This is a genomic window from Lonsdalea iberica, assembly GCF_002111585.1.
Taxonomy (GTDB): Bacteria; Pseudomonadota; Gammaproteobacteria; order Enterobacterales; family Enterobacteriaceae; genus Lonsdalea; species Lonsdalea iberica.
Window position 1 is genome coordinate 57,672 of the sequence record NZ_LUTP01000004.1, and the last position, 56,998, is coordinate 114,669.

54 protein-coding genes (2 of these 54 only partly in view) are annotated in these 56,998 nt (G+C 57.0%); 36 read left to right on the forward strand and 18 right to left on the reverse strand.

What is annotated here, in order from left to right:
- The 9 genes from bcsQ to AU511_RS02395 form a co-directional block, all read left to right on the forward strand.
- Nucleotides 1-684, forward strand: the 3' portion of a protein-coding gene (gene bcsQ, locus AU511_RS02355) for a cellulose biosynthesis protein BcsQ (protein WP_094100329.1). 117 nt of this gene lie to the left of the window's left edge; 684 of the gene's 801 nt are visible here — the last part of the coding sequence; the start codon falls outside the window, past its left edge; it ends in the stop codon at nt 682-684.
- A gap of 96 nt (nt 685-780) precedes the next feature.
- Nucleotides 781-2,904 carry a UDP-forming cellulose synthase catalytic subunit gene (gene bcsA / locus AU511_RS02360; RefSeq protein ID WP_094108649.1) on the forward strand — a complete coding sequence of 708 codons (2,124 nt, stop codon included), beginning with the start codon at nt 781-783 and terminating at the stop codon, nt 2,902-2,904.
- Between the two features lie 26 nt (nt 2,905-2,930).
- Nucleotides 2,931-5,285: a cellulose biosynthesis cyclic di-GMP-binding regulatory protein BcsB gene (bcsB, locus tag AU511_RS02365; protein ID WP_240503745.1), complete on the forward strand. Its 2,355-nt coding sequence runs from the start codon at nt 2,931-2,933 to the stop codon at nt 5,283-5,285.
- 11 nt (nt 5,286-5,296) lie between these two features.
- Entirely contained in the window at nt 5,297-9,136 is a 3,840-nt protein-coding gene (locus AU511_RS02370; protein ID WP_094108651.1) for a cellulose biosynthesis protein BcsC, read from the forward strand.
- A 2-nt stretch (nt 9,137-9,138) separates the two neighbouring features.
- Nucleotides 9,139-9,609, forward strand: coding sequence for a cellulose biosynthesis protein BcsD (gene bcsD, locus AU511_RS02375; protein ID WP_094108652.1), 471 nt, complete (start codon nt 9,139-9,141; stop codon nt 9,607-9,609).
- A gap of 10 nt (nt 9,610-9,619) precedes the next feature.
- On the forward strand, nt 9,620-10,633 hold the full coding sequence (locus AU511_RS02380) for a family 8 glycosyl hydrolase (protein WP_240503746.1): 1,014 nt from the start codon (nt 9,620-9,622) through the stop codon (nt 10,631-10,633).
- Between the two features lie 209 nt (nt 10,634-10,842).
- Nucleotides 10,843-12,015, forward strand: coding sequence for a HAMP domain-containing protein (locus AU511_RS02385; protein ID WP_100052957.1), 1,173 nt, complete (start codon nt 10,843-10,845; stop codon nt 12,013-12,015).
- 299 nt (nt 12,016-12,314) lie between these two features.
- Entirely contained in the window at nt 12,315-13,607 is a 1,293-nt protein-coding gene (locus AU511_RS02390; protein WP_094100334.1) for a dicarboxylate/amino acid:cation symporter, read from the forward strand.
- 267 nt (nt 13,608-13,874) lie between these two features.
- A complete protein-coding gene (locus AU511_RS02395) occupies nt 13,875-15,344 on the forward strand; it encodes a M16 family metallopeptidase (protein WP_094108654.1) in 1,470 nt (489 codons plus the stop codon).
- Between the two features lie 151 nt (nt 15,345-15,495).
- Here AU511_RS02395 and AU511_RS02400 read toward each other — a convergent pair whose 3' ends face one another.
- From AU511_RS02400 to AU511_RS02415, 4 genes are all read right to left on the reverse strand, one after another.
- Nucleotides 15,496-15,696: a 2-hydroxymuconate tautomerase family protein gene (locus tag AU511_RS02400; RefSeq protein ID WP_085652330.1), complete on the reverse strand. Its 201-nt coding sequence runs from the start codon at nt 15,694-15,696 to the stop codon at nt 15,496-15,498.
- A 51-nt stretch (nt 15,697-15,747) separates the two neighbouring features.
- Nucleotides 15,748-16,761 (reverse strand): inner membrane protein YhjD, encoded by a 1,014-nt coding sequence (gene yhjD, locus AU511_RS02405; protein ID WP_094108655.1) that lies wholly within the window; start codon nt 16,759-16,761, stop codon nt 15,748-15,750.
- A 167-nt stretch (nt 16,762-16,928) separates the two neighbouring features.
- On the reverse strand, nt 16,929-17,486 hold the full coding sequence (locus AU511_RS02410; protein ID WP_094108656.1) for a DcrB family lipoprotein: 558 nt from the start codon (nt 17,484-17,486) through the stop codon (nt 16,929-16,931).
- Nucleotides 17,487-17,605: 119 nt separating this feature from the next.
- Nucleotides 17,606-18,259 (reverse strand): 7-cyano-7-deazaguanine/7-aminomethyl-7-deazaguanine transporter, encoded by a 654-nt coding sequence (locus AU511_RS02415; protein ID WP_094100339.1) that lies wholly within the window; start codon nt 18,257-18,259, stop codon nt 17,606-17,608.
- Between the two features lie 190 nt (nt 18,260-18,449).
- Between AU511_RS02415 and tusA the strand changes: the two genes are divergently transcribed.
- Entirely contained in the window at nt 18,450-18,698 is a 249-nt protein-coding gene (gene tusA / locus AU511_RS02420; protein ID WP_026740845.1) for a sulfurtransferase TusA, read from the forward strand.
- 29 nt (nt 18,699-18,727) lie between these two features.
- Here tusA and AU511_RS02425 read toward each other — a convergent pair whose 3' ends face one another.
- Complete coding sequence (locus tag AU511_RS02425) at nt 18,728-19,357, reverse strand: lysoplasmalogenase (protein WP_094100340.1); 630 nt, start codon at nt 19,355-19,357, stop codon at nt 18,728-18,730.
- A gap of 231 nt (nt 19,358-19,588) precedes the next feature.
- Between AU511_RS02425 and AU511_RS02430 the strand changes: the two genes are divergently transcribed.
- Complete coding sequence (locus AU511_RS02430) at nt 19,589-19,915, forward strand: DUF1820 family protein (RefSeq protein WP_094108657.1); 327 nt, start codon at nt 19,589-19,591, stop codon at nt 19,913-19,915.
- Between the two features lie 45 nt (nt 19,916-19,960).
- Here AU511_RS02430 and AU511_RS02435 read toward each other — a convergent pair whose 3' ends face one another.
- Both AU511_RS02435 and rsmD read right to left on the reverse strand, forming a co-directional pair.
- A complete protein-coding gene (locus AU511_RS02435; RefSeq protein WP_176222615.1) occupies nt 19,961-20,245 on the reverse strand; it encodes a DUF1145 family protein in 285 nt (94 codons plus the stop codon).
- Between the two features lie 31 nt (nt 20,246-20,276).
- Nucleotides 20,277-20,852, reverse strand: a complete 576-nt coding sequence (gene rsmD, locus AU511_RS02440) for a 16S rRNA (guanine(966)-N(2))-methyltransferase (protein WP_094108658.1) — start codon at nt 20,850-20,852, stop codon at nt 20,277-20,279.
- 301 nt (nt 20,853-21,153) lie between these two features.
- Between rsmD and ftsY the strand changes: the two genes are divergently transcribed.
- From ftsY to rpoH, 4 genes are all read left to right on the forward strand, one after another.
- A complete protein-coding gene (gene ftsY, locus AU511_RS02445; RefSeq protein WP_094108659.1) occupies nt 21,154-22,758 on the forward strand; it encodes a signal recognition particle-docking protein FtsY in 1,605 nt (534 codons plus the stop codon).
- A 5-nt stretch (nt 22,759-22,763) separates the two neighbouring features.
- Nucleotides 22,764-23,432 (forward strand): cell division ATP-binding protein FtsE, encoded by a 669-nt coding sequence (ftsE, locus tag AU511_RS02450; protein WP_085652321.1) that lies wholly within the window; start codon nt 22,764-22,766, stop codon nt 23,430-23,432.
- Nucleotides 23,425-24,405, forward strand: a complete 981-nt coding sequence (gene ftsX, locus AU511_RS02455; protein ID WP_094100344.1) for a permease-like cell division protein FtsX — start codon at nt 23,425-23,427, stop codon at nt 24,403-24,405. The genes ftsE and ftsX overlap by 8 nt, the downstream gene beginning before the upstream one ends.
- 265 nt (nt 24,406-24,670) lie before the next feature.
- Nucleotides 24,671-25,528, forward strand: a complete 858-nt coding sequence (gene rpoH / locus AU511_RS02460; protein WP_094100345.1) for an RNA polymerase sigma factor RpoH — start codon at nt 24,671-24,673, stop codon at nt 25,526-25,528.
- Nucleotides 25,529-25,628: 100 nt separating this feature from the next.
- Here the strand turns inward: rpoH and panM are convergent, their stop codons facing one another.
- Nucleotides 25,629-26,030, reverse strand: coding sequence for an aspartate 1-decarboxylase autocleavage activator PanM (gene panM, locus AU511_RS02465; RefSeq protein WP_094100346.1), 402 nt, complete (start codon nt 26,028-26,030; stop codon nt 25,629-25,631).
- Nucleotides 26,031-26,431: 401 nt separating this feature from the next.
- Here panM and AU511_RS02470 point away from each other — a divergent pair, with 401 nt between their 5' ends.
- The 6 genes from AU511_RS02470 to AU511_RS02495 all read left to right on the forward strand — a co-directional run bounded on the left by AU511_RS02470 (nt 26,432) and on the right by AU511_RS02495 (nt 32,549).
- On the forward strand, nt 26,432-27,544 hold the full coding sequence (locus AU511_RS02470) for a branched-chain amino acid ABC transporter substrate-binding protein (protein WP_094108660.1): 1,113 nt from the start codon (nt 26,432-26,434) through the stop codon (nt 27,542-27,544).
- 79 nt (nt 27,545-27,623) lie between these two features.
- Nucleotides 27,624-28,550, forward strand: a complete 927-nt coding sequence (gene livH, locus AU511_RS02475; RefSeq protein WP_026740856.1) for a high-affinity branched-chain amino acid ABC transporter permease LivH — start codon at nt 27,624-27,626, stop codon at nt 28,548-28,550.
- Nucleotides 28,547-29,821 carry a high-affinity branched-chain amino acid ABC transporter permease LivM gene (locus AU511_RS02480; protein ID WP_094108661.1) on the forward strand — a complete coding sequence of 425 codons (1,275 nt, stop codon included), beginning with the start codon at nt 28,547-28,549 and terminating at the stop codon, nt 29,819-29,821. Before livH ends, AU511_RS02480 begins: the two co-directional genes overlap by 4 nt.
- Nucleotides 29,818-30,588, forward strand: a complete 771-nt coding sequence (gene livG, locus AU511_RS02485) for a high-affinity branched-chain amino acid ABC transporter ATP-binding protein LivG (RefSeq protein WP_094108662.1) — start codon at nt 29,818-29,820, stop codon at nt 30,586-30,588. The genes AU511_RS02480 and livG overlap by 4 nt, the downstream gene beginning before the upstream one ends.
- Before the next feature lie 4 nt (nt 30,589-30,592).
- A complete protein-coding gene (gene livF, locus AU511_RS02490; protein WP_094100350.1) occupies nt 30,593-31,294 on the forward strand; it encodes a high-affinity branched-chain amino acid ABC transporter ATP-binding protein LivF in 702 nt (233 codons plus the stop codon).
- Nucleotides 31,295-31,364: 70 nt separating this feature from the next.
- A complete protein-coding gene (locus AU511_RS02495; RefSeq protein ID WP_094108663.1) occupies nt 31,365-32,549 on the forward strand; it encodes an aminotransferase-like domain-containing protein in 1,185 nt (394 codons plus the stop codon).
- A gap of 169 nt (nt 32,550-32,718) precedes the next feature.
- On the opposite strand, the gene AU511_RS02500 is transcribed toward AU511_RS02495, so the two are convergent.
- Nucleotides 32,719-34,389: a methyl-accepting chemotaxis protein gene (locus AU511_RS02500; protein ID WP_094108664.1), complete on the reverse strand. Its 1,671-nt coding sequence runs from the start codon at nt 34,387-34,389 to the stop codon at nt 32,719-32,721.
- A 535-nt stretch (nt 34,390-34,924) separates the two neighbouring features.
- Between AU511_RS02500 and ugpB the strand changes: the two genes are divergently transcribed.
- From ugpB to AU511_RS02530, 6 genes are all read left to right on the forward strand, one after another.
- A complete protein-coding gene (gene ugpB / locus AU511_RS02505) occupies nt 34,925-36,244 on the forward strand; it encodes a sn-glycerol-3-phosphate ABC transporter substrate-binding protein UgpB (RefSeq protein WP_094108665.1) in 1,320 nt (439 codons plus the stop codon).
- A gap of 50 nt (nt 36,245-36,294) precedes the next feature.
- Nucleotides 36,295-37,182 carry a sn-glycerol-3-phosphate ABC transporter permease UgpA gene (gene ugpA / locus AU511_RS02510; RefSeq protein WP_094100354.1) on the forward strand — a complete coding sequence of 296 codons (888 nt, stop codon included), beginning with the start codon at nt 36,295-36,297 and terminating at the stop codon, nt 37,180-37,182.
- On the forward strand, nt 37,179-38,027 hold the full coding sequence (ugpE, locus tag AU511_RS02515) for a sn-glycerol-3-phosphate ABC transporter permease UgpE (RefSeq protein ID WP_094108666.1): 849 nt from the start codon (nt 37,179-37,181) through the stop codon (nt 38,025-38,027). Before ugpA ends, ugpE begins: the two co-directional genes overlap by 4 nt.
- A gap of 6 nt (nt 38,028-38,033) precedes the next feature.
- The gene (locus AU511_RS02520) at nt 38,034-39,110 is read left to right on the forward strand and encodes a sn-glycerol-3-phosphate import ATP-binding protein UgpC (protein ID WP_094108667.1); all 1,077 of its coding nucleotides are present in this window, start codon (nt 38,034-38,036) and stop codon (nt 39,108-39,110) included.
- Nucleotides 39,107-39,856, forward strand: coding sequence for a glycerophosphodiester phosphodiesterase (ugpQ, locus tag AU511_RS02525; RefSeq protein WP_094108668.1), 750 nt, complete (start codon nt 39,107-39,109; stop codon nt 39,854-39,856). Before AU511_RS02520 ends, ugpQ begins: the two co-directional genes overlap by 4 nt.
- Nucleotides 39,857-40,035: 179 nt before the next feature.
- A complete protein-coding gene (locus AU511_RS02530; RefSeq protein WP_094108669.1) occupies nt 40,036-40,992 on the forward strand; it encodes an AEC family transporter in 957 nt (318 codons plus the stop codon).
- Nucleotides 40,993-41,002: 10 nt separating this feature from the next.
- On the opposite strand, the gene AU511_RS02535 is transcribed toward AU511_RS02530, so the two are convergent.
- Nucleotides 41,003-41,281, reverse strand: a complete 279-nt coding sequence (locus tag AU511_RS02535; RefSeq protein ID WP_094100359.1) for a hypothetical protein — start codon at nt 41,279-41,281, stop codon at nt 41,003-41,005.
- Between the two features lie 131 nt (nt 41,282-41,412).
- Here AU511_RS02535 and AU511_RS02540 point away from each other — a divergent pair, with 131 nt between their 5' ends.
- On the forward strand, nt 41,413-41,877 hold the full coding sequence (locus AU511_RS02540; RefSeq protein WP_094100360.1) for a tRNA (cytidine(34)-2'-O)-methyltransferase: 465 nt from the start codon (nt 41,413-41,415) through the stop codon (nt 41,875-41,877).
- Here the strand turns inward: AU511_RS02540 and AU511_RS02545 are convergent.
- From AU511_RS02545 to cpxR, 4 genes are all read right to left on the reverse strand, one after another.
- Nucleotides 41,874-42,638, reverse strand: coding sequence for a DUF3142 domain-containing protein (locus tag AU511_RS02545; protein ID WP_094108670.1), 765 nt, complete (start codon nt 42,636-42,638; stop codon nt 41,874-41,876). The genes AU511_RS02540 and AU511_RS02545 overlap by 4 nt on opposite strands.
- Nucleotides 42,608-44,797, reverse strand: coding sequence for a PA5441 family protein (locus tag AU511_RS02550; RefSeq protein WP_094108671.1), 2,190 nt, complete (start codon nt 44,795-44,797; stop codon nt 42,608-42,610). Before AU511_RS02550 ends, AU511_RS02545 begins: the two co-directional genes overlap by 31 nt.
- A 200-nt stretch (nt 44,798-44,997) precedes the next feature.
- Entirely contained in the window at nt 44,998-46,368 is a 1,371-nt protein-coding gene (gene cpxA, locus AU511_RS02555) for an envelope stress sensor histidine kinase CpxA (RefSeq protein ID WP_094108672.1), read from the reverse strand.
- Nucleotides 46,365-47,063, reverse strand: coding sequence for an envelope stress response regulator transcription factor CpxR (gene cpxR, locus AU511_RS02560; RefSeq protein WP_094102267.1), 699 nt, complete (start codon nt 47,061-47,063; stop codon nt 46,365-46,367). Before cpxR ends, cpxA begins: the two co-directional genes overlap by 4 nt.
- A gap of 152 nt (nt 47,064-47,215) precedes the next feature.
- On the opposite strand from cpxR, the gene cpxP reads away from it, so the two are divergent.
- Entirely contained in the window at nt 47,216-47,713 is a 498-nt protein-coding gene (cpxP, locus tag AU511_RS02565) for a cell-envelope stress modulator CpxP (RefSeq protein WP_094108673.1), read from the forward strand.
- Between the two features lie 493 nt (nt 47,714-48,206).
- Nucleotides 48,207-48,509 (forward strand): TM2 domain-containing protein, encoded by a 303-nt coding sequence (locus AU511_RS02570; protein ID WP_094108674.1) that lies wholly within the window; start codon nt 48,207-48,209, stop codon nt 48,507-48,509.
- Nucleotides 48,510-48,991: 482 nt separating this feature from the next.
- On the opposite strand, the gene AU511_RS17620 is transcribed toward AU511_RS02570, so the two are convergent.
- Both AU511_RS17620 and AU511_RS17625 read right to left on the reverse strand, forming a co-directional pair.
- Nucleotides 48,992-49,519: a hypothetical protein gene (locus AU511_RS17620; RefSeq protein ID WP_240503747.1), complete on the reverse strand. Its 528-nt coding sequence runs from the start codon at nt 49,517-49,519 to the stop codon at nt 48,992-48,994.
- Nucleotides 49,429-49,896, reverse strand: coding sequence for a hypothetical protein (locus AU511_RS17625; protein ID WP_240503748.1), 468 nt, complete (start codon nt 49,894-49,896; stop codon nt 49,429-49,431). Before AU511_RS17625 ends, AU511_RS17620 begins: the two co-directional genes overlap by 91 nt.
- A gap of 417 nt (nt 49,897-50,313) precedes the next feature.
- On the opposite strand from AU511_RS17625, the gene AU511_RS02585 reads away from it, so the two are divergent.
- On the forward strand, nt 50,314-51,129 hold the full coding sequence (locus AU511_RS02585; protein ID WP_094108675.1) for a CPBP family intramembrane glutamic endopeptidase: 816 nt from the start codon (nt 50,314-50,316) through the stop codon (nt 51,127-51,129).
- Between the two features lie 14 nt (nt 51,130-51,143).
- Here AU511_RS02585 and AU511_RS02590 read toward each other — a convergent pair whose 3' ends face one another.
- Complete coding sequence (locus AU511_RS02590; protein ID WP_094108676.1) at nt 51,144-51,593, reverse strand: NUDIX hydrolase; 450 nt, start codon at nt 51,591-51,593, stop codon at nt 51,144-51,146.
- 204 nt (nt 51,594-51,797) lie between these two features.
- Between AU511_RS02590 and AU511_RS02595 the strand changes: the two genes are divergently transcribed.
- From AU511_RS02595 to aguA, 5 genes are all read left to right on the forward strand, one after another.
- Nucleotides 51,798-52,265 carry a 2TM domain-containing protein gene (locus AU511_RS02595; protein WP_094108677.1) on the forward strand — a complete coding sequence of 156 codons (468 nt, stop codon included), beginning with the start codon at nt 51,798-51,800 and terminating at the stop codon, nt 52,263-52,265.
- A 99-nt stretch (nt 52,266-52,364) separates the two neighbouring features.
- Nucleotides 52,365-53,267 carry a CDF family cation-efflux transporter FieF gene (gene fieF, locus AU511_RS02600; protein ID WP_094108678.1) on the forward strand — a complete coding sequence of 301 codons (903 nt, stop codon included), beginning with the start codon at nt 52,365-52,367 and terminating at the stop codon, nt 53,265-53,267.
- A gap of 225 nt (nt 53,268-53,492) precedes the next feature.
- Nucleotides 53,493-54,455: a 6-phosphofructokinase gene (gene pfkA, locus AU511_RS02605; protein WP_074729076.1), complete on the forward strand. Its 963-nt coding sequence runs from the start codon at nt 53,493-53,495 to the stop codon at nt 54,453-54,455.
- Between the two features lie 182 nt (nt 54,456-54,637).
- The gene (gene aguB / locus AU511_RS02610; protein WP_094101594.1) at nt 54,638-55,522 is read left to right on the forward strand and encodes an N-carbamoylputrescine amidase; all 885 of its coding nucleotides are present in this window, start codon (nt 54,638-54,640) and stop codon (nt 55,520-55,522) included.
- A 3-nt stretch (nt 55,523-55,525) separates the two neighbouring features.
- Complete coding sequence (gene aguA, locus AU511_RS02615) at nt 55,526-56,629, forward strand: agmatine deiminase (RefSeq protein ID WP_094108679.1); 1,104 nt, start codon at nt 55,526-55,528, stop codon at nt 56,627-56,629.
- Nucleotides 56,630-56,697: 68 nt separating this feature from the next.
- Here aguA and tpiA read toward each other — a convergent pair whose 3' ends face one another.
- Nucleotides 56,698-56,998, reverse strand: the 3' end of a protein-coding gene (gene tpiA / locus AU511_RS02620) for a triose-phosphate isomerase (protein ID WP_094101596.1). The gene runs 467 nt beyond the window's last position; the window shows 301 of its 768 coding nt (coding positions 468-768); the start codon falls outside the window, past its right edge; the stop codon is at nt 56,698-56,700.

A 56,998-nucleotide genomic window follows, 5' to 3' on the forward strand; every position in this document is an offset into this window, starting at 1 on the left:
GTTCAGAACGCGCTGCGCCTGCATTTCGGCATTCCATTATCCGATGAGCGGGGCTATGTGGCGGCCGCCGTCGAGTCTCCGGACTGGAGCCAGTCCATCCTAACCGCTGGCGGTAATATTTTCGTGCTGCCCTACGGCGGCGTGACGGAAACACAGCGTGAAGACTTTGACCGCCATCTGGAGGATCCCGCGTTTTTGGCGCGTGGACTCAGCGCCATGCTGAACTACCCAGGTCTTGTGATCCTGGCCGACTTTCCGCCCGGTCCCAGCTCCGCCTTAAAGGCGATGACCGAGCTGGCCGATCTGCATCTGGTCGTCATGCAGGCGGATACCGCTTCGCTGTCTCTCCTGTCGTCGGTCGAAGACAACCGATTGATTGGCGCGCCGTTGAACCATAAACAGGGATACTACTGGCTGTTGAATCAGACGGATACGCGACGCGCGATCAGCCGGGATGTGGCGGCGTACATGCAGGAAAACAAAGGCGACAAGTTGATTGGCTGCGTCCATCGCGATGAAAGCGTTGTCGAAGCTAACGCCTCACAACGTTCCATTTTCGATTTTAGCCCGTCGTCAGCGGCGGCGTTTGATATTGAATTAATCAGCAAACGTATTGCGGCGCAGCTGGATATTAAAGTGGGTAATGGTGAAGTCCATAAGACATTTATGCCTGCCTCTTATTAATAGGAAAGGCGCAGATAATAAATCTGCGTCAATATCTTTAGGATATTTCCTCTTTTCTGCATTAACCCGCTCATTACTGATCATCAGGGTAGATTTATGAATAAGGCGCTTTTTTATCTGTTGCTACTGGTGCTATTTCCGGTAGCGTTAGTGATTATCATCACCCCGATGGATAGCCAGAAACAATATATCTTTGGCTTAATCAGTATTGGCATGCTGTTTTTATTGGGCCGCGGTGAAAGCCGAAAGGTCACTGTGGTCATGGTTATTCTCACGTTATTAATGTCAACGCGCTATATATACTGGCGCGCGACGGAAACGCTGCATTTTAATTCCGAGATTGAAACTATATTGGGCATTGGCTTATTTATTGCCGAGGTCTATGTCTGGGTTATTTTGATGCTGAGTTTCATGCAGACCCTATGGCCGCTGCAACGCGGCATTGAGGCGCTGCCGGAAGATACCAATCTGTGGCCCACCGTGGATGTGTACGTCCCGACCTACAACGAAAGTCTGGACGTGGTGAGGGATACGGTGCTGGCGGCGCAGTGCATGGATTACCCGCAGGACAAGTTCAAAGTCTACCTTCTCGATGACGGCAAGCGCAGCGAGTTTGCGGTGTTCGCCGCTCAGGCCGGCGTGGGTTATATCACTCGCGACGATAATTCGCACGCTAAGGCAGGCAACCTGAACCACGCGATGCAGCTCACCAGCGGGGAACTGATTTGCGTCTTCGACTGCGACCACGTGGCGAAACGTATTTTCCTGCAGGCGACGGTGGGTGCGTTCCTGAAGGATGACCGGCTGGCGCTGATGCAGACGCCGCACTACTTCTACTCCCCCGATCCGTTCGAACGCAACCTCAAGGCGGCCAGACAGATGCCGAGCGAGGGTGAGTTATTCTACGGGCCGATCCAACAGGGAAATGACTACTGGAACGCCACGTTCTTCTGCGGCAGCTGCGCGGTGATTCGCCGTACGGCGCTAGAAGAAGTGGGCGGCTTCGCCGTAGAAACGGTGACGGAAGATGCGCATACGGCGCTGAAAATGCAGCGTCGCGGCTGGAAATCCGCATTTCTGGCGATCCCGCTTGCTGCGGGGCTGGCGACCGAGCGACTGGTGCTGCATGTCATTCAGCGTACCCGCTGGGCGAGAGGGATGACACAGATTTTCCGTGTGGACAATCCGCTGTTGGGAAGAGGCCTGACCTGGCAGCAGCGACTGTGTTACCTCAGCGCCATGCTGCACTTCCAGTTCGGCCTGCCGCGCGTCATCTTCCTGACCGCGCCTTTGGCCTACCTGCTGTTCAATCTCAACATTATTCATTCGTCGGCGAACCTGATTTTTGCCTACGTGTTGCCGCATCTGGTGATGTCTATCTACCTCAATGCGAGGATGAACGGACGTTTCCGCTACAGCTTTTGGGGTGAGATATATGAAACGGTCATGGCGTTTCATCTCATTATTCCGACGCTGTTAACCCTGATCTCCCCGCGTCACGGCAAATTCAACGTGACGGACAAGGGCGGTCTGCTGGACGTGGGGTTTTTTGACTTCCGCATTGTACGACCGCATATCGTGACCGCCGTCCTGCTATTCGTGGGGATCGTCTTCGGGGTCGTGCGGGCCGTCGGGCACGACTATTACCACGTCGACCCGTATGTCATCGCCCTGAACGTTGCCTGGGCCTGCATCAGCCTGCTGATTTTAATGGCGGCTATCGCGGTGGCGCGGGAAACGAAGCAGACTCGGCAGACCATCCGTATCGACGTCGAACTGCCGGTGATTATTCACTACGCCAGCGGCATCGCCTCGCGTACGGTGACCGTGGATCTGTCGATGGGTGGCGCGCAAATCAAGGCACCGGATCAGCGTCACCAAACGGACCCCATTGAGTGCCTTGAGCTATTGTCTCGCGCGGGTGAAATTGCGCTGCCGGTGAAGTCCGTGAGTTTCGACGACAGCACGATCCGTCTGCAATTCGATGAAATCCCGCTAGCGCAACGCCGTGGTCTGGTGCGCGTCGTGCTATCGCGCGCGGATGCCTGGATTGACCCGCCCTGGCCGCGGGATAATCCACTGCGCTCCTTCGTGACGGTATTCCGAACGGTGTGTGAATTTTTCTGGCTGACCTGGAAGGGAAATAAGAAAGCGGGGTCGACGCCGTCAGCTTTACCCCCAACGACCGAAGGGACGCAGCAAGAGGATAAAACGGCATGATGTACAAATGGCTAAGGACGCCTTCTGTGTTCACGACAGTATTGCTGCTGTGCCTTTGCGGCGGCGCGGCCGCCGAAGAATCCAGCCGCCCGCTGTCGTTAATCGACGCCCCGCTGCCTGGCGAGTTGCCTCGCATTTCCGGCAAGTATGACAGCGCGCAGCCTTCCGCGATGCCGTCTCAGACCGTCCCCTCGTTAAACGCGTCGTCAGGCGTTTACAATCAACCGATCAGCAGCACGATTTCCGTGGCGCAGATGGGCCAAGCGCAGGGCGTCGCTCTAAGCGGCGGTCAGCTGCAAGCCGGTTTGAGATTCACGCTCTCCGCCGATCAGGTGGTGACTGCCGCCCATCTGGCGCTCAAGTTCGCCGTTTCCCCGGCGTTAGCCCAGCGCAACACCGCGCTGCAGCTGATGCTGAATGGTCAGCCGTTAGGCAATGTGCCCTTGACCACGAACGGACAGGAAACCGGGACCTATCAGATAGAGATCCCCGCCGCGCTGGTGGTGTCCGACAACAACCTCAGCTTCCGCATCATCAATTCAGATCGGCTGATGTGCGAGCGCGACAATGATCAACAGTACAGCGTCACTATTCTGCCCAGCACTACGTTGCAGCTGGAAGGCCAACAGCTGAACGTCGGGGCGGACATCGGCAACTTCCCGCGTCCGTTTATCGACGCCATGCAGATGGCGACGGCCTCCGTGCCGATGGTTTTTCCCACCGAGCCGACGGCCGATCAGGTGAGTGCGGCGGCGCTGGTGGCGTCCTGGATGGGGATTCAGACTAACGGGCGAGATATCACTTTCCCCGTAAAGCGAGATAGCGTGCCGGAACAGAACGGTATTTTGTTCGGCTATCCGGGCCAGAAGATCGGCCGCGTGACGCTGCCCCAGGTCGATGCCCCGACGTTGCAGCTGATGGATAATCCCGACAACCCGATCTACAAACTGCTGCTGGTGGTGGGGAAGGATGAGGAACAGCTAAGACAAGCCGCCTATCACCTCGTCAGCCAACCGTTGACGGGGAAACAGACATCTATCACCGTCACGCCGCTGACGCTTCCGCGCCATAAGAGCTACGACGCGCCGCGATGGATCAGCACCGACCGGCGTGTCCGGTTCAGCGAACTGCTGGAGCAAGGGCAGATCATGACGTCCCTCGGTATCTGGCACTCCGCGCAGAACCTTAAGTTTCGGGCGGCGCCCGACCTCTTTCTGTGGGATGGCGAAACGATTCCGGTGCACATCAGTTACCGCTTCCCGGCGGAAAGCTGGATTGACGAGAATCGCTCTGACCTGAACGTGACGCTTAATGGCACGTTTATCAGCAATTTGCCGATGGTGAAAGAGGGTCTGCTGGAGCAACTTTGGCGTCGACTGGGGGGCGACAATCGTCAGGAGGCCTACACGCTGAAGCTCAATCCGTATCTGATCTATGGCTTTAACCAACTACAGCTCTACTTCAACATTCGGCCGAAAGCGGATGCCCCGTGCAGCGTACTGTTGAACAACAACATCAAAAGCCGCATTGAGAACGACTCGTGGATAGACCTGACCCGCACGCGTCACTTCACGATGTTGCCCAACCTGTCGTATTTCATCGGCGCATCGTTCCCTTTCTCCCGGCTGGCGGATTACTCTCAGACGGTAATGTTGCTGCCGGAACGTCCGTCGGATCAGGAGATCAGTACGCTACTCGGCATGGCGGGCCGTTCCGGCGATGCGACCGGCGTCAGCATCAATCATAACCGGGTCGTATTCGGCGTGCCGAAAGACGGCGTTGAGCGGCATCGGCTGCAAAACAGCGATGTGCTGGCGGTCACGACGCTATCGCACGGCGGGTTTAACAAGGCGTTGCTGGCGGAGTCTCCCTACCAGACGGACGGTCATGCGCTGGGTGTTAAAACCCCCAGCCTATTTGAGCAATGGGTCAACTGGCTGACCGGCGACTGGTCCCGTCATCCGATAGACGCCGACCGCTACTTCTCCTCGAATGAGTTCTGGCGCGGCTTTGTCAGCTACCGCTCCCCGTGGAACCCTCAACGCGTGGCAGTGGTCGTGTTGGCGACGAACGATCAGCAGCTACAGCGGCTGCACGGCGACCTGACGTCGGCGCATATCACCGCGGCAGTCCGGGGGGATACCGCCATCATTACCGATGAGAACGGCGTTCGCAGCTTCCGGGTCGGCCCGCAGTTCCCCAGCGGACAAATGCCTTGGTACATGATGATTATCTGGTATGCCAACCAACATGCCGTCATTCTGGCGTTTGTCGCCTTAATCATGGCGTCGTTAGGCGGAGCGGGCTTGTATCACGTGCTGAAACGCCGCGCTCATCGCCGTCTGCATCCGCAGGACGCGCGTGACTCAGGCCAGAAATAATTGAGCGATCTATGAAAAAGAACACACTAACAGCCGGAATGCTTCGGTCATTGTGTCTGGTGGGGGCGGCAACCCTGTCCGCGCCAACGCTGGGGGCAGACAATAACAACCCGGCGTTCCAGGCGCTGTTCGACCAGGCGGATTATTGGCATCAACGCGCCCACGACGATTTGGCCAAAGGCGCGTTGCAGAAGGTGCTGGCGGTTGACGCCGACAACACCCGCGCGATTTACCTGATGGCGCTTTATTCTCAACAACGCGGCGACAACGCCGAGGCGACGAAGTGGCGCGCGCGGCTGGTCAGCATTTCGCCGCAGGACCCCCGGTTGCAAGCGCTGGACAACTCCCGACGTTGGCAGGATATTCCCCCCGCTCAGCTGGCGCTGGCCCGTCAGCAGGCCCGCAGCGGTAATATCGCCGCGTCGCTGCAAACCTGGCGCAACCTGTTCGACGGCGGCCAGCCGCCGGCCAACGTTGCAGTCGAATACTACCTGACCATGGCGGGCGACCGCACGCTGTGGCCGCAGGCGGTGGACGGCCTGCGCCAGTTCACGGCGGCGAATCCGCAGGATACCCAGGCCCGGTTGGCGTTAGGTAAGGCGCTGACCTATCAGGAACCCACCCGGCGGGAAGGACTGCTGCTGCTGGATGCAATGTCCTCGGGTAACCCCGACGTAGACGGCGCCATGCGTCAGGCCCTGCTATGGATGAGTCCTCAGCCGGATGACGCGCCGCTGTACGACCACTACCAACAGCGGCATCCCCAGGATAAAGCGGTCATGGCGCACTACCGCACCCACGTCGGCGGCGAGACTATAGGGAAAGGGTTCGCCGAACTGAACAGCGGAGATTCGGACGGCGCGCAGCGGGCATTTGAACAAGTACTGCGGGCCGCGCCGCAGGATGCGGATGCGCTGGCCGGTCTCGGTTATATCGCTCAGCGTCGAGGCGACTATGCCAGCGCCGCCAACTATCTGGAGCAGTCGGCGAAGCAGGGCGGCGAAAATAGCGTCGAACGTCGCCAGCAGGCGGAAGACGCGCGTTTCTACGCGCAGCTGAGCGTGGCGCAGCAGGCGATGAAAATGGGCAATTCGCCTCAGGCGCTGGCGCTGAGCGAACCGCTGATGCAGGCCGACGGGGAACGCGGCATTGCCGTTCGTCTGTTCCGGGCTGATGTGCAACGGCGCAGCAATCAGCTGACGCAGGCGGAGCAGAGCTATCGCGATGTGCTGACGCTGGATGCGAACAACAGCGCGGCAAAGGAAGGACTTTACTATGTGCTTCAACGGCAGAATCGCACTACCGAAGCCGAGGCCCTGCTGGCTGAGCTGCCGGACAGCGTGCGCCAACGTCTGGCGACGCGCGTGGCGGTGGAGGAAGGCAGCGCGTCGGTGAGACGCGCCGCGGAGCGCGAGCGGGCGGCGGGCCACCCAGCGCAAGCTATCGCGCTGTTGCAGCAAGCGGTACCGCGCTGGCCCGCCGACGGCTGGGTGATATACGATCTGGCGCGGCTCTACAAGCAGCAAGGGGACATGACGACAGCTGCCGATGTGATGCAGCCGCTGTACCGTCCCGGCGCCAGCCCCGAGCAGCTGTTCGCCGGCGCGCTCTTCGCCAGCCAAAACGGCGCCTGGCAGCAAACCGGGGCGCTGTTGGCTCGCGTACCCGAGCGCCAGCAGACGCCTGATATGCGCGCGCTGGCCCGTCGGGCCAACTTCAATCTACAGATGGAGACGGCGCGAGGTTATCTTAAAACCGGTTCCAACGTGGCGGCGGCCAACACCCTGAAGGCGCTGGCGGTGAACCCGCCTGCCGATCCGCAGGATGCCGGACAGCTGGCGCAGGCGTTGGCGGCGGCGGGCGATACCGCCGGTGCCGTCGGCGTCGTGCGCAGCAATATGCAACGCGGGGTTCAGGGCAATGCGGGCGATTATGCGGCGCAGGTGGCCGTATTGAATCAGGCCGGGTTAAGTCAGGAGGCGCAAGCGTGGCTGAGCAATCCGGAGATGCTGTCCCGCAGCACGCCGGAGCAGTTGGCTGCCTTGCGCAATGGTGGCGTAATCCAGGAGGCGGATCGCCTGCGTGAAGCCCGACAGTATGCGGCTGCTTACGACACGCTGATCGGCGCGTTGCAGCACGATCCGCAGAATACGGATTTGATGCTGGCGATGGCGCGGCTCTATCAGTCCGGCAAGATGAATCAGGAAGCGGCAACGGTCTACGACTACCTGACGACGCGCGATACCCCCACGCAGGATGCGCGCGTCGGCGCTATCGACGTGGCATTGGCGCAGAACGACGTTTCGAAAGCCAGCACGCTGGCCGCCGGCCTGAACGACAAACAGACGCCCGAACGCCTGCTGCTGCTGGCGCGCGTGGCGGACGCGAAAGGCGACAAAGCGCAGGCGCTGGCCTATCTGCGTACGGCCCGTGGGAAAATGATTGGGCTGCAGGGCGCGGAGTCCGGCAGCCTGCCGGTGATTGGCGGACTGGCGCTGGCGGACAATCCGTTCATCAACCGGGCAACGGAAAGCACGCGTCGTTCTCCGTCGACCTACGGCAGCGCGATGCCGTGGCAGCAGCGCGACGAGACTACCGACTATCGCGCTGTGAGCGGACAACGCCTCGACGGGTCGCCGGGGGGCACGACGGCCTCTGCGCAGAACGGCACTTTCCGCCAGATTAACCAGATGATGGATACGCTGGAGAGTGACACCGGCACCTGGGTTCAGACCGGGGTGCAGGTGCGTGGTCGGGACGGCGAGTCCGGCCTTAGCAAGTTGACCGAGGCGAAAGCACCGTTGACGTGGTCCAGCGCGCCGTTGGGCGAGGATCGATTCAACTTTACCGTTACCCCCGTGACGCTGAGCGCGGGAAGCGCCGAAGACACCACCAGCCGTCGCTTCGGGTTGGGAGCGATCCAGCAATCTAACAAGGCACAGGCCGAATCTACCTCGGACAGCTTCAACCTCGACGAGATCACGGCGGACTCTCCCGGTGCGCAGAACGCCACCGGCGTGGAGCTCAATCTGGCGTTGACCGGTAAACAGTACAAGGTGGATATCGGTTCGACCCCGCTGGGGCAGGATCTCAGCACGCTGGTGGGGGGCGTTCAGTGGTCGCCGAAACTGACCGACTTCCTGACGCTGGTGCTGACCGGCGAGCGTCGAGCGGTCACCGACAGCCTGCTTTCCTACGTCGGCGCGCGCGACGCCTATAGCGGCGAGAAGTGGGGCCGCGTGACCAAGAACGGCGGAACGGCGCTGCTGAGCTATGACGACGGCGACGCCGGTTTCTATGGCGGCGCAGGCGCCTACAGCTATTTGGGCGAGAACGTGAAGAGCAACAAAAGTCTGGTGGCGAATGCCGGGGCTTACGTGCGTCCCTATCATGATAGCGAGCGTGAACTGAAGACCGGCATCAGCATGTCGTGGATGGACTTCTCCCGCAACCTGAGCTACTACAGCTACGGGCAGGGCGGTTATTTCAGTCCGCAGAACTTCGTCTCGGTTTCTTTCCCTATCGACTACACCCAGAAATACGACGATCTGAGCGTGAAGATCGGCGGCGCGCTGGGCTATCAGTCCTACTCGCAGGATCGCAGCGCCTACTATCCGAACAACCCGGAGTGGCAGCAATTGTTGGAAACGGCGGCGGCGAAAGGCCTGACTCAGGAAGCCTACTACCCCGGCACCAGTAAAAACGGCATCGGCTACAACTTGCACGCCGGGGCTGACTATAAGATCAATCGCAACGTCACCATTGGCGGTCAACTCGGTTACGACACCTTCGGTGACTATAACGAAAGCAACGCGCAACTCTATTTCCGCTACAGGCTTGGAGGCGAATAAGCATGAGTGAATGGCAGCAAACGACCTTGCAGTATTATCGCCAGCAGCAGTGCCCGCCGGGCTGGTTTGATCTTCTGGGGATCATCATTGAAAATATGATGAACAACGTCGGCGAAAGCGAAGGTCAGACCTTCCTCCAGCAAATGGGCGAGGCGCTCGCGAAACGGTATCCCTTACCGGCGGCGTTGACCGTGGCAGACCTTGAGCGGGAGATCAATGCGGTGCTGGCCGTGTTTGACTGGGGCTATGTCGACGTGCTGCCGGGCGAAGCGTCGCTGGAGATCCTCCATCTGGCACTGCCGGCCGGTGAGGGTGCGCTGAGCAAGGCGCGCTGGCTGATGGCGATCAAGGCGGTGTTGCAGGGGATGTATGCTCACTGGCTCAAAGAGCAGGGCGGCGGCCCCCATGTGCCGCTGGTCGGTGAAGCCACCGAGGGTGAGACGGCGCTGAGATTCCGTTATCAACATAATTAGAGAGGAAAGCATGATAAAGCCATTGCGGCACTGGACTATGGTCTTGCTCATGGCGTTATGCAGCACGAGTGCGATAGCGGCAGATCAGGGATGGGATAGCTATAAAAGCCGTTTTTTGACGGTGGACGGGCGAATTCAGGACACCGGCAACAACAACGTCAGCCATACGGAAGGGCAAGGTTTCGCCATGTTGCTAGCGGTGCATTATGATGACCGGAGCACCTTCGACCGCCTATGGTCATGGACGCAGTCCCATCTTAAAAATCAACAGAACGGCCTGTTCTACTGGCGCTATACCCCGACGGCGGCCGACCCGGTAGCCGACAAAAATAATGCCTCCGACGGCGACGTCATGATTGCCTGGGCCTTGTTGAAGGCCGGTGAGAAATGGCGCAACGAGCCATATCTTCAGGCATCGGACCGCCTGCAAAAAGAGATCATCGCGCACAACGTGACGCAATATGCCGGTCACACGGTGATGTTGCCGGGCGCGAACGGTTTCAACAAAGGCACTTACCTCGTCCTTAATCCTTCTTATTTTATCTTCCCCGCATGGGAGGATTTCTCCAAACGAAGCCGCCTGCCGGTATGGCATCAGTTGATTGAAGACGGGATGGTATTGCTGAGTAGAACGCGGTTTGGCGATACCAACCTGCCGTCCGACTGGGTGGCGCTGAACGCCGATGGCACCACCGCCCCGGCCATGAGCTGGCCGTCGCGCTTCAGCTATGACGCTATCCGTATCCCGCTGTACGTTTACTGGTATGACCGTGAAAGTCCGGAGCTGAGTGCGTTCCGTCTCTACTGGCATGGCTTTCCGCGTCTGCGTACGCCAGCGTGGGTCGACGTATTGAATAACCATACCGCGCCCTACATGATGAACGGCGGCCTGCTGGCGGTGCGGGATTTGGCGATGGGCGACAGCCATCAGGTCAATGATGCCATCAGCCCGGAAGAGGACTACTACTCCGCCAGCCTGCATCTTCTGGCCAATTTGGCGCGGGTCACCGCCGACGCCCGTTAACCTCAACAGGCGTAGCCGCATTCCGGTTGCGCCGACATAAGACTGATAAGAGCGCCCTTTTTCTGATGTCTGGCCACTGACGGAACTACTTTCCTCAGAAAAATCCTTAAACCTTTTAACAGACTTCCCTTTGCATCCTATAAACTTGGCGCTCGAGATATACTGTACGGCTGTTTTTCCCCGTACGTCGGGGTTTTGGGAGAATAGGTTTGCACGTTCGTCGTTCACTAACTATCAAACAGATGACGGTGATTTCGGCAGTGTCGGTCACCGCCGTCTGCCTGTTTATCGTGATCCAGCTGTTCCATTTCGTGCATCAGCGACGGGATGATTACGTGCGCCAGCTGGAACATGTTGCCTATTCTGTGCGAACGCCCCTAACCAATGCCGTCTTGCAGGGCGATGTGGTCGAGGCCGACGGCCTGCTAAACAACCTACTCCCGGTCGGCTTCCTGAGCCGGGCCTATCTGGTGCTGCCCGGCGAGCTGCACACGCTGCACGCCAACTTCCCGTCCGAGCGGCCTTTGCCGCGTTGGATCGCACGGACGTTTGACCTGCCGATAGAAGTCTCGATCCCGTTATATTCCTTGCCGCAGGTGCCGGGTTCGACGCCGCTGGCGCATCTGGTGTTGCAGGCGGACTCGTACCGAATGTTTCAGTTCATCGTCAGCACCTTTTCGACCCTGCTGGTCACCTATCTGCTGCTGGCGCTGATCCTCTCGGTGGGCATCACCTGGTGCGTGAAACACCGCGTCGTCAACCCACTGCGATTAATCATCAAGGAAGTGCAGGACGTACCCTGCGAGTCTCTGCCTGACTGTCCGCTGACGATGCCGGAGCGGCACATCGACGATGAGCTGGGCATGCTGGTTCGTAGCTATAACCGAAATTTGCGGCGGTGGAAGTCGCACCGGCGCGTGGGAGAAGGGGGGCTGGCAGACAAAGCGATGTTTATCAATGCTTTATCCCGCCAACGAGAACCGTTCTGTCTGTGCGTGGTGGGGCTGGAAGCGGATACGCCCTTGGGACAAAACGATCTACAGCCCACGCTCGCGGCGCTTCGGTCCGTCATCGGCGAGTCCGGTTTGCTGGCTCGGCTCGATAACGACGAATATGCGATGTTGGGCTCAGTTCCGGCAGGAGCCGATGTTGCTCAGGTGTGGGGACATCAAGCTCTTGCTCGACTGCGTGAAAGCGGATTGCATGAAGGCGTGCATGTCAGTATCGGTCTGCTGGCGGTGCTAGACGAGGCGGCGCAGACGGAGGCTAATGCCGCCGGGCAGTGGCTGGCGCAGGCCCGCCTGGCGATGGAGCAGGCGCGAGGCGCGGGTGGCGATGCCGTCCTCTCTCTCGTCGCCTCCCAGCTTGCTCCCCACTCTTAACAGCGACGCCGCTGCTAAGAGTGGGCGACAATGCTCTAATTTAAATTATTTAATAAATAACAGAGTGTTAGATCGCTCCCCATCCTCTCCCCCGCTGACATTGTTATCGGGCTGTTTCCGCACTATTTTTACTCACAACCTATTGATGCGATTCAGCTCCTAACTCTCACCTTTTAGTCACAAACTTAAGTTATAAAAGATATCTGAACTGTTAATGCGATGTTACTTTTTGCGCAATCGCAGGTGGCGGTGTCATGCCGTTTTCGTCCACGTGTGCACTCCTACCCAAGGACATAATGATGAAAACATCAATCTTCAAAAGTCTGTATTTTCAAGTGATTGTGGCAATTACCATCGGGGTTCTACTGGGGCATTTTTATCCATCTATCGGCGAGCAAATGAAACCGTTTGGTGATGGTTTCGTTAAATTAATTAAGATGATCATCGCGCCGGTGATCTTCTGTACGGTCGTGACGGGCATCGCCGGCATGGAGAGTATGAAAGCGGTGGGCCGGACCGGCGCCGTTGCCCTGCTGTACTTCGAAGTAGTGAGTACGATCGCGTTGCTTATCGGGCTGGTCGTCGTCAATCTGATGCAGCCGGGCGCGGGGATGAACGTCGATCCCACCACGCTCGATGCGTCGTTGGTTTCCAACTACGCCAGCCAGGCCGCGGAACAGGGCGTCATTCCGTTCCTGCTGGACATTATCCCCGCCAGCGTCATCGGCGCGTTCGCCAGCGGCAACATCCTGCAGGTGCTGCTGTTCGCCGTGATGTTTGGCTTTGCGCTGCACCGCTTGGGCGCGAAAGGGAAAATCGTTTTTGATGTGATCGAAAGCTTTTCCAAAGTCATCTTCGGCATCATCAACATGATCATGCGCCTGGCGCCGTTGGGCGCGTTCGGGGCGATGGCGTTTACGATCGGTAAATACGGCGTCGGCTCGCTGGTGCAGTTGGGACAATTGCTGGTCTGCTTTTACGTCACCTGCCTGCTGTTTGTCATTCTGGTGCTGGGGTCCATCGCCCGCGCGACCGGCTTCAGCATCTTCAAGTTCATTCGGTACATTAAGGAAGAGCTGCTGATTGTGTTGGGGACTTCCTCTTCCGAATCGGTTCTGCCGCGGATGCTGGAAAAAATGGAGAAGGCAGGCTGTAAGAAGTCGGTCGTGGGGCTGGTGATCCCGACCGGATACTCCTTCAATCTGGACGGCACCTCTATTTACCTGACGATGGCGGCGGTGTTTATTGCGCAAGCAACCAACAGTCACATGGATATCTGGCATCAAATCACGTTGCTGGTGGTGTTGCTGCTGTCCTCGAAAGGGGCGGCGGGCGTCACCGGCAGCGGATTCATCGTTCTGGCTGCCACCATCTCCGCCGTTGGCCATCTGCCGCTTGCCGGGTTGGCGCTGATTCTTGGGATCGACCGCTTTATGTCGGAAGCCCGCGCGCTGACCAACCTTGTCGGTAACGGCGTCGCGACAATCTTCGTCGCCAAGTGGGTCGGCCAGTTGGATGAAAAGCAGCTGAATGCGGCGCTGGAAAAACATAAACCCGCCAAACCAGAGTCCACTTCCCCGCGTATTTCCTGACGCTATTTGCCTTTCTGCCCTCGGCTCGCAGCGGAGATAAACGCTGCGGGCCGCTGTTTATCTGAAGCGCCAAAATTCAGCATTTTCCACTTTTTTCGGTATTTTTCGCCCTATTGAGTGACATCGACGAAAGCGTGCGGTCCAACCCAATGGTACACTGCGCCTCTGTTTTTTGTGAGGTGAGTATACAGTGTGGTGACCGCACGACCGTCACCATAATCCATAAAATGCACGTCTTCAGAGAGTGATGAAAAAGCAGGGGTTCACATGCAGGGAACCAAAATCAGTCTTTTATTCGGTGGCGTTTTACTGGCGGCCGTCGGCCATTTTGCCCTGGCGGAAGAGCTACAGCCCGATCCCGCCTGGCAGCAGGGTAAGCTGGATAACGGCTTTAACTGGCAGCTTCTGACTACCCCTCAGCGCCCTAACGACCACCTTGAACTTCGTCTGGTGGTGAATACGGGGTCGTTGAGCGAAAACACACAGCAAACGGGATTTTCTCACGTCATTCCCCGTCTGGCGATGATGCCTAATGCATCGTTTGCGCCGGGCCAGCTCGCGGCATTGTGGGCTTCTTCTCCCAACGACGAGAAACCATCGCCGGTTGTCGTCTCCTATGACTTCACCTCTTATAATTTGAGCCTGCCGAATAATCGGCCGGAGCTGTTGAAAGACGCGCTGAGCTGGCTGGCGGAAACTGCAGGTGGGCTGTCAATCGACGATCAAAGCATCGGTACGGCCCTGCAACAGGGAGACGGCGTCGCCACGTTGCCGCCGAATCCGCAGGATCCCGCCTGGCGATATCGTCTTCAAAACTCGATATTGCTGGCGCACAACCCGGGGCAGGCGGTCAAAACGCCGCTGACGGCCGAACCGCTGCAGGCGTTCTACAAAGCGTGGTACACACCGGATGCGATGACGCTGTATGTTGTTGGAAACGTTGACTCCCGCGCCATTGTCGACCAGATCCGGAAGGTTTTTGCCCCGCTAGAAGGTAAACGCGCGACGCCTGCGCCGCTGCCAGTATTGTCTGCGTTGCCCGCTGAACCGACCCGACTGATCGGCGCGATGGGTAGACCGGACTCTATCGCGCTGGTATGGGATACGGTCTGGCAGCCGATTCGAGATTCAAACGCGCTCGCACGCTATTGGCAGCGCGACCTGGCGCGGGAGGCGATGTTCCAACGCGTACAGCAGGCGCTGGAGAAAAGCGCGCTGAAAGAGGCAAATCTGCGTTTCGACTGCAATGTGTTATACGGACGCGCGCAGTGCTCTTTGCATATGGACAACCTGAACGGCGAACAGCTGGTCGAGAGCGTGACGCTGGTGGGCAAAGCGCTCAGCGCCTTGCAGGATGAGGGACTGACGCAGGCGGAATTCGATGCGTTGTTGGCGCGTAAAAACGAAGAGCTGGACAAGCTTTTCGCCACCTATGCGCGCACGGGCACGCAGATTTTGATAGAGCAGCGGCTGCGCTCGCAGCGAAGCGGCGTGGTGGATATCGCGCCCGAGCAGTATCAGCAGCTGCGTAAAAACTATCTTTCCTTCGTAACCCTGGAGTCCCTCAATCAGGCGCTGCGACTGCAACTGGCGCAAGATGCGACGCTGGTGCTGCAACAGCCGCCGGGTGAGCCCGAGGCCAATCTGAAAGAGCTACAAGACAGGTATAACGGGTTGATGAAACCGGCGGAAAGCGCCGTGCCCGCAGCGGATGAAACGGCGCCCGCAACGCCCTAGGCTGAAGGCGCCGCGTCGCTTTTAGCGTGCCGCCGCCCCGGTGGGCTTCATCGTCGCTGGGGCGAGGGGGGGGGGAGAAGCACAGACCGCGGCGCGGCCTGCCATCGAGAGAGGATTGGCGTCCGGCGTATCACCGCCGGTTCTCGCGGGGTCAGGACGACTTGCGCCGTTCTGCCATGCTCTGCCCGCCCACACCCATATTCTCGGGCTCTACCTCATCAATCATCACGATGATTTTGGCCGGGTCCTTCCCCAGCGCTGTCTCCAGCACCTGCGTGATGCCATCAATCACCTGCGCTTTTTGCTCCGCGGTGGTGTCCTCTTTAAGGATGCGAACGGTAACAACCGGCATACATTTCTCCTGTCAGGGTTACGAGGTAGGCGGTGATGCCGCCGACCGTCATCAAGCCACAGCCGGCGGTTCGGCCGGGTCCTCGGGTATATGGTGATGTCTGGGTTTGGCGGTGGCGATCCAGGCGGCGCAAAAGAGCGTGAGCTGCGCGAAGAAGTAGAAAAACGTCATCAGGCCAATCACTGAACCGAATGCCGCGCCCGAGGGCGAAGAGGCGAGTTTGGGCAGCACGACGGTCATGATGAATTTCAAAATCTCGAAACCGACGGCGGCCAGCAAGGTTCCGCGAAACAGCGCTTTACGATTGGGTTTCCTCCGGGGCAGAACGCCCAGTATCCAGAGGAATAACAAATAGTTGGCGAAGATTGAAATCGATAGCGCGATCAGCGTCATGGCGGGCCGCAGCCACTCGATCCCTTCCAGTCCCAGCGCGATGACAATTCTGTTTTGCGCGGTCCCGGCGACGGAGGTCAGGAATAACGTGAACGCCAAGGCGATCAACAGTCCCAGCAGCGACAGAAAGTCCCACAAATATTGAAAATAGATTTTCTCTTCCTCGCGCGGATTGCGTTCCCACTTTGTGCGGAACTGCGCGCGGATGGCGTTTCTCAGGTTGCCGATCCAATTCACCCCGGAGTAAAGCGCGATTAGCAAACCGGTCAGCCCTACGGTGGTACGCTGCTGTATCGCCGTATTCACCGTGTTTTTCAGCGTATTAGCGAGATTGGGATCGCTGATGCTATTGACGATGCGGCTGATCAGTTCCGTGAGCAGATCGGGGTTTGAGGCCAGCACGAACCCGACCGTGGCGAAAGAGACCATCAGTATGGGGATCAGCGACAAAAAGGAAAAGTAGGTGATAGCCGCCCCGAACTGGCTGCCCATGCGGTCATTGAACCGCTCGACGGCGCGAATAAAGTGCGCGACGTAAGGCAGAGACTGAACCCATTTGCTCCAGCGGGTCAGTCGGGCTATAGGGGCTTTCTCCGCCGGAGAAGCGGCGTCCTCCGGGGAAGCGGCATGGGCCAATGTCTGGTCAGGGGGCTGTTTAGGTGTTACGGGCATGTAATAAAACCTCTTACGCGCAGTTATCCATCCGATTGATTATAACCGACATCATCCTAATAACAGTTTTACGCGGGCTTCCGGCAGGAATAAAGGGCGAAATGCGGTGTGATGGTGCAGGTCGGGAAGGCCGTTCAGGGCGGTGTTGATGCCCTGAACGGTGACGGTTAGCTCAGCTTCAGCGTGCGGATGATATTTTCCGCTTCGGTCTGCGCCTGCTGCTGATTGTCCGCGGGGAGGGTGATTTGCAGCGTCATCAGGTGGTCGCCGACAATGCCGAGGACGACGGAGGAGTAAGCTTTCTGACCGCTGCTGGAGATGATGCTGTCCAATTGCTGCAGCTTGTGACCGTCGACATCAATGGTTTTATTGGTGACGACCTGCAGATTGGCGTCGCGGGTGCGCTGCTGATCTTCCAGACGCTGGCTCAGCACCGGCAGATCTTCAGTGGTGCTGTCGCCCAAGATAACGATGACCGCTTTTTGTCCGCTCGTGTTGGCATACACGTGCATGTTATTGGCCTGGTTGCCCAGCTTCCCGCTTTGCTCGCTCAGGTCTGCGGGCAGCGTGAACGCCAGTTTGCCGGAGAGCAACGAGATCGTCTGGCTACTTTGAGCCTGTGCCGCCGCATCCGTGGTGGAAGACGTCTCGTCCTTTTTGTCATCGCAGGCGGCCAGCGTGGCGGCCAGCAATCCGATTCCGATAAATTTTACTACTTTCGACATAGCAGCTCTTTCCTTAATCAGAAAACATAATGCTGCTATGCCACCCGATTCAGGCAGTAAAAACAAGCGTTTTGTTGTCACAAAGCCTGTCTGACGGCCCCTTTCAGGGTAATCTGGCGTTATGCCGTCTGCGGCGTCCTGCCGCTCAAACGCTTAAGCAGCATGTTCAGCATGATGCCGTACATTGGCAGGAACAGAATGCCGCAAATCAGGATTTTGAAGGTGTAATCCACCAGCGCGATTTCGACCCAGTGAGCGGACATAAACGGGTCCGGGCTGCGATAGAACGCGATAAAGAAAAACGCCAGCGTGTCGCAGAGGTTGCCGAGCACCGTGGAGGCCGAGGGCGCGACCCACCAGGCGCTGCGCTGCCGCAGACGGTTGAAGACGTGTACGTCTAAAATTTGCCCCAGCACGTACGCCATAAAGCTGGCGCAGGCGATGCGGGCGACCACGATATTGACCTGACTCAGTGAGGCAAAGCCCTGCCAGGTGCCGTCGTAAAACAGCGCGGAGACCAGATAGGAGATCGCCAGTGCCGGGATCATCACCAGCAGAATAATGCGTCGCGCCAGTGGTGCGCCGAAAATTCGCACCGTCAGGTCCGTCGCCAGAAAAATAAACGGGAAAGTGAAAGCGCCCCAGGTCGTGTGAAAACCGAACACGGAAACTGGAAGCTGCACTAAGTAGTTACTGGAGGTGATGATCAGAATGTGGAATAGCGTCAGCCAGCACAATGCTGTCAGCCGCTGCTGCGGCGTAAAATCAAACATGTTGCGACCTTTTTGGTTTATGGGGTGAGGGAACCCAGTGATAACGTTCTGCTTTCGCGCGGGACGTCAATAAAACCGCATCATACCCATTTCCGTTTTCTTTGAACATGGGGAGGCCGCGGCTTGCACCCTGATATTCGCAGCGTAAACTAAGGCCGCTATTCAACGACAACCCCTTTTGAGACTCGCTATGACCGATATTTTTGCTCACGCCGACCGCACTCTTGATGCGCTGGGATTGCGCTGCCCGGAACCTGTGATGCTGGTGCGCAAGACGGTGCGTGACATGGCCGCGGGTGAAACGCTGCTGATTATTGCAGATGACCCCGCGACGACGCGCGATATTCCCGGCTTCTGCCTGTTTATGGAGCACGAGCTGCTGGGTCAGGCGACGGAAACATTGCCCTACCGCTATCTCCTGCGCAAAGCGGGTAAATAACCCGCTTGTTCTCGTGCTCCGTTGCGTGCTCAGGCATAGATGGAACGCACAATCAGGAAATGGCCGCCAAAATAGCAGATGGCCAAAATCACCTGATGTGCCGGGAATTTAAAGCGGAAGTGATAAATCAGCCAGGATGCATGCCCGATGAAAAGCAGGGCCGCGCCGACCAGCAGCGACAGATTGTAGTCGGTGTTTGCCGCAAAGTAGGGGCCGCCCGCCACCCACGCCATGACGGCGGTCATGGCGATGAATGCGCAGACTGGCAGACGCAGCGTATCCAGTCGGGTCCACAGCATCGCGACCAGCAGCGCCGACACGATGGCGAGCAGCAGCGGCAGCGGCCAGAACAAATTCAGCGTCATCTGGGTGGACAGGAAGCTGATGGTGTAGAGCAAATGCGCGGCGAAGTAAGCGCCGAGGGCGTATAACATTCGCTGCGCGGGCAGCAGCAAGAGGGTATCGCCGGCGAGGGTCGCCAGCAGGCCGAGTACGATCAGGTAGGCCGGGACGTTCAGCATCGGCGCCTGCCAGGCCAGCGCGATCAGCAAGAGCAAGGTGAGAGGCTTGAACAGCCAGCGTTGCCAGGTGGGACCACGATAGCTGGCGTCGACATAAAGCCAGCCGGAAAAAAGAACGGCAATAAATGACCAAAGCATAGAACGTCCTTATATGTGGGAAATTCAGACGGCCAGAAGTCTGGGCGCGACGGGGCGAAACTCGGCTTCTGGTATGAATCTGCACAATGATTGCTCTTTCAGTGTAGGTGATCGACCCTCTGCCGGACAGCGGCTGGATGGCGGATGCGGGTATGGGGGCATCATGCTAAGGTAGCGCCATATAGGCGGCAGTAAGTCATGTTAATCGCTCGAGAGGGAGAATGTTATTGAATGAGTAATGAATCCGCACTCTATCGCATTCAATTCATGAACAACGGCAAGAACTATCAGCTTTATGTGCGAGAGTTGGCGCAAAGCGCGCTGTTCGGCTTTATCGAAATCGCCGATTTCGTGTTTGAAAGTCCGTCGGAGCTGTTGGTCGATCCGAGTACGGAAAAGCTGAAGACCGAATTTACCGGCGTTAATCGCAGCTACATTCCGTTGCAGGCGGTGATTCGTATCGATTCGGTGAAGGAGCGGGAGCGCGGTAGTTCACGGATTGCCGAGCTTGGCGACAATGTGACCCATTTCCCTTATCTGCCCGGCAAGAAGCCCTAATTTCTGTTCTAAGGCATCCGCATCGTGTGAGCGGATGCCCTGCGCCTAGCGCTTGTTCCGCTTGCTGTCCTGCGGCTGATGACGCTGCCACGCCATCAGCTCGAATACCCCGAATAGAAAGATCCTGAGTTGCGTCATCCCGCTGATGGGTGGGGCGTCCTTCGGCTGACTGGCTTTCAGCAGCAGATACTGCATGCCGTGCATTAGCACCATGAACACCATCGCCACCGTCATGAAGATATTTAACGGCCGCGGAAAGGGCTGAATCAGGTTCATGATCAGAAAGGCCCACACGCCCAGCATCACTAATCGTCCAAGATTAATCCAAATAATCATAATGTCCTCTGAGGTTGCCGGTCTGTCAGCCGCGCGCGTAGAGCCGGTAGGCGACCTGGCCTGCGACTTTTTCGCGATGCAGCTGCCAATTGGCCGGAAGGTTCAGGGTGCGGTTTTCCGCCTCTGTTTCAATATAGATCCAGGCGTCGTCCGCCAGCCAGCCTTGCGTTTCCAGCAGGCTGACCGTGTTGTCCAACAATCCCTGTCGAAACGGTGGATCGAGAAAGACCACGTCAAAGGCCTCTCCTGGCTGAGCCAGCCACCGCAGCGCATCAGTATGGATCACGCTGGCGTTTTCCGCCCGCAGCAGCGACAGGTTTTGGCTGAGCTGGCGCGCAATGCCGCGCTCCGCCTCCAGCAGCGTGGCGTGAGCGGCATACCGCGACAGCGCTTCCAGCGCCAAAGCGCCGCTGCCCGCAAAGCAGTCCAGGCAGCGAGCCTGTTGTATCACCGGCGCCAGCCAGTTAAAGAGCGTCTCCCTCACGCGATCGGTGGTGGGGCGCAGGCCGGGGCTGTGGGGAACGGGAAGTTTTCTGCCGCGCCATTGGCCGCCGATGATTCGAATTTGTCCGGGTGCGGATGTCGCGTGTTGTTTTGCCATAGCCTGCCATTCACTGAGGTTCGTTACCGGTTGCAACCGTATAGGGTTGAAAGTAGCGCTATTCTAACGGGGCGAGGCCCATCGAGGAAATGCAAAGATAGTCGCGTGTTGAACGGCGTCGCCGCTTCCGCCTCGCGTCATTTTTCTCCTTGAATAGTGAAACACTTGGTTACGCAGATTGTCGGCGTTCAGGGCCGTACGCCGCGTGTTGCTGCGGTCGGGAAAGTGTTAAACTCTGCTCTTTATCGACTTCATAGATTATTCATCATCTGCACTGGATGGCGAGGAGCGCAATTACAAGATGGCTAAACAGAAGAAGCGCGGATTTTTTTCCTGGCTGGGATTGGGACGTCAGGAAGAAGAAAAGACTGAGCAACCGCAGACCCCACCGGAATCAGGCGAGACGGCGCACTCAGATCCGGATGCGCAGATCGTATCTACTGAAGCCCCGGCGCCGCAAGAGGCTGAACGCCAGCCGTTAAACCCGGATGATGACGCGCCGGCGCCTGTTGAGCGCGAAGAGACCGCCGAGGTCGCGGATGGCACGCCGCTCGGCGAGATGCCGGAAGAGGCGGATGTGGTCGACAAAACGGCTGATGAGCCGGTCACCGCCACCGCGGAAGAAGCGGCGCCGCAATCCGTTGAAGCATTGGACAGCCCGGTGCAAACCGCATCGCCGGAAGAGATCCTATTGAAGGAAGAGGCGCTGGAAGCCGCGCGTCAGGATGTGGAAGACGCGCCGGAAGACGACGCTTCGGAACGCCAGGCGGCGCTGCAGGAGATTGACGAGCTGGAGAGTCTGGCGCCGGGAGTGTCCCCGGAAGAGCTTGCGTCCCAAGCCCAATCGGAAGAAGAACCTGACGCTGCCGCGGAGCCTGAATTGCTCGCGACCATGCAGGGTCAGCCATCGGTGGACCAGTCCGCAGAGGCCATCGATGAAACGGCGATAACACCTGCGCCAATTCAGGAGCAGGAACGTCCTACCAAGGAAGGCTTCTTTAGTCGCCTCAAGCGCAGCCTGGTAAAAACCCGGCAGAATCTGGGTTCTGGATTTGTCTCATTGTTCCGCGGTAAGAAAATTGATGACGATCTGTTTGAAGAACTGGAAGAGCAACTGCTCGTTGCGGATGTGGGCATGGACACGACCCGCAAGATTATCGCCAGCCTGACGGAGCATGCCAGCCGCAAACAGCTGAAAGACGCCGAAGCGCTAATGGCGCTGTTGAAAGAGGAGATGGCCGCCATCCTGGAAAAAGTGGATGAGCCGCTGAACATCGACGGCAAAATGCCGTTCGTTATTCTGATGGTCGGCGTGAACGGGGTGGGTAAAACCACCACCATCGGCAAAATGGCCCGCCAATATCAGGCTCAGGGCAAGTCGGTGATGCTGGCCGCGGGGGATACCTTTCGCGCGGCGGCGGTGGAACAGCTGCAAGTCTGGGGTGAACGTAACAACGTACCGGTCGTGGCGCAGCATACCGGGGCGGACTCCGCTTCCGTTATCTTTGACGCCATTCAGGCGGCGAAAGCGCGCGGCGTGGATGTGCTGATTGCCGATACGGCGGGCCGTCTGCAGAATAAATCCCATCTGATGGAAGAACTGAAAAAAATTGTCCGGGTGATGAAGAAACTGGACGATCAGGCGCCGCATGAGGTGATGCTGACGCTCGACGCCAGCACCGGTCAGAATGCGGTGAGTCAGGCTAAACTGTTTAACGAGGCGGTTGGGCTGAGCGGTATCGCCCTCACCAAGCTGGACGGGACGGCAAAAGGCGGCGTGATTTTCGCCATCGCCGATCAGTTTGGTATTCCTATCCGCTACATCGGGGTAGGTGAGCGCATCGAAGATTTAAGGCCATTCAAGGCTGACGATTTTATTGAGGCACTTTTTGCCCGTGAGGACTAATACGGATGATTCGTTTCGAGCAGGTCAGTAAGGCGTATCGTGGCGGTCGCCAGGCATTGCAAGGCGTTGATTTTCACGTCCGACCCGCGGAGATGGTTTTTCTGACCGGCCACTCCGGCGCCGGGAAGAGCACCCTGTTGAAGTTGATTTGCGGGATAGAACGGCCGAGCGCGGGACAGATTCTGTTCGGCGGTCATGACATCAGCCGTTTGAAGAAAAGCGAGATCCCGTTCCTGCGTCGTCAGGTCGGCATGATTTTCCAGGATCACCATCTGCTGATGGACCGTTCCGTTTATGAAAACGTGGCGATGCCGCTCATCATCGCCGGTGCGTCGGTGGAAGACATCCGCCGTCGCGTGTCGGCGGCGCTGGATAAGGTGGGGCTGCTAGACAAAGCGCGCAGCTATCCTATTCAGCTCTCCGGCGGGGAGCAACAGCGGGTGGGCATTGCCCGCGCGGTGGTGAACAAACCCGTGGTGCTGCTGGCCGATGAACCGACCGGCAACCTCGACGACGAATTGTCCGAAGATATCCTGCGCCTGTTCGAAGAGTTCAACCGTGTGGGCGTCACGGTGCTGATGGCAACCCATGATACGGGGCTGATCGCCAGCCGTCGTTACCGGGTTTTGACGCTGTCTCAAGGTCATATGCTGGGAGATAACGTCAATGGCTAATCATCAGGTCCGTAGAAAAGAGAAACAGAAACGCCCCGTCAGCAAGGCCCGCGCACTCAAGGGCGGCTGGCAGGAACAATGGCGCTATGCCTGGGGGAACACGCTGCGGGATATGCTGCGTCAGCCGCTGGCGACGCTGCTGACCATCATGGTCATCGCCATCTCCCTGACGCTGCCGAGCATCTGTTATTTGGTGTGGAAAAACGTCAGCCAGGCGGCGACGCAGTGGTATCCCACCCCGCAGCTGACGATCTATCTGGATAAGTCGCTTGACGATAACGCGGCAGAGGGCGTGATCGCCAAGATTCAGACGACAGACGGCGTGGACAAGGTTAATTATCTGTCGCGTAATGAGGCGATGGGCGAGTTTCGCAACTGGTCCGGCTTTGGCGGCGCGCTGGACATGCTGGAAGAAAATCCGCTGCCAGCGGTAGCGATTGTGACGCCCAAAATGACGTTCCAGAGTGCGGAGACGATGACGTCCTTGCGGGACCGCATTAGCGCCGTTGAGGGCGTCGATGAAGTGCGAATGGACGATAGCTGGTATTCGCGTCTGGTGGCGATGACCGGACTCGTCGGGCAAATCGCCTTTACGATTGGCGTGCTGATGATTGTGGCGGTTTTCCTGGTGATTGGTAACAGTATTCGTCTGAGTATCTTCAGCCGCAGAGATACCATCAACGTCATGAAACTGATTGGCGCAACCGACGGTTTCATTCTGCGGCCGTTCCTAAACGGCGGGGCGCTGCTGGGTCTGTGCGGCGCGGTGTTGTCGCTGATCTTGTCTCAGGCGCTCGTGTGGAAGCTCTCGGCTGCGACGGCACAGGTTGCCGCCGTCTTCGGGACGACATTCGCGGTGAAGGGGATGGGCTGGGATGAAGGCCTGCTATTGCTGCTGGTTGCCGCGATGATCGGCTGGCTGGCTGCGTGGCTGGCAACGGTTCAACATTTACGCCGCTTTACACCGGAGTAAGGGTTTTCTGATATACTCTTTCCTTGTAAAAAGGATGAAATAGTCAAGGGAAGAGTATGAAAAATATCCCCTTCCGAAGCGCATTTTCTTCCTGATTTATCTCGTTGCGCTGCCATCTTGATATGTAAAAAAAGATGGATAAAATTGTGTGAACTTGTGAGGTAAATCACGCTCAAATAGTGAGCGGATACTAGATTTGAACGTTGATGTGAGTGAGACATTGTATGCAATGTCTGACGACATAAACAAACCATGAGAGGGTTGAATGACCAAAGATATGCAAACTTTCACCTTAGTTCCCCAGGGCAGTCTGGAAGGGTATATTCGTGCCGCCAATGCCTATCCGATGCTGACGGCGGAGGAAGAGCGGGCGCTGGCTGAACGGCTGCATTTCGAGGGAGATCTGGACGCTGCCAAGCAGCTGATCCTGTCTCACCTGCGCTTTGTTGTTCATGTCGCCCGCAACTACTCCGGCTATGGTCTGCCGCAGGCGGATTTGATACAGGAAGGCAACATCGGTCTCATGAAGGCTGTACGTCGATTCAACCCTGATGTCGGCGTTCGACTGGTCTCCTTTGCCGTCCACTGGATCAAGGCGGAAATCCACGAATACGTGCTCCGCAACTGGCGCATCGTCAAAGTGGCCACGACCAAGGCTCAGCGTAAGCTGTTCTTTAACCTGCGTAAAACCAAGCAGCGTCTGGGCTGGTTTAATCAAGACGAAGTCGAGCTGGTCGCGCGCGAACTGGGCGTCACCAGTAAAGACGTGCTTGAGATGGAATCCCGCATGGCGGCGCAGGACATGACCTTCGACCCAACGCCCGAAGATGATACGCAGCCGGGCCATGGCATGGCCCCGATGTTGTACTTGCAGGACAAAACGTCTGACTTTGCCGATGGCATTGAGGAAGACAACTGGGAAAGCCATGCGGCCGACAAACTGGCCCACGCGATGGAAGGCCTGGACGAGCGTAGCCAGCACATCATCCGCGCCCGTTGGCTGGACGACGATAACAAGTCCACCCTACAGGAACTGGCCGATCGCTACGGTGTATCCGCCGAGCGTGTACGTCAGTTGGAAAAGAACGCCATGAAAAAGCTGCGGACGGCGATAGAAGCCTAACGCGGTTAATAACGGAATCATGCCGAAATCAACGGCCGGGCTTGTCCCGGCCGTTGTTGTTTTCAGGCGACAGTTACGGAGAGAAACGGCGCGGCCTGCTTTATGACCGGCTGTATTTCCAACCGCCGGATACTGGATCGAACCCGCAGGAACGCATAAAGGCGTCCATCACACTTTCGCTGACCATGGCGTGGTCGGCCGCGTCCAGCCACCACTCCCTGACATGCGGCAGCGCCCGCAGTACTTCTTCGACGAGATATTTACCCACTCCCCGCCTACGCGTGACGTCCCTTATCTGCAGATCGCAGAGTTCGGCGCTGTCCTGTTTAATTTCCACGATGACGGCCCCCAGTAAGCGATCGTTGAATCGAGCGGCGAACAGCTGGTGGTCAGGGTTTAGGCTCTGCGCCAATTGCGTGAAGTTTTGATGCGGCCATAGCGGGCTTAAATCCAGCTTGTCCTGGTCGGTAAAAGAAGTAAGGCATTCCACGGTTAGTTTCATGCAATGTGCTCCGATTAATGGCGAAGAGGATTGTAGGGAGTCGTCGCCAGAAAGGTTGTGTAATTTTTTATGTACAGTTTACAGGGCAATGTTTTTCAGTTTGGTCATTTTTCGAGTTATTAATTACCTTTCAATATGTCGGTTAGCATAACTGACTAGAAATGAAGCAAACCCTGGGGGATAAGACTAAAATTTTATGCTGTTTACACCGTGACTTACTGCGTGTGTGAGTTGCTATGTAGCATAAAACTCCTGTTTAATGGCATGAAAAATAAAATCTTATTGCTAACTATTGCCAAATATTAAGCCTAACTTGTTATTACTTATAAAAAAAGCGTGAGTGGTCACGGTTGGCGCCGAAAATGAACGCAATAAATGAAAATTAGAATGGGGTAAACGGGATGAAATTAAGCACAGGCACAATGTTGCTGATGGGATGTATGGCGATGACGCTGGGTCACGCTGTTAACGCCGCCGATATCAAAGTGGCCGTCGTTGGGGCCATGTCCGGCCCGGTCGCGCAGTACGGCGATATGGAGTTTAACGGCGCCCGTCAGGCTATTGCGGATATCAACGCCAAGGGCGGCGTCAATGGTAATAAGCTGGTCGGCGTGGAATATGACGACGCCTGCGACCCGAAACAGGCGGTCGCCGTCGCCAACAAAGTGATTAATGACGGCATCCGCTATGTCATCGGTCATTTATGCTCTTCCTCCACCCAGCCCGCGTCGGATATCTACGAAGATGAAGGCGTGATCATGATTACGCCGGCCGCCACTAACGCCAACCTGACGACCCGCGGCTACGAACTGATTCTGCGTACCACCGGGCTGGACTCCGACCAGGGGCCAACCGCCGCCAAATACATTCTTGAAACCGTGAAGCCGCAGCGTATCGCCGTCGTGCATGACAAACAGCAGTATGGTGAAGGTCTGGCGCGCGCCGTTCAGGACAACCTGAAAAAGGACAACGGCAACGTCGTCCTGTTTGAAGGCGTGACCGCTGGAGATAAAGATTTCTCTACGCTGGTGGCGCGTCTGAAGAAAGAGAACGTCGACTTTGTTTACTTCGGCGGATACTACCCTGAGATGGGGCAGATCCTGCGCCAGGCGCGTCAGGCAGGCCTGAAAGCCACGTTCATGGGACCGGAAGGCGTGGGCAACTCGTCGCTGTCCAACATTGCGGGCGAGGCCTCTGAAGGCATGTTGGTGACTCTGCCGAAACGCTACGATCAGGTGCCGGCGAACCAGGCCGTCGTGACGTCGCTGAAGGCGAAGAACCTCGACCCGTCAGGTCCGTTCGTGTGGACGACCTATGCCGCGTTGCAGTCTCTGACCACCGCCATGCAGCGTTCGGGCAGCGTGGAGCCCGCCAAACTGGCCGCCGATCTGAAGGCCAAGCCGGTTGAAACGGTGATGGGTCCGCTGAGCTGGAATGAAAAAGGTGACCTGAAAGGGTTTGAGTTTGGTGTATTTGAGTGGCACGCAGACGGTACTTCCTCTTCCGTGAAGTGATTGACTGGATCCGTATTACTCCCTGAATACCGTTGTCCTTCCGTCTGCCGACGGCGGGGCAACGTCAAAGGCTTAAGGTATGTCCGAGCAATTCCTCTATTTCCTTCAGCAGATGTTCAACGGTCTGACGTTGGGCAGTACCTATGCGCTGATCGCCATTGGTTACACCATGGTTTACGGCATTATCGGCATGATTAACTTCGCTCATGGCGAAGTGTATATGATCGGTAGCTATGTCTCCTTTATCGTGATTGCCGCCCTGATGATGATGGGCATCGACACCGGCTGGCTGCTGATCAGCGTCGCTTTTGTCGCGGCGGTCGTGATTTCCAGCGCCTATGGCTGGAGCATCGAGCGCGTGGCTTACAAGCCGGTGCGTAGCTCCAAACGCCTGATTGCGCTGATTTCCGCCATTGGGATGTCGATTTTCCTGCAAAACTACGTCAGCCTGACTCAAGGGTCGCGCGACGTGGCGCTGCCCAGTCTGATCCACGGTCAGTGGACGCTGGGTGAAAGCAATGGCTTCGCCGCTACTCTCAGCACGATGCAGCTGACCATCTGGGTGGTTACTTTCCTGACCATGCTAGCGCTGACGCTGTTTATTCGCTATTCGCGAATGGGCCGCGCCTGTCGTGCCTGTGCTGAAGATCTGAAAATGGCCAGCCTGTTGGGCATCAGCACGGATCGAGTGATTTCGCTGACGTTTGTGATCGGCGCGGCGATGGCCGCGGTCGCCGGTGTACTGTTGGGGCAATTCTATGGCGTCATCAACCCTTATATCGGCTTTATGGCCGGCATGAAGGCGTTTACCGCCGCCGTGTTGGGGGGGATTGGCAGCATTCCCGGCGCGATGATCGGCGGCCTGATTCTGGGCATTGCGGAAGCGCTGACGTCCGCCTATCTGAGTACCGAATACAAAGACGTGGTGTCGTTCGCCCTGTTGATTGTCGTGTTGCTGGTCATGCCCACCGGTATTTTGGGCCGCCCGGAGGTAGAGAAGGTATGAAACAGCATAACGTCTTCAATGCTTTCTTCTCGGCGTTTGTCCTGTTGGTGCTGGCCTCATTCATGATGGGGATGCAACTGAGCCTGGACGGCACGAAGCTGGTGGTTCACGGCGCGGATAAAGTGCGCTGGTACTGGATTGCCGCAGGTTGCGTCGTGGTCTTTTTGTTCCAACTGCTGCGTCCTCTGCTGGCGCGGGGCGCGCAGAAGTTTTCCGGTAACGGTCTGGTGTTGCCGAGTTTTGACGGCAGTACGCCGCGGCAGAAAGGACTGGCGGTACTGCTGATCGTCGCCGCGGTGGCCTGGCCATTCATCGTGTCCCGCGGCACGGTCGACATCGCCACGCTGACGCTGATCTATATCATGCTGGGTCTGGGCCTGAACGTGGTGGTGGGCTTGTCCGGCCTGCTGGTACTGGGCTACAGCGGTTTCTATGCAATTGGCGCCTATACCTATGCATTACTGAGCAACTATTACGGGCTGGGCTTCTGGCAGTCTCTGCCATTGGCAGGGCTGATGGCGGCGCTGTCCGGCTTTATGCTGGGGTTCCCGGTGCTCAGGCTGCGCGGCGATTATTTAGCGATCGTGACGCTCGGGTTCGGCGAGATTGTTCGTATCCTTCTCCTCAACAACACCGCGTGGACCGGCGGTCCGAACGGCATCAGCCAAATTCCCAAGCCGACGCTGTTTGGACTGGAGTTCAGCCGCACGCCGCGCGAGGGCGGCTGGGATACGTTCCATCATTTCTTCGGGCTCGCTTACGATCCCGGTGACCGTATCATCTTCCTGTACCTGGTCGCGCTGCTGCTGGTGGTACTGACGCTGTTCATCATCAACCGCCTGCTGCGTATGCCGCTGGGCCGGGCATGGGAAGCGCTGCGGGAAGATGAAATCGCCTGTCGTTCGCTGGGGCTCAGCCCGACCAAAATCAAACTGACGGCCTTTACCATCAGCGCCGCGTTTGCGGGCTTTGCCGGCACGCTGTTTGCTGCCCGGCAGGGATTTATCAGTCCTGAGTCGTTTACCTTCGCCGAGTCCGCTTTCGTGCTGGCCATCGTGGTGCTGGGCGGCATGGGGTCGCAGTTCGCGGTGATTCTGGCGGCGGTGCTGCTGGTGGTTTCCCGTGAATTGATGCGCGATCTCAACGAGTACAGCATGCTCTTGCTGGGCGCTCTGATGGTGCTGATGATGATCTGGCGTCCACAGGGACTGTTGCCGATGAAAAGGCCGCAGATGAAGCTGAAGGTTGAGGATAAGGAAGGACAGGCATGAGTACGCAGCCACTATTATCGGTACGGGGCCTGATGATGCGTTTCGGCGGTCTGTTGGCCGTCAACAATGTCGAGCTGGATCTGCATGCCGGTGAAATCGTCTCGTTGATTGGTCCGAACGGCGCGGGCAAGACCACCATATTTAACTGCCTGACCGGATTTTATCGCCCAACCGGCGGCACGATTCTGCTACGCGATCAGCATCTCGAATCGCTGCCAGGACAGCAGATCGCCCGGATGGGCGTCGTACGAACGTTCCAGCATGTGCGGCTGTTCCGTGAGATGACGGTGATTGAAAACTTGCTGGTCGCTCAGCATCAGCATCTGAAAAGCGGCGTCTTTGCCGGGTTGCTGAAAACGCCCGGCTTCCGCCGTGCGGAAGCGGATGCGCAGGCGCGCGCCGTCACCTGGCTGGAGCGTGTCGGGTTGCGGGATCTGGCGAACCGACAGGCCGGCAATTTGGCGTATGGTCAGCAGCGCCGGTTGGAAATCGCCCGCTGTATGGTGACGCGTCCGGAGCTGTTGATGCTGGACGAACCGGCCGCTGGTCTGAACCCAAAAGAAACCGATGAGCTAAATGACCTGATTGTCGATTTGCGCGATAGCCATCAGGTCTCCGTTCTGCTGATTGAACACGATATGAAGCTGGTGATGGGCATTTCAAACCGCATTTACGTGGTGAATCAGGGGACGCCGCTGGCACAGGGCACGCCGGCAGAGATTCGTAATAACCCGGATGTGATCCGTGCCTATCTGGGTGAAGGATAAGGTTATGTTGTCATTGAATCAGGTATCGGCGCACTACGGTAAAATCCAGGCGCTGCATCAGGTCGACCTGCATATTCATCAGGGCGAAATCGTCACCCTGATTGGCGCCAACGGCGCCGGAAAAACCACGCTGCTGGGGACGCTATGCGGCGATCCACGGGCTTCTGCCGGCTCTATCGTGTTCGACGGCAAGGATATCACCGACTGGCCAACGGCGCGGATCATGCGCGAAGCTATCGCGATTGTTCCTGAAGGCCGTCGGGTCTTTTCCCGCATGACGGTGGAAGAAAATCTGGCGATGGGCGGTTTTTTTGCCGAACGCGAGCAGTATGACAAGCGTATCGAACGTGTGTATACGTTGTTTCCGCGCCTGCGAGAACGTCGCTCACAGCGCGCCGGCACCATGTCCGGCGGCGAACAGCAGATGCTGGCGATTGGCCGCGCGTTGATGAGCCAACCGCGTCTGCTATTGCTGGACGAACCCTCGCTCGGGCTGGCGCCTATCGTCATTCAGCAGATTTTCGACACCATTCAGCAGCTGCGCGATGAAGGGATGACCATTTTCCTGGTCGAGCAAAACGCCAATCAGGCGTTGCGTCTTGCCGACCGCGGCTATGTGTTGGAAAACGGCCGCGTGGTGCTGCAAGATACCGGGGCTGCGCTGCTGGCGAACGAAGCGGTGCGTTCCGCCTATCTGGGCGGCTAAACTTTTCTTTGGCCGGGTTCTTCCCGGCCTGTTTCTAATATCCCCTCTTTTTTCATGAGTGAGCATCGTTATGGCAATGGGTAAGTTGGTGGCGAAGCGGATGGAGCGGCTCAAAAGCTCCGCGATTCGCGAATTGCTGGAGCAAAGTAAAATGGGCGGGGTGATTTCGTTGGCAGGCGGCATCCCCTCGGAACAGTTGTTCGACTTCGACGGTCTGCGTCAGGCGACGGAACGGGCGATCGTCGAGCAGCCGGAAGCGGCATTCCAGTATGGTCTGACCGAAGGTAGCCCGGTGCTGCGCGCGCGCATTGCCGAACTGTGCGCCTTACGCGGCGTGCAGACCGTCGCAGACAGTATCGTCGTGACGGCGGGATCGCAGCAGGCGCTGGATTTGGTCATGCGCGCCACGGTCAATCCGCAGGATATCTTCGTTGTTGAGCGACCGACTTATCTGGCGGCGCTGCAGACGCTTGAGCTGGCGGAAGCCCAGATCCGGTCGGTCTCTTCCGACGATCAGGGTATGGTCGTTGATGAGCTGGAAGCGCTGCTGGCGACACAGCGTATCAAAGGGGTATACGTGGTGCCGAACTTCGGCAACCCCAGCGGCGTATCGTTGAGCGACGCGCGGCGCAAGCAACTGGTAGCGCTGGCCGCGCAACATGATTTTCTGATTATCGAAGACGATCCTTACGGCGAGCTGCGGTTTACAGAGACGCGTCACCCTACGTTGTACCAGTTGGCGAAAGCGGCCGGGCATGACGATCACGTCGTGTATCTCTCCTCGTTCTCCAAAGTGCTGGCGCCGGGACTGCGACTGGGCTGGGCCGTACTGCCCGACTGGTTGCTGCACAATGTTGCCATCATCAAACAAGCGGCGGATCTGCACGCCAGCGCGCTGTCTCAGGCGATAGTCGAGACCTATCTGGGGTTGGGCCGCCTGCCTCAGCAGATTGAAACCCTCCGTCACGCTTACCGGCAAAAAGGCGAGCGCCTCTCCGCATTGGTTGAAGAGACACTCGGCGATGTGCTGACCTTCAATCAGCCTGAAGGCGGCATGTTCCTGTGGGCGCGGTTCCGTGAGCCGTTCGACACGACCGAGTGGTTGAAGAAGACGCTGGCAGAGGGCGTAGTGTTTGTGCCGGGCGAGTTCTTCTTCGCCGAGCGGCCGGACCGCTCAACGCTGCGTTTGTCTTTCGCGACGGCGACGGAAGAGCAGATGCATGAAGCCGTGGCGCGACTGCGTCGGGCGTTGTAACCGCAGGATGCGCCTCCGGCAGATATAAACAGCCCCGCTAATTGCGGGGCTGTGGGCGGATGGATCAACGCGTCATGCCTTGTCGGTCAATGGACGGACGGCATGACGCGTGACTTCCGGGCGGCAACTTGCTGGAATGCCGCCTCAGTGCGGCGGTTCCTCGGGAATATCAGAAATGTTCCCAGTCGCCTTCGCTGCCGCGGGCGTTCTTCAACGCCGGTTTAGGCTGTGGCGCAATGGCGGGTCTTTTGACTGGCGCTTTAGCGCCGGGCAGTGCATGCGCGCCTTCCACATTAAACACCTGCATCAGTTCCACCAGATTGGACGCCTGTGAGCTGAGGCTGTCTGCGGCGCTGGCTGACTCTTCCACCAACGCGGCGTTCTGCTGTGTCACCTGATCAAGCTGGTTTACCGCATCATTAATCTGGGTGATCCCATCCTGTTGTTCGTGAGTGGTCACGCCGATTTCGCTAATCAAATCCGCGACGCGGTGAGCCTGTTCGACGATGTCATCCATCGTGGTGCCCGCGTTGCCGACCAGCTTAGAGCCGGTTTCCACTTTCTCCACGCTTTCCGTGATGAGGTCTTTGATCTCTTTGGCCGCGGACGCGGAACGCTGCGCCAGAGAGCGAACTTCACCGGCAACCACCGCAAATCCACGTCCCTGTTCTCCTGCTCGCGCGGCTTCCACGGCGGCGTTCAGCGCAAGGATATTGGTCTGGAACGCGATGCCATCGATGACGCTGATGATGTCGCTGATTTTGTGGGAGCTGGTGGTGATCTCGTTCATGGTGTTGACGACGTCGCTGACCACGGTGTTGCCTTTGGTCGCGGAATCGCTGGCGGATTTCGCCATTTCCGTTGCCATGCGCACGGTGTCCACATTCTGTTTGACGGTCTGGCTGATCTGCTCCATCGACGCTGCCGTCTCCTGGAGATTCGCGGCCTGCTCTTCCGTACGCTGGCTCAGATCGGTGTTGCCCATGGCGATCTGGCTGGAGCCGGTAGCAATAGACTCGCTGCTTTGACGTACCTGGGTGACCATATTGTTCAGGCTGTTGCGCATTTCTTCCATCGCAGCCAGCAAGCTGGACGCGTCGTTGTCGCGCAGTTTAACGCGGACAGCCAGGTCGCCTTTGGCGATAGCGTTGGCGATTTCAGCCGCATAGGCCGGTTCACCCCCCAACTGATTGATGATACGACGGGTAATCAGCCAGGCGGTCATTCCGCCCAATACGGCGACGAGGACGGCTAAAGCCACCATCACCGCACCGGAGCGGTTGGCCTGATGTCCAGACCGTTCGGCGTCGCTGATGGTGGTTTCTTTCTGGAAGTTCAGAATGTTGTCGACAGCCTTGAAGATCTTGTCCTGCTCATCGTGCACATCCGTGAGGATGGTGTCTCTGGCCTCTTCCTGCCGATTCGCCAGCCCTAACGTGAGTGCTTTTCTGACGGCGGCGACATAGCCGGGCTGAACCTGAGACAGTTGGCTGACCAAATTCGACATTTCCTGTGAGGAAATGGAGCGGCTGACTTCATTCAATGTGGCCGTATTGACCGTGATGATGTCCTCGATCTGCTTCTGTCTGGTCAACATTTGATCGCGATCTTTCAGCAGTGCGATATCACGCACGGAGCGGGCAACGATGTTGACGTTGTCTTTGAACTCCTGGAACTGCAGCAGGCGGGTGATGCGGAGCTCGGACAACGTCTGAACGTTGGTGCTGATCTGCTTAAGCTGAAACAGGCCGAACAGGGCGACCAGAAAGCCGATAGCAATGACCATCGAAAAACCACTGCCCAGCATGGTGCTGAGCTTCATGTTTTTTAGCAATTTCATAATGTCCCTTAGGGTTGGCGGACACCTGATTTTTCACGATGAAGTCCGGGTGTCTATAAATTTAAAACGGGGCTGATCGCGGTATGTCATTGGCAATCGCCTTTACTGCCATATGGCGACATACCATTTAGGAACCCTCGGGGGTCTTTATCGGCTGCGTATCGCGAGCCTGTACCATCAATTTTCAAAACATGTTGATAACAGAAAGGTTGCGGTCGGACGGCAATGTTAGGGAGATGACAGAAAGCTTAAAAAACGATGAACGGCGATAACAAGGCCCCTGCAATTATCCGGCAAACGTGCGCCGCGCTTGATATTCGCAGAAATTTCCTCAGGTCAGCGCTAGCGGTGAATGAGTCAACCTCACCCTGTTGCGACCGCCTGTTTTCGCACATTTTTCTGGGCACGCCTCCCCACCAGATTGTCATTTTTTTGTCATTTTAAAGTTATTTATATGTCATCTGCGCATGTCATGTTACCTGCCACATTTATGGCCCCTTTAAGGGGCTGAACAGGTTTTTTGCAGGAGACAGGCATGTTGAAACACGCAATCCGCATCGTCGCCGCCAGCGCCGTCATGGCGATGACCCTCACTTCTCAGGCGCAGGCGGTGACCGACATCCCGTTCTGGCATGCGATGGAAGGGGAGTTGGGAAAAACGGTCAATGCATTGGCAGACCGCTTTAACCACAGCCAGAATGACGTCAAGATCGTGCCTGTCTACAAGGGCAACTACGAACAGACGCTGGCCGCGGGCATTGCCGCCTACCGTAGCGGCAACGCGCCTGCGATCTTGCAGGTCTATGAGGTGGGTACCGCCACCATGATGGCCAGCAAAGCCATCAAACCGGTTTACGAGGTGTTCCAGCAGTCGGGCGTGCCGTTCGATGAGAGCGTGTTCGTGCCGACGATCTCCGGCTATTACACCGATGCCAAAAGTGGCCATCTGTTGTCTCAGCCGTTCAATAGCTCCACGCCGGTGCTTTATTACAACAAGGATGCTTTTAAAAAAGCGGGCTTAGACCCGGAGCAGCCGCCGAAAACCTGGCAGCAGATGGCGGAGTACACGGCCAAGCTGCGCGCCGCTGGCATGAAGTGCGGCTACTCCAGCGGCTGGCAGGGATGGATCCAGCTCGAGAACTTCAGCGCCTGGCATGGTCTGCCGTTCGCCAGTCAAAACAACGGCTTTGACGGTGCCGACGCGGTGCTTGAGTTCAACAAGCCCGCTCAGGTCGAACATATCGCCCTGCTGGAGGCTATGAACAAGAAAGGGGATTTCACCTACTACGGGCGCAAGGACGAATCGACGGAAAAATTCTACAACGGCGACTGCGCCATGATCACGGCCTCCTCCGGATCGCTAGCGGGGGTTCGCCAGTACGCGAAATTTGACTTCGGCGTCGGCATGATGCCCTTTGACGCCGATGCAAAGGAGGCTCCCCAAAACGCTATTATCGGCGGAGCCAGTCTCTGGGTGATGAACGGTAAGGATTCCGCCACCTATCACGGCGTGGCGAAGTTTATGCAGTTCCTGGCGAAGCCGGAAATCGCCGCAGAGTGGCATCAGAAAACCGGCTATCTGCCAATTACCTCCGCCGCCTACGACCTGACGCGTCAGCAGGGTTTCTATGCGCAAAACCCCGGCGCGGATATCGCCACCCGTCAGATGCTCAACAAACCACCGTTGCCGTTCACCAAAGGTCTGCGCCTGGGTAATATGCTGCAAATTCGCACCATCGTGGACGAAGAGCTGGAGAGCGTCTGGACCGGCATGAAAACGCCGCAGCAGGCGCTAGATTCCGCGGTACAGCGGGGAAACATGCAACTGCGTCGCTTCGAACAATCCACCCGGTAAGTGTGTTTTTAGGCCGAAGGGACTCGGCCTGCCCCTATTGAGATTATCCGATGAATGCTTCCCGCCCCGTTTTTGGCCGCAGCTGGCTGCCTTATGCGCTGGTTTTTCCGCAGTTGGCGATCACGGCGATATTCTTCCTCTGGCCCGCCGGGCAAGCACTGTGGTACTCCGTGCAGGATGTCGACCCGTTCGGGCTGTCGAGCCGGTTTGCCGGGCTGAATAACTTTATCCAGCTGTTTCACGATCCTTACTACCTTGAGTCGTTCTACACCACGCTGTGGTTCAGCGGGCTAGTCACGTTTTTCGGGCTGGTGATTTCCCTGTTTCTGGCGGCGTTGGTGAACCATGTGGCGCGCGGTCGGCGAATTTACCAGACGCTGCTGATCCTGCCTTATGCCATCGCGCCGGCGGTGGCAGCGGTGCTGTGGATGTTCTTGTTCAATCCGGGTCTCGGCATCATCGCCTACTGGCTGCATCACCTCGGCTATGACTGGAATCATGCTCAGAACAGTGGCCAGGCGATGCTGTTGGTGGTGGTGGCGTCGGTCTGGAAACAGATTAGCTATAACTTCCTGTTTTTCCTGGCGGCGGTGCAGTCCGTGCCACGATCTCTGATTGAGGCGGCTGCGATTGACGGCGCGGGGCCGGTTCGGCGTTTCTTTTATGTGGTGCTGCCGTTGATCTCGCCGGTGAGCTTCTTCCTGCTGGTGGTCAATCTGGTCTACGCGTTTTTCGACACCTTCCCGGTGATTGACGCCGCGACCGCAGGCGGACCGGTGCAGGCCACCACCACGTTGATTTATAAGGTGTATCGCGAAGGCTTCGCCGGGCTGGATCTTGCCAGTTCGGCCGCGCAGTCGGTGGTGCTGATGGTGTTGGTGATCGTGCTGACGGTCATCCAGTTCCGCTTCGTGGAGCGTAAGGTGAACTATCAATGAATGAGAATCGTCGCGGGCTGGATATTTTCAGCCATGTCATGCTGGCGGTGGCGTTGCTGGTGGTGCTGTTTCCGCTGTATGTCGCGGTGGTGACGGCGACGCTGGATCAGGCGCAGGCCTCGCGGGCGCCCATGACGCTTATCCCCGGTAGCCATTTATGGCAGAACCTTAACGCCATCTGGCTGCACGGGGTGGGTAACAACAACAGCGCGCCGTTCGGCTGGCTGTTGATCAATAGTTTCATCATGGCGCTCGCCATTACGTTGGGGAAAATCGGCGTGTCGATGTTGTCCGCCTACGCGATGGTGTATTTCCGCTTTCCCCTTCGGCAGGTGTTTTTCTGGATGATTTTCACCACGCTGATGCTGCCGGTGGAGGTGCGTATTTTTCCGACGGTGGAAGTCATTTCTCATCTCGGCATGATGAACAGCTACACCGGGCTGACGCTGCCGCTGATGGCCTCGGCCACCGCGACTTTTCTGTTCCGGCAGTGTTTCATGACGCTGCCGAACGCGCTGATGGAAGCGGCGCGTATCGACGGCGCGGGACCGATGCGCTTTTTCTTCGACATGGTGCTGCCGTTATCCAAAACCAATTTGGCGGCCCTGTTCGTGATTATTTTCATTTATGGCTGGAACCAGTATCTGTGGCCGCTGCTGATTGTGAGCGACGCGCGTCTCGGCACCGCCGTGGCGGGTATTCAAAGCATGATCGCCAGCAGTGATAGCCCGACTCGCTGGGAGCACGTGATGGCGGCGATGCTGCTGACTATGCTGCCGCCGATGCTGGTTGTGCTGCTGATGCAGCGCTGGTTTGTCCGTGGACTGGTTGATAGCGAGAAATAAGCCGTTATGACATCTTTAAAACTACAGGCCGTCACTAAGTCTTACGACGGCAAAACGCAGATCATCAAGCCCATCAATCTGGACGTCGCTGATGGGGAATTCGTGGTGCTGGTCGGTCCGTCGGGCTGTGGTAAGTCGACCTTACTGCGCATGGTTGCGGGTCTGGAGCAAACCACCAGCGGCGATATCTATATCGGCGACGAGCGGGTGACGGAGCGGGAGCCCAAAGATCGCGGTATTGCGATGGTATTCCAGAACTACGCGCTCTATCCGCACATGAGTGTCTACCAAAATATGGCCTACGGGCTGAAGATTCGGGGGTTCGGCAAAGAGCAGATCCGCAAACGGGTCGAGGAAGCCGCGCGTATTCTTGAGCTGCTGCCGTTACTGGAGCGTAAGCCGCGTGAGCTGTCCGGCGGCCAGCGCCAGCGGGTAGCGATGGGGCGCGCCATCGTGCGCGAGCCGGCGGTATTTTTGTTCGACGAGCCGTTATCGAATCTGGATGCCCGGCTGCGTGTCCAAATGCGGCTGGAGCTGCGGCAGCTGCACCAAAGGCTGAGAACGACCAGCCTGTATGTTACGCACGATCAGGTGGAGGCGATGACGCTCGCGCAGCGGGTGATTGTCATGAACAATGGCGTGGCTGAACAGATTGGCGCGCCCGCCGAGATCTATCGCCGCCCGGCCACGCTGTTTGTCGCGAGTTTTATCGGGGCGCCCGCCATGAATCTGCTCTCGGGCCGAATCGGCGATGACGGCGACCGGCTTATCTTGTCCCCAACGCTGTCTTTAATGCTTCCGGCGTCGAAACCGACGTGGCAGGGGCGGGAAGTGACGCTAGGCGTCAGGCCGGAACATATTCTTCTGGCGGAAGGCCCGGACAATGCGGTGCCGATGACGGTCGACACGGTGGAATTATTGGGTGCGGATAATCTGGCGTATGGACAGTGGGCAGGGCAGAATGTCGTCGTGCGCCTGTCGCACGAATACTGTCCGGCCGTGGGCGCTACCCTCTGGCTGCATGTGCCGGCCTCGTCGTGGCATATATTTGATTCGCAGAGCGGATTACGGATGGAACGATGACACACTCTTGGCCTTATCCTGCTTATGTCGCCCATCGCGGCGGCGGTTCACTGGCGCCGGAAAATACGTTGGCGGCGATCGACGCCGGCGCGCGTTACGGCCACCGAATGATTGAGATTGACGCCAAACTTTCGTGCGACGGGCAGGTTTTCCTGCTGCACGATGACACGCTGGATCGCACCACTAACGGTTGGGGGATTGCCGGCGAGCAGACCTGGGAGCAGCTGTCCCGTCTGGACGCGGGCAGTTGGTTTGGCCGGACATTCCGCGGCGAACATCTGCCGTCGTTGGCGGACGTGGCGCAGCGCAGCGTCCGTTACGATATGCTGGTGAATCTCGAAATCAAGCCGACCACCGGCGAAGAAGCGGAAACCGGCCGGGTCGTCGCGTTGGCGGCACGGGAACTGTGGCAACATCGGGTCGTTCCGCCGTTGCTGTCTTCCTTCTCGGTTGAGGCATTGGCCGCGGCTCAACAGGCTGCGCCTGAACTACCTCGCGGGCTGCTGCTGGACGCGTGGCGCGAGGACTGGCTGACGTTGACGCAACGGCTGGCGTGCGTGTCGATTCACCTTCATCATGCGCTGCTCGACGAAGCGCGTGTGGCGCAGTTAAAGCAGGCCGGACTGAGGATTCTGGTCTATACCGTCAACCAGCCGGAACGGGCGCAAGACTTATTGCGGTGGGGTGTTGACGCTATCTGCACCGACCGGATAGATTTGATTGGGGCAGCGGAGATCGCCGACTAAACCTGCCCGACGGAGCCTGCATCCGCCATGGCATGTCGGTTAAATTTCGGCGTTTTCCACCCCATCCGCACGTGATATTGGTTTCCGGCAGCCTCGTTTTTACCAGGAAGGTAAGGCGTGGATCTGCCGTCATCAGGCAGCGAGTGGGGTGATGACGCGAACATTAAGGAAGAAGGACGATGTCCGCGTTTATCGTTTCACTCTGGCACCAAATTTATTTGTCGTTACCGCTGTTCGTTCTGATTGCCTTGGGTTACGGCCTCATCCGCATCGGCCATTGGCCGACGGTCGTCCCTGATGCGTTAACCCGCTTCGTTTTCGCCATCGCGCTACCCGCGATGCTATTCCGTATGATGTGTGATTTCGCCGACCGGCCTGCGGTGGATGCTCGCCTGCTGATCGCTTTTTTCGGCAGTTGCCTGGTGGTTTTTGTGCTGGGCCGCGTGGTGGCACGACGGGTGTTCAAGCTGGACGGCGTCTCCGGCTCTGTCTTTGCGCTGAGCGGCATTTTCTCTAACAACGTCATGCTGGGCTTGCCCATCGCCACGATGATGCTGGGACCTGCGGCCATCCCCTCCGTGGCGCTGGTGCTGATCTTCAATGGCCTGATCCTGTGGACGCTGGTCACCGTGTCCGTCGAGTGGGCTCGCAATGGCTCGCTATCCCTTCAGGGATTCACCGCCACCGCGCGGGGCGTGCTCAAAAATCCGCTGATCATCGGGATTCTCTCCGGCACGCTGTTCGGCTTTACCGGCCTGCCGTTGCCGGAGATTGCTGAGCGTTCGGTGAATATGTTGGGCCAGAGCGCCGTTCCGCTGTCGCTGGTGGCGTTGGGGATGGGGTTGGCGGAGTATCAAATCCGCGACGGCTGGCGAATCAGCGCGGCCATCTGCGTCATCAAGCTGTTGGTGCAGCCATTGGTGGTTTGGGTACTGGCGGTGGCGTTGGGCTTACCGGAAATGGAGACGCGGGCCGTCGTTCTGCTGGGCTCGATGGCGGTGGGGGTGAATATCTATCTGATGTCGCGCCAGTTCAACGCACTGGGCGGACCGGTGGCCGCCAGCCTGTTGCTCTCCACATTGCTGGCGGCGGTGACCACGCCGCTCATCCTGACGCTGATGGGCGTGCGGATCTAACCCTGCTTAGCTAAGGCGTGGTGGACGGCATCACGCGCTGTTGCGTTTGTTGCTGTTGTTGCCTGAGTTGCTGCTGCCGGGCGGCGCTGTTTTGCTGGATGCTTTGATTCAAGCGCTGCTGTTGCAACTTCTGGTCTTGCTGCATCTGTTGCTGTAGCCGCTTCTGGCTACTGATGCCGTTTTCAAACTGCTGTTGCTGGGTTGAGGGCAAGGGGGCTGCATTTGCCGCCAGGGTCATCGGCAAGAGTAAAACGCCGAGCATGACTGTCCGAATCACGTTGTGGTGCATACGTCCTCCGCGGGAAAGCCGCTTGTCGCCTAAGTTTAGTCGTTAATCGTTTCGCCGTCGCCCGCAGGCTGGGGTGGTGTGCTGGGATACGATATACTGCCGCCACCTTTTTGACGACAGACGTTATCTGAATGTTCCATATTGCGCTTTACGAACCGCAGATTGCGCCCAATACCGGCAATATCATCCGGCTTGCGGCGAATAACGGGTGCTCCCTGCATCTCATTGAGCCGCTGGGCTTTGACTTCGAAGAGAAGAAATTGCGTCGGGCCGGACTGGATTATCACGATTTGGCCGTGGTCCAGCGTCATGCGAATTACGAAGCCTTTCTGGCGTCGGTGCCCGGCTGTCGCATTTTTGCCTGTACGACCAAAGGCAGTCAGCCCTACGATTGCCCCACCTATCAGCCTGGAGACGTGTTGCTATTCGGTTCGGAAACGGCTGGGTTGCCGGACTCTGTGCGTAACGGCATCGCGCCGGAGTATCGCATCCGCATCCCGATGGAGCCGGACTGCCGTAGTCTGAACCTCTCCAACTCGGTGGCGATTATCAGCTACGAAGCCTGGCGCCAGAATGGCTTCGGCGGTCGAAGCTAACGCGTCAACGCCGTACGCTTGACGGGCGGAGGATTAAGCAGGAAGACGATGGCCCCGCGATAATATGGCGAGGCAGACAGTCGATGCTGCCAGTGCTCGTCCCAGCGACCGTGCTGCACCAGCCCAAGCCGGAACGGAATCCGTAAGGTTAACAGTGCCGGAAGGTATTCTGCGTAATGGCTTACCGTGCGGCGGCCCTGATAGGTCTGTACCACCAGTTCGTCCACCACCTTTTTCAGCCGATTAATCTGCGCAACTTCGCCGGTTTTGGCCCAGTCGAGCAGCCCGGTCACGCTAAGACGGTAGTCCGAGGGCAGGTGCTGCCGCAGTTGCTGTAAAAAAGCGACGTAACCGGAGAGATGATGGCTGGCGGCGTCGAAATCAATTTGAATGCCTTCGACCCGATTGCCGAGCGCGCGCCAGCGTTGGGCGATACTCAGCATCCGCGCCAGCTGTGGTTCGCCGAAGTCCAGTGTGGAAACCCGAAACGACAGCCATAAATGTTTTACGGTCAGCTTGGTGGCCGGCAGCCCCTGACGCAGGAAGACCACCTCGCCCCGTCGCCGAGCAATTTCCCCCTGATGAAGATACAGCGTGTCGGCCTGATGAAGCACCGGCTGAGGCTGTACGGCCGCCCACAGCCAAAAGGCGTTATAGTGAGCGGCGTTGACGGTCGTCGCGCCCGCATTAACGTTGGCGAAGAGCAGGCTGGCGAAGAAAAAGCCACGCGCTACCAGTAGTATTTGAGCTGCTCGGCCCATTGGCTGCCCTTAAACTCTGTTTTGAGCTGTCTGAACCAGGCTTTGCGAGTGGCTTTGCTGATGTCTTGAGAGCCGCAGCTGTTGTAGCCGCTGGGTGAGTAACAGTAGATCGCACGGTAGAGCGCGTAGCTTTTGTCTTCCGGCGGCGCCTGCGGGTTGGCGATAACCTCAATATAGCCGTCCAGCCGATTAAACTCCTGGCCCTGATATTGGGTTTTGGCGTCGGTCAGACCGTTCAGCATGTTGTTTTCCCCCCAGTCGAAACCCACGGTATTGCCGGTACGCAGGAAGAACTCGCCCAGGCAGTTAACGGCGCGCGCGTCCTGCGGGTTTTGGTTCAGACGTACCACCGTTTCCTGCAGGCTCGGGCACTGATAGCCTTCCTCGGTATCGCGGCCGTCCCAGGAGAATGCCGTCAAATCTTCCTCGTCCCAACTCATGTTTTCGGAGCTTTTCAGAGGAGGAATGTCGGCGAGTTTTTCGCTGTCCTTCAGATACCCGGCGTAGTCCCGGTGCGTGATCTCCTTGGTAAGCAGCGTATCCAGCGCGATAGCGCGCTCGGCGGGCGTCTGCTGCGGACCGGTCTGTTGGCGCAGCAGATCGGCGTCGGCGCTGACCTTGAGAATGGCGGAACGAAAGCGCAAATTTTTGATGGGGCTGTTCGCAGCAAACACCTGCTCCGGATGACCGCTGTCGACCAGCGTCTGGGCCAGCGCCAGTTGGAGGAACTGCTGTTGGGTGTAAAGGGTGTGCATCGTCAGCAGATGACGCCAATGCGCTTCGGCATCCTGCCATCGCTGCAACTGCTCCAGCGCCAGTCCGAGCAGCACCTGACTGCTATAGGCGACCGTATCCGTCAGGTCTTGGCCGGTGGCGGCAGGAAGAATGCGAAGCACCGTTTCGTAATCCCGCTGGGAATAGAACTGGAAAGCACCTTGCAGATAGCGCAATTCAGCGTGCATGCCCGCGCGTTCGAACCCGGGTCGCTGCTGTTCAATTTCGGTTTGCGTCAACGCCGGTAAGTTCATCCAGCCGTCCGAACTTCTCAACCGTTTGAGGTCTTGCACCAGATTCAGCAACGGCACGCTGTCGGACGAGACGAAATCGCTGTTCTCCAGCAATTTGTCGTCGATTTCGTTGCTGATACCGAGTAGGGCGGGGACGTTATTGACCGATTCGAGCGCCTGACGATAGAGGTTGGCCAGCGCGATGTGGTCTCCGTTCATCCAGTAGGCGCGGCGATAGAGCCCGCGGGCTGAATCGGCATAGGATCCCTGCGGATAATGCTTCAAATAGTCGCCGATACGTTCGACGGCGCGCTGTCCGGCCGCTTTGTCCGTTTTGCGGATATCGAACATGCCGTATTCATCCAGCGCATGCTGGGTTGCCTGGTTGATCGCGACGCGAATCAGCATATAGCGGACGGTTTCAGCGACCCAGGGCTGTCCGGCGGTCAGCAACGACTGAAAGTCGCTGTCGGCCTGCTCCAGCTCGCCGTTGTAGAAGGCTTGCGCGCTATTGAGGTAGTGGCGGAAATCGGCCGCATGGCCGCTGGCGAGTGTTGATTCTTTATCCAGTGCGGCGCGGGTGGCGGTGTAATCCCCGGAGACCAATGCGATGCGACCCTGCGCCAGTAGGATCCTTTGCGCCTCCGTCAGGTCGGCGTCACTGCTGAGAACGTCGAAAAAATCGCCCAACGTGCTGAGGCCGTTGGAGATCCCACGCCCTTCCATATCCTGTGGCGACAGGGTTTTGAGTTTTTCGATGATGGGCGCAGGCAGATGCAGTCGTTCCGCCTTGGGAAGCAATTCGGCATTTTCCACCTGTATGACTTGAGCATCCGCGATGTCAGAAGAGGGCGAGGGTGTTTCGTCAGGGGATTCCGTGGCGACCAGACCCATCACGCGATAGGCCGTAAAGGGGTCGGTCCGCGACTGTCCCTGGTCGGGTTCTGGCTGCGGAATGGGGAGCGCAATCTTGTTGCGGCTGCTCTGCAACAGCATCAGATTGGTGCGGGTATCGTTATCCGGTAGCAGGTAAGGGAGTGCAGGCATACCGCAGTCGGCGTCGGTGAAACCGCATACGCCGTCGCCGGAGGCGTGAGCAGGAGAAATCAGTAATGTCGTAACCAAACCAGCCAGTAGGGCTAATCCTTTCATGTCCTTTTCCTGTGGGTGAGGTGTCAGGCGATTTCAGGAACGCTGCCCGGATGACGGCTGGCGCCGAAGGCGGCGTTGCAGGCCGCTGATTAGGCGACCTTATGATATTTACACTCTACCCGACGGCGGAAAAAACTCAATGCAAAGGGGAAGTCCGGGGCGGAAGAGCAGAGCGCTCTTCCGCTTTCTGCGAGGTGCGGTCAGCGGTGGTAAAGCGGTAACCAGATCGTCAATTGCAGGCCGCCGAGAGGGCTGGCGTCCGCCTTGACCCAGCCGTGATGCTGCGAGATGGCCGTTTCGACGATCGCTAGTCCGAGGCCGGTTCCGCCGGATTCGCGATCGCGTGCTTCATCGGTACGGTAGAAGGGACGGAAGATCTGTTCCCGGTCTTCCGGGCTGACGCCGGGGCCATCGTCGCCGACGAGAATAGTGACGCCCTGACCGTCCACGGAAAAGGAGACCTCGATATGTGTCCTAGAGTAGCGTAGCGCGTTGCGGACCACGTTCTCCAGTGCGCTGTCGAGCGCTGACGGATTGCCGAACAGCGGCCATGGGCCGGGAGGCGACAGCACGTTCAGCGTTTTGCCCATTTGCTCCGCTTCAAAGCTGGCGTCGTCCAGCACATCGTTCCACAGTTCGTCCGCTTTTAGCGGCTCACGATGTAGTTCGTTTTTGTGTTGATTACGCGATAGCACCAGCAAATCGCCGATCATGCTGTCCAGACGCTGAGTTTCGGTTTCAATGCGGGTCAGTTCGTTGCTCTCGCCCTGCCTACGGCGGAGCAGCGCGCTGGATAACTGCAGTCGGGTCAGCGGCGTGCGCAGTTCGTGAGAGATATCCGACAGCAAACGCTGTTGCACGGTCACCATGCGCTCCAACGCGCTCACCATCTGGTTGAAACTGGCGCCGGTAGCACGAAACTCGTGTGGGCCGGACTCCAGTTCGGGATGCTGACGCAGGTTGCCTCGAGCGACTTCGTCAGCCGCGATTTTCAACTTGCGGGCCGGTTTCGCCAAGCTCCAGGCCAGCCACAGCAGCAGCGGGCTACTGATGAGCATGGTGACGATGAGCAACAGTAACGGGCGGTCGAACAGCAGATTGATGAAGTCGGACTGTGGGCTACTGGCGGGCCGGATCAGGTACAGCAGGTAGTTGTCTTCACTATCCCTGACGGAGAACGGGCCTAGCAGCTCGACGCGCCCGTATTTCTTCTTCTGAGGGAAGTCGGCGTTATCGGACTGGCCGATAAAGTTGCGGACTATCTGCATTTCCTGGCGCTGTGAGCCAATGACGCGTCCTTCGGTGGTCACCAGCAGCAGGCGTTGGCCGGGCGGCGCCCATTTTTCGATGGCGTGAAACAGCCGACGCCACCACAGCAGGTCGTTCGCCGGGTCGTTGGCCAGTTCCGCTTCAATGTGTTGTTCTAGCATTAGCCCCTGGCGCTGCTCGTTTTCGAGCAGCGGGGTCAGTTGGCGGGAGTCCAGCTTGGGCAGCATCAGTACCAGCATCAGCACCAGGACCAGCGTCAGCCAGAATATGGCGAAAATACGGGCAGTCAGGCTGTTGATCATGCCGTGGATACCATCAGATAGCCCCGTCCGCGCAGGGTTTTGAACCACGGTAGGCCGTCTTTGCGGTCAGGTAATTTACGCCGCAGATTGGAGATGTGCATGTCGATGGCGCGGTCAAAGGGCGTGAGCCGTTTACCGAGCACTTCCTGACTCAGGTGTTCGCGGGAGACGACTTGACCCAGGCGCTGAGCCAGCAGATACAGCAAGGTAAACTCGGTACCGGTCAAATCCAGCACGGTGTCGTCGAAGCTGGCTTCCTGACGGCCGGGATTCAGACGCAGCGCGTCCACTTCCAGCGTCGGCGCCGTCGTTTCGCCCACCTGTTGCTGATCCGTCCAGTTGGAGCGACGTAGAATCGCGCGGATTCGCGCTACCAGCTCCCGGTCGTTAAACGGTTTCGGCAGATAATCATCGGCGCCCAGTTCCAGACCCAGCACGCGGTCCAGCTCGCTGCCGCGCGCGGTCAGCATAATGACGGGCGTCTGATGGCGTTGACGCAGTTCCTTCAAGGTATCAAGGCCGTTTTTCTTCGGCATCATGACATCCAACAGCAGCAGATCTATTGAATCGTCCAGCGCGCTCATGGCTTGTTCGCCGTCATAGGCCACCACCACGTTGAACCCTTCCATCTCGAGCAGTTCCTTTAACAAGGAAGTCAGCTCTTTATCATCGTCAACCAATAGGATTTTATTCATGAGTTACCTACCTCCTCGGGCAAAATACGCCATAGATTGCCGCTATTCCATGACTTTACGTAGTTTTACACCGTCTGACGCATGTTTGCAGCGGGGTGTTTAGACTGAGCCCATCAATTCGCTGAGCGGTACAACTTACTGAGGAGTTATTGATGCGGCGCACCACCTTGTTGTCTCTCGCTTCACTGCTGTTGCTGGGATCCGGCATCGCTACGGCAGCCGACGCCGGGGGGCTCGGGATGGAGGAATTGACGCAGAATGACTCCGCCACGAAACGCATTCCTAGTCAGCAAAGGATGTTCGATGGTGTGAAGTTGACGGAACAGCAACGCCAACAGATGCGTGATCTGATGCAGGAAGTGCGGCACGACATGCCTCCTTATTCCGCGCAAGATGTTGAAACGATGTACCAGTTGGTTATAGCTGAAAAATTCGATGAGGCGGCAGTACGGGCGCAAATCAACAAAATGACGCGGGAGCAGATTGCACGTCAGGTGGAAATGGCCCGGGTGCGTAATCAGATGTACAGCCTGCTGACGCCGGAACAGAAAGAAGTGCTGCGTCACAAGCATGAGCAGCATATGGAAGTGATTCGCGAGCAGATATCGGTCGCGAATCAGCAGGAAAAGTATTTCAGCGTGCCTCGGTGAACCGGTTGGTGATGCGTAGGTAACGTAAAGTCGGAATTCCTGAGCAGTACCGTGAGTAGTCGCTAGATAGTCAAACGTTGTGTGTAGAAGATAAACCCTGTTTTCCTTGCCATAGACACCATCCCTGTCTATTTGCCCTCCTTGATGGAGGGCTTTTTTTTATGCTTAACCCATAAAATAACCTTAAAACAGTGGACTAGGGTGGACACTGGTCACAGAGCGTTTTCGCGATATCCACTCATGGCAGAGTGAGCGCCTCTCGCATGATTTCTCTTCTGAGATTCAAGATGTGTTACCAATCATATCAGTTCGGCTCTGTGGCGAGTTAAGCCGATGGTGATGGTATTTCGAAAGGCATTCTGCCTGTGGAGAAAGTCCATAAAATGTGGACCTAGGGATTGATGCTAACGCTAATGAAAATTTTAGGTAAAGGTTTGCCTTTGGCCTGCCGATAAGTTGTTCGGAATTAAAACAAGTTAATTATGGAGTGATTATGTCTGGGATGGTTTTTTGCCGTGGTTGCGGTAAGGAAATTCACGTATCTGCTAATGCCTGTCCGCACTGTGGTGCAACACAGTCTTCGCAGCCTCAGGGAACTAAAAGCCGCATGGCGGCAGCGCTGTTCGCGTTCTTCCTTGGCGGTTTTGGCGCTCACAAGTTTTATTTAGGGAAAATCGGTCAGGGATTGCTTTATCTGATCTTCTGCTGGACATTCATCCCCTCATTAATTGCTTTTGTTGAGTTCGTTCTGTATCTCTGCGAGTCAGATGAAGAATTTGCCAGAAAGTATGGATGACCCATCCATGTAGTAATATGAAAACCCGCGCTTTGACGCGGGTTTTTTTGTGCAGTGATCAAGATGAAATTATAACTAATAACAGAGTATGGCTAATCAACGGGGAGTTGTTCAATCAGTGTCTTCAGAATAATTGCTGAGGCCAATGATAGCTGAAAATTACTCAGCGCATTAAAGTATAGCCTATTGATTAATAAGATGTAGTTTTGAAGTCAGCGCAACTATCTAATCTTTTTAAATATAATCAAAATCAGGATCATGCACACAGGGAAGCCTATTATTGCAGCCCAATATACTACGTTTGTAGCCTCCAGCACCGCATCTAGGCTAGCTCTATGGTATTCAATAGATATAGTTTTATCAGCAAACAGCATACTTTCCTTCTCATGAATATGTCCAAAAGAAAGAGAAGCAATAGCTATCAGTAAATAATAAAAAAAGAGACAATAACTATACTGAACCACCGAATTGCCGTCTTGCTCTTACTTGTTAACATCGTGCATTCCATCAAGTAACCCACCGATAGTACCCCCAGAATAAGGCGAAACCTTACCAATACCAGAGGCAACCTCTGAAGCTCCCCTATTCACAACCATATTAACGGTTATTTCGCTCGTTGGAGTGTAGTTAGCGATGTTCGGGTATTGTTTTTTAAACTCACTTGTCACATCAACAACGAGCATGGAGAACTCTGTACCTTTCTGTTCTAAATATCTTTGCAGTGATAATGGCACGGCAAAATCTTCTTCATAATCAATCCGAATTTGATAACTAAGGGTGTAACTGTCCTCAAAAACTTGTGACCCCGCAATTTTCACCCCTTTTGTTGTATGAGTTGTACAGTTAACTCCCGTAACATCATATTGATCGATTGTGTGGCCGTTTCTTCTAGTGCTGTCCCCCATAAACTGAGACTCTTTTACTTTGCTTCCCGAGCGCCACAGATTTTCAAAGTACATTTTTGCAATTTTCGGATCGGCATCTGTAATGAGAAATGCTTTCGCCTCCATTTTGTACGGTTCTTCTCTGTAATATCCCCTCGCATCTTCAAACTGTAAAAATTTAAGATGCCATCACCCATAACCCCGGCAATCCCAGATCTTCTACCAAAGCGACCATAGGTAAAGACAGTTGCATTATTCCCCTCATGAATGGAAATAAATGCGTGACCGCTCCCCTTAATTTCTGTCCAGATAAAGACACCGTTCTCTAATGGGTTATTTTCTTTTTTGCACTGTTGTATCTGATCGACCCATTTTCCTTTTGCGGGGGTGAGGTAAATGGGGTCATCTTTGAAGTACGTTACGGGTTCTGGCTTAATATTTTCCCGGGGATTCTGCCATAGGCCTAACCCGCGGCCATATTGCATAAATTTATTGTGCTCCACTAAATCCGCTCCATGTGGTTTTTGCGTCAATAAATATGTTATTAATTAATGGTTTACCATAACGCTTGTTACGCACAACGCTTCAGCCGCCCCCCAAAATTTTTCCATGCACTGGAATCGCTTTGTCGCATAGTTATGCATCCGAATTCCCGGCAAATGTTTTACTACACGAACATTCGCTGTGGCGCTGCGGGGTTTTTTTCCCTCTTTCCTCCCTCCCTTTTCTAAACAGTGCCTTAATCACAGACCATGTTTACGGCGTTTCGCGCGAAATTACGGCTATGGTTCATGACGTTTTGTCTGGCGCTATACCGTGCATGGTTTAGCGCAGTTTTGTCTGAGCGCTGAAGCTATTCCGACGGACAGAGCGGTCGGCGGCAAGGACGCATCGTTAAAAAGCATCAACGGAGAGTTAAGATGGAGTATTTGTTGGGCTTGGCGCTTGTCGCGTTGGCAGTACATCACACCGTCGCTGGGGTGTTGCTGGCATTCACGTTAATTTGTGCCTGGCTGCAGGGCGTTATTACACTGCCTGCCGTGGGAACGCTCTGCGTGGCGATGTTGATAGGATATTGGCTGCATCATTATCGGGACAGAAAGTGGATTGCGGTCGGCGGCGAAGGGCTGTTAGTTCTGCTCTGTGTACTGCTGTTTTTGCATCTGGTGCCCGGTTTTCACAACCCCAAAGTGCTTGAGCGTGTTGTGGCGGGTCAGCACAGTGCCCCTTTTTCGCTCTATTACAATCTTGATAAGGCTATTGCGCCGTTCCTGTTGTGGATAGCGATCCCAGATCTGTTTTACAAGGCGACGCCTGTCTCAAGGCCGCGTTGGCAGTGGGGGCTACTGATGCTGACGGTGCCGGCCCTGCTGCTGCTGGCCGTCACCCTCGGTGGTTTACGATTCGAGTTGCACTGGCCTGTATGGCTGGGCCAGTTTGTATTGGCGAATCTCTTATTCGTTTCTCTGGCGGAAGAAGCACTGTTTCGCGGCTATTTGCAAAGACGCCTGACGCAGTTTGCAGGTCCTGTCCCAGCCTTGATCGTGACCGCAACATTATTCGGTCTGGCGCACTTTCAGGCAGGGCCGCTGATGATGATTTTTGCCGGGCTGGCCGGACTTATTTACGGCGCTGCCTGGTGGTGGAGTGGTCGGCTGTGGGTATCGACGGCATTTCATTTCGCGTTGAACCTCATCCATCTGCTGTGCTTTACCTATCCCTTTTTGGCGCGCTGACGCCCTTGGGCGTCTTAATCCGTGAGATGTTTCTGTAGCAGTGAGAGCAAGTTATCGGGGGAGAACGTATCTTCTGTCAGGGCCAGTTCAGCAAAAGACCACCAAGCGTACTGGCTTATAACGCGTTTTTCGTTGTCGCTCCCGCAGCTGGCGTCGATCGCTGCGTGGTCGACGTGAACAATAAAGAAGTGATCTTCGGCGATGACCTCTTCGCCGTTATCCAACCTCATAGAGAATGTCTGCGTGGCGATACAGGGGGAGAGTGATGCCGTCGCGAACCCGGTTTCTTCCCAAAGTCCTCGTCGCGCCGCTTCTTCAACGCTTTCTCCGCTTTCAACGGCACCGCCGGGCGTGGCCCAATAGATTTGCCCCGCCAGAGTATCCCCGTGATGGGAGAACTGAAACAGCAGAACGCGTTGCGCCGGGTCGATGACCAAAAGTCGGGAAGCAGGACGGTGTCTCAAGGGAGGAAGCCTTAGTTACAGCGTAGAGTGATAGCACGATTGTCTGCTGAAGTCGGCGATCTGTCTACGGCGCTCATCGCGGGCGACACTGGTCGGCGACAGGGTGTCTGTGCGCTGTCACGTTACTGTCGGGTGGCTGTCGTGTTGCATAGAGCGTGCGGGGTATACGCTCATCGGCGTGTTTTACCATTATGGGAAAGAGAGATGAATCCGATAAAATCGTTAAGACTCAACCGGGCCTGGTCGCAGGAGCAGCTTGCTGAGCTATCTTCATTGAGCGTCAGGACAATACAGCGCATAGAAAATGGTGAACGCGCCAGTCTGGAAACCCTTGGTGCGATTGCCGCCGCCTTTGAGGTCAAGGTGTCCGCGTTGATGGAAAACGGCGCGACGCCGCAGGGGGCGGGTGAACCGCTGGAGCAGCGTATTCAAGACGCCCGGCGTCAGGTGCGGGAAGAAAGCCGCTTCTGGCGTGGGGTGATGTTGTTCATCGTGGTTAATCTGGCGCTATTTGTCATCAATCGACTTGCCGCTCCCCAAAGCCACTGGTTTCTCTGGCCGCTGCTGATCTGGGGCGGGATCCTGATGCTGAGAGCGATAAAACTGTTCCTGCTGCGTGGGCGGCTGGCGCGATGGGAACAGACGCGACTGCAAAAAATATTGCGGCCTTAGTGCCGGTTTCCAAAGATACGTTGACTGCCAAAAGCGCCTGTTCGGATCCCATCAGCCCGATCCGCTATACTTAACGTCTTGTTTTCATGGGAGGTGAGTATGGATTCACGCTACGGGCGCCTGGTGACGACCGCCGCTATTTTGGCGACCTTAACGGCGCTGTCGCTTTTTGCTCTGAAGGTTTTTGCGTGGTGGTACACCGGGTCAGTCAGTTTGCTGGCATCTTTGGTTGATTCGCTGGTGGATATCGCCGCCTCGTTAATTAACCTGCTGGTGGTGCGCTATTCGCTGCAGCCGGCGGATTCCGAACATACTTTCGGTCACGGCAAGGCCGAGTCTCTCGCCGCGTTAGCTCAGAGCATGTTTATCTCGGGTTCGGCGTTGTTTCTGCTGCTAACCGGCTTCCAACATCTGATCTCTCCTCAAGAGCTTAAGGATCCAGCCGTCGGGGTATGGGTGACGATTGTGGCGCTGGTGGTGACCGGTTTGTTGGTCGCATTCCAGCGCTGGGTGGTCGCTCGTACTCACAGTCAGGCGGTGCGCGCCGATATGCTGCACTATCAATCCGACGTGATGATGAATGGAGCGATCCTGGTCGCGTTGGGACTGAGTTGGAAAGGCGTGACTTGGGCGGACGCCGTTTTCGCGCTGGGTATCGGCGCATATATTTTGTACAGCGCTTTGCGGATGGCGTACGATGCCATTCAAGCCCTCCTTGACAGAGCGCTGCCGGATGAAGAACGGCAGGAAATTACCGATATCGTTGCCGCGTGGCCGGGGATCAGCGGCGCGCATCAACTAAGAACGCGGCGGGCGGGGCCGACACGGTTTATCCAGCTGCATTTGGAAATGGAAGATACCCTGCCGTTGGTGAAATCTCATCAGATTGCGGACGATTTGGAGAAAGCATTGCTGCAACGCTTTCCCGATGCCGATATCATTATCCACCAGGACCCAATATCGGCTGTTCCGGACGCCCAGCGCGGATGGTGGAACATTTGATTCAACCGAGAATGATCACGTAGGCGTTATAATTTTGTAAATATGTGATACTGCACAAGGAAATTATTGGTCTTTAAGCCTGACTTGAATCAATTCAGCCGAGGGTATTTGTTATAAAATGCGTACAAGAAGGTGAGAGGTTTGCGTTGTCGGTGTTGATTGCCGCAAACTTCGCGCACGATATCAAAAATCTGCGAATTAACATCTACAAATCCAGAGGTTGTCATGATTAAGAAAATCGGAGTACTCACAAGCGGTGGCGATGCGCCAGGCATGAACGCCGCTATCCGCGGAGTGGTGCGCGCTGCATTAACGGAAGGACTGGAAGTTTATGGAATTTATGATGGCTATCTGGGTTTGTATGAAGATCGCATGACGCAGCTTGACCGCTATAGCGTGTCAGATGTCATCAACCGCGGCGGTACGTTCCTGGGCTCAGCCCGTTTCCCTGAATTCCGTGAAGAATCCGTGCGCCAGGTCTGCGTAGAAAACATGAAAAAACGCGGTCTGGATGCGCTGGTCGTTATCGGCGGCGACGGCTCCTACATGGGTGCCAAGCGTCTGACCGAAATGGGTTTCCCCTGCATCGGCTTGCCGGGCACGATCGATAACGATGTGGCCGGTACGGACTACACCATCGGTTACTTCACCGCGCTGGACACGGTCGTTGAAGCGATTGACCGTCTGCGCGACACGTCTTCCTCTCATCAGCGTATTTCCATTGTTGAAGTCATGGGCCGTCACTGCGGCGACCTGACCCTGGCGGCGGCTATCGCTGGCGGCTGCGAGTTTATCGTGGTGCCGGAAGTCGACTTCAAAAAAGAAGACCTGGTCGCTGAAATCAAAGGCGGGATTGCCAAAGGGAAAAAACACGCTATCGTTGCCATCACCGAACTGATGTGCGATGTGGGCGAGCTGGCCAGCTACATCCAGCAGGAAACCGGGCGTGAAACGCGTGCGACCGTTCTGGGCCATATCCAGCGCGGCGGTTCTCCGGTCGCTTACGACCGCATTCTGGCTTCCCGCATGGGCGCCTACTCTATCGAACTGCTGCTGCAGGGATACGGCGGCCGTTGCGTTGGGATCCAGAATGAAAAAATGGTTCACCATGATATTATCGACGCTATCGAGAACATGAAACGTCCATTCAAGGGCGACTGGCTGGAAACGGCGAAAAAACTGTTCTGATTGGTAGTCGGCCCGTTGTGCAGGGTGTATGAAATCCCGTCCCTCAGGGGGCGGGATTTCTTTTGGCTGTCATCCGCAGGCACAGGGTGATAGGTTGACCTAAACTTTTATTGGCGCTGATTGAATTCGCCTTTTCCGGCGGTTCAGCAAGAGCATAATCGCAGAAATTATCGAGGTTTCGCATGACAAAAGTGACTGTTGCCGCCACGCAGATGGCCTGCACCTGGGACCTGCCCAGAAATATCGACAATGCGGAAAAACTGGTGCGGCAGGCGCACGCACAGGGCGCGCAAATCATTCTGATCCAGGAACTGTTCGCCGCGCCTTATTTCTGCATCGACCAGAATCCTGAACATTACGCGTTGGCGCAGAGCCTCGACAACAGCCCGCTAATCAAACATTTCTCCGCGCTGGCCGCCGAGCTCGAAGTGGTGTTGCCGCTGAGTTTCTTCGAGCGTGCCAATAACGCCTACTACAATTCGTTGGTCATGATCGATGCGGACGGCAGCGTGCTGGACGTTTATCGTAAAACGCACATCCCCAACGGCCCGGCCTATCAGGAAAAGCAGTTCTTCATTCCCGGCGATACCGGCTTCAAAGTGTGGCAGACCCGATACGCCAAGGTTGGCGTGGGCATCTGCTGGGATCAGTGGTTCCCGGAAACCGCCCGTAGTCTGGCGCTGATGGGCGCAGAGATCATCTTCTACCCGACGGCCATCGGCTCTGAGCCTGCTTTCCCAGACTGGGACAGCCAGCCTCACTGGACGCGTGTACAACAGGGTCATGCCGCCGCCAACCTGGTACCGGTGGTCGCCTCCAACCGTATCGGAACGGAAGCCAGCAAGTATATCGACGGGCTGGAAATGACGTTCTACGGCTCTTCCTTCATCGCCGATCCGACCGGCGCGCTGGTGCAGCAGGCCAGCCGTACCGACGAAGCGGTGCTGGTGCACAGTTTCGACCTGCAGGAGATCGCACAGATGCGTGCAACCTGGGGCCTGTTCCGCGACCGCCGCCCGGAGATGTATGGCGTGATCGGCACTTCCGACGGCAAAACCTGGAGATAAATCATGTCACAGCTGACCACCCCGTTTCAGGACGGTTTCGCTATGCCCGCTGAATGGGCTCCGCAGGAAGCGGTCTGGATGCTGTGGCCGTATCGCCGCGACAACTGGCGCTCGGTAGAGGACATTATCCCTGCGCAGCAGACTTTCTCCACCGTTGCGGCGACGATTGCTCAGACCACGCCGGTCTTCATGGGCGTCCCGGCGGCGGAGATGGCGCGTGCGCGGAGTATCATGCCCGCCAGCGTCACGCTGGTTGAGATTGAGAGCGACGATGCCTGGATGCGCGACACCGGGCCGACGATGGTGCTTAATCCCGCGGGAGAACGCCGCGGCGTCGACTGGCAGTTCAACGCCTGGGGCGGAGAGCTGGGCGGTTTGTATACGGACTGGCGCCAAGATGAACAGGTCGCGCAGCAGGTGCTGGCCCACCACCACGACGCTCGCTATGTCGCGCCACTGGTGCTGGAAGGCGGTTCTATCCATACCGACGGCGAAGGTACGCTACTGACCACGGTGGAGTGTCTGCTCAATCCCAACCGCAATCCGCATTTGGACAAGGCGCAGATCGAGCAATTGCTGACGGATTATTTGGGTGTATCGGCCTTTATCTGGCTGGAGTCCGGCGTTTACAACGATGAGACGGACGGGCATATCGACAACATGTGCTGCTTCGTGCGTCCCGGCGAGGTTGCGCTGCATTGGACCGAAGATGAAAACGATCCCCAATATGCTCGCTCCATGGCGGCGTATCAGGTGCTCTCTAAGGCGCGTGATGCACACGGTCGACATCTGAAAATCTGGAAATTGCCTGCGCCGGGTCCGCTTTTCATGACCCAGGCTGAAGCGGAGGGGGTCGACGTCGACGGGGAAGCGATTGAGCGTATCGCCGGTTCTCGTCTGGCGGGGTCTTACGTCAACTTTCTCATCAGCAATCGTCAGGTGATTTATCCGTTGCTGGATAAACGTACGGACCGTCAGGCGCACGCATTATTGCAGCAAATGTTCCCTGATCACCTGATCAGCGGCGTGCCCGCGCGTGAAATCTTGCTGGGCGGAGGAAATATCCACTGCATCACTCAGCAGATCCCGTCCGCGCGCGCGGAATAATGTCACCCATAAAAAAACGGCTCCAAGAAGGAGCCGTTTTCATACCGATAACAAAAGACCGTTGGGCGTTACGCGCCTTTGGCTTCTGCTGCGGCTTTTACGATCACGGCAAAAGCGTCTGCTTTCAGTGAAGCGCCGCCAACCAGCGCGCCATCGATATCCGGCTGAGTGAAGAGTTCAGCTGCGTTGGACGCGTTAACGGAACCGCCGTACTGGATGATGACCTGTTCTGCTACCGCGGCATCCTGTTTAGCGATGTGGCTACGGATGAATTTGTGGATAGCCTGCGCCTGCGCCGGAGTGGCGGATTTGCCAGTACCGATAGCCCAGATAGGTTCGTAGGCGATAACGGCATTTTCAAAAGCTTTG

Coding starts and splice junctions, on each gene's coding strand:
- AU511_RS02550 (WP_094108671.1), bottom strand. CDS start 44,797: ATGAAAGGATTAGCCCTACTGGCTGGTTTGGTTACGACATTACTGATT.
- AU511_RS02380 (WP_240503746.1), top strand. CDS start 9,620: ATGATAAAGCCATTGCGGCACTGGACTATGGTCTTGCTCATGGCGTTA.
- AU511_RS17620 (WP_240503747.1), bottom strand. CDS start 49,519: ATGGAGGCGAAAGCATTTCTCATTACAGATGCCGATCCGAAAATTGCA.
- AU511_RS02585 (WP_094108675.1), top strand. CDS start 50,314: ATGGAGTATTTGTTGGGCTTGGCGCTTGTCGCGTTGGCAGTACATCAC.
- tusA (WP_026740845.1), top strand. CDS start 18,450: ATGACCGATATTTTTGCTCACGCCGACCGCACTCTTGATGCGCTGGGA.
- livH (WP_026740856.1), top strand. CDS start 27,624: ATGTCCGAGCAATTCCTCTATTTCCTTCAGCAGATGTTCAACGGTCTG.
- ugpA (WP_094100354.1), top strand. CDS start 36,295: ATGAATGCTTCCCGCCCCGTTTTTGGCCGCAGCTGGCTGCCTTATGCG.
- AU511_RS02570 (WP_094108674.1), top strand. CDS start 48,207: ATGTCTGGGATGGTTTTTTGCCGTGGTTGCGGTAAGGAAATTCACGTA.
- AU511_RS02495 (WP_094108663.1), top strand. CDS start 31,365: ATGGCAATGGGTAAGTTGGTGGCGAAGCGGATGGAGCGGCTCAAAAGC.
- AU511_RS02480 (WP_094108661.1), top strand. CDS start 28,547: ATGAAACAGCATAACGTCTTCAATGCTTTCTTCTCGGCGTTTGTCCTG.
- bcsD (WP_094108652.1), top strand. CDS start 9,139: ATGAGTGAATGGCAGCAAACGACCTTGCAGTATTATCGCCAGCAGCAG.
- AU511_RS02425 (WP_094100340.1), bottom strand. CDS start 19,357: ATGCTTTGGTCATTTATTGCCGTTCTTTTTTCCGGCTGGCTTTATGTC.
- livF (WP_094100350.1), top strand. CDS start 30,593: ATGTTGTCATTGAATCAGGTATCGGCGCACTACGGTAAAATCCAGGCG.
- panM (WP_094100346.1), bottom strand. CDS start 26,030: ATGAAACTAACCGTGGAATGCCTTACTTCTTTTACCGACCAGGACAAG.
- ftsX (WP_094100344.1), top strand. CDS start 23,425: ATGGCTAATCATCAGGTCCGTAGAAAAGAGAAACAGAAACGCCCCGTC.
- ftsY (WP_094108659.1), top strand. CDS start 21,154: ATGGCTAAACAGAAGAAGCGCGGATTTTTTTCCTGGCTGGGATTGGGA.
- AU511_RS02535 (WP_094100359.1), bottom strand. CDS start 41,281: ATGCACCACAACGTGATTCGGACAGTCATGCTCGGCGTTTTACTCTTG.
- AU511_RS02540 (WP_094100360.1), top strand. CDS start 41,413: ATGTTCCATATTGCGCTTTACGAACCGCAGATTGCGCCCAATACCGGC.
- AU511_RS02430 (WP_094108657.1), top strand. CDS start 19,589: ATGAGTAATGAATCCGCACTCTATCGCATTCAATTCATGAACAACGGC.
- AU511_RS02530 (WP_094108669.1), top strand. CDS start 40,036: ATGTCCGCGTTTATCGTTTCACTCTGGCACCAAATTTATTTGTCGTTA.
- yhjD (WP_094108655.1), bottom strand. CDS start 16,761: ATGCCCGTAACACCTAAACAGCCCCCTGACCAGACATTGGCCCATGCC.
- cpxR (WP_094102267.1), bottom strand. CDS start 47,063: ATGAATAAAATCCTATTGGTTGACGATGATAAAGAGCTGACTTCCTTG.
- ftsE (WP_085652321.1), top strand. CDS start 22,764: ATGATTCGTTTCGAGCAGGTCAGTAAGGCGTATCGTGGCGGTCGCCAG.
- aguB (WP_094101594.1), top strand. CDS start 54,638: ATGACAAAAGTGACTGTTGCCGCCACGCAGATGGCCTGCACCTGGGAC.
- aguA (WP_094108679.1), top strand. CDS start 55,526: ATGTCACAGCTGACCACCCCGTTTCAGGACGGTTTCGCTATGCCCGCT.
- livG (WP_094108662.1), top strand. CDS start 29,818: ATGAGTACGCAGCCACTATTATCGGTACGGGGCCTGATGATGCGTTTC.
- cpxA (WP_094108672.1), bottom strand. CDS start 46,368: ATGATCAACAGCCTGACTGCCCGTATTTTCGCCATATTCTGGCTGACG.
- ugpB (WP_094108665.1), top strand. CDS start 34,925: ATGTTGAAACACGCAATCCGCATCGTCGCCGCCAGCGCCGTCATGGCG.
- rsmD (WP_094108658.1), bottom strand. CDS start 20,852: ATGGCAAAACAACACGCGACATCCGCACCCGGACAAATTCGAATCATC.
- rpoH (WP_094100345.1), top strand. CDS start 24,671: ATGACCAAAGATATGCAAACTTTCACCTTAGTTCCCCAGGGCAGTCTG.
- AU511_RS02395 (WP_094108654.1), top strand. CDS start 13,875: ATGCAGGGAACCAAAATCAGTCTTTTATTCGGTGGCGTTTTACTGGCG.
- AU511_RS02545 (WP_094108670.1), bottom strand. CDS start 42,638: ATGGGCCGAGCAGCTCAAATACTACTGGTAGCGCGTGGCTTTTTCTTC.
- AU511_RS02500 (WP_094108664.1), bottom strand. CDS start 34,389: ATGAAATTGCTAAAAAACATGAAGCTCAGCACCATGCTGGGCAGTGGT.
- AU511_RS02390 (WP_094100334.1), top strand. CDS start 12,315: ATGAAAACATCAATCTTCAAAAGTCTGTATTTTCAAGTGATTGTGGCA.
- ugpQ (WP_094108668.1), top strand. CDS start 39,107: ATGACACACTCTTGGCCTTATCCTGCTTATGTCGCCCATCGCGGCGGC.
- AU511_RS02410 (WP_094108656.1), bottom strand. CDS start 17,486: ATGTCGAAAGTAGTAAAATTTATCGGAATCGGATTGCTGGCCGCCACG.
- AU511_RS02415 (WP_094100339.1), bottom strand. CDS start 18,259: ATGTTTGATTTTACGCCGCAGCAGCGGCTGACAGCATTGTGCTGGCTG.
- AU511_RS02595 (WP_094108677.1), top strand. CDS start 51,798: ATGAATCCGATAAAATCGTTAAGACTCAACCGGGCCTGGTCGCAGGAG.
- AU511_RS02400 (WP_085652330.1), bottom strand. CDS start 15,696: ATGCCGGTTGTTACCGTTCGCATCCTTAAAGAGGACACCACCGCGGAG.
- bcsA (WP_094108649.1), top strand. CDS start 781: ATGAATAAGGCGCTTTTTTATCTGTTGCTACTGGTGCTATTTCCGGTA.
- cpxP (WP_094108673.1), top strand. CDS start 47,216: ATGCGGCGCACCACCTTGTTGTCTCTCGCTTCACTGCTGTTGCTGGGA.
- AU511_RS02470 (WP_094108660.1), top strand. CDS start 26,432: ATGAAATTAAGCACAGGCACAATGTTGCTGATGGGATGTATGGCGATG.
- pfkA (WP_074729076.1), top strand. CDS start 53,493: ATGATTAAGAAAATCGGAGTACTCACAAGCGGTGGCGATGCGCCAGGC.
- AU511_RS02370 (WP_094108651.1), top strand. CDS start 5,297: ATGAAAAAGAACACACTAACAGCCGGAATGCTTCGGTCATTGTGTCTG.
- AU511_RS02520 (WP_094108667.1), top strand. CDS start 38,034: ATGACATCTTTAAAACTACAGGCCGTCACTAAGTCTTACGACGGCAAA.
- ugpE (WP_094108666.1), top strand. CDS start 37,179: ATGAATGAGAATCGTCGCGGGCTGGATATTTTCAGCCATGTCATGCTG.
- fieF (WP_094108678.1), top strand. CDS start 52,365: ATGGATTCACGCTACGGGCGCCTGGTGACGACCGCCGCTATTTTGGCG.